Below are 57,671 nucleotides of genomic sequence, written 5' to 3' on the forward strand. Positions count from 1 at the left end.
GGCCTTAGAACTTACAAAACTTGAATCTGGCGAATGAGTGTTCAAAATGACATAATCCAAATTACGAATTGAAGTTTATTGCCATACAAGTTTTCAAGAGAATCGATGATTATGGTATAATAATGTTAATATATATTTAAATATCTTTTGCAGCATATGCAAGATGTTTTACTATAATTATTTTTTAAAATACAGGATATAAATAATACCGGTGTCCGGCCTATGATAATTTTGCAAAGAGGGAGATTTCTATGAAAGCTGAAAAAATGGTCATAATCGATGGAAACAGCCTGATGAACAGGGCATTTTATGCAATACCATCTCTGACAGATTCAAAGGGTGAGTGCACTAATGCCGTTTATGGGTTTACAAATATGCTTTTAAGGATAATAAGTGAAGAAAAGCCTGAATATATGGCGGTCGCATTTGACAGAAAAGCTCCGACATTCAGGCATAAAGCATATACCGAATACAAAGCGGGAAGAAAGAAGATGCCCCCTGACTTAAATTCGCAATTTCCCATAATAAAAAAAGTGCTTAAGGCATTTAATATCGGTATATATGAAATAGACGGATATGAAGCCGACGATATAATAGGGACGGTCGCAAAAAAATGCGAGAAGGAACTGGATGTGACGATATATACGGGAGACAGGGATGCTCTTCAGCTTATATCCGATCATACAAAGGTTGCAATCACCAAGAGAGGCATAACTGATATCGATATATATGATTCTGACAAGATGATGGATAAATATAATGCAACTCCAAGGCAGTTTATAGATATAAAGGGCCTTATGGGTGATGCTTCCGATAATATCCCGGGAGTTCCAGGCATTGGAGAGAAAACTGCCATAAGGCTTATAGATGAGTTTAAAAGCATTGAAGGCATACTGGAAAACATAGATACTATAAAAAGTGCCAAGATCAAAAAATTGATGATAGAATATGCGGAGCAGGCATTATTCAGCAAAAAGTTAGCAACGATCGTAACAGATGTTCCTATAGAATTTAATATAAACGAAATGAGATTGAAGGAAGCAGACAGACAAAATCTATTATCTGTTTTCCGGGAACTTGAATTCAAAAGCCTTATCGAAAAAATGGAATTGAATAAAGGCACATCGTCTGAAAATTTAAGTACTGTGGACTGTAAGATAGCAGACAGGAAAGATATAGAAAAGCTGATTCAAGATGTGAAGCGTTCAAAGAGATTCTCAATCGTATTTATTATAAGGGGCACTGACTTTTATAATACCGATATCGAAGGAATAGGCATATCAAATGATGGTAATAGCGCTTTATTTATAAAGCCTGATCATGAATATATAGAAATGCTTAAGGATATTTTGGAAGATGAAAATATAAAAAAGTACAGCCATAACGCAAAAGATGGATATGTAAGCTTAAATAAACACGGTATCGACTTAAAGGGGTTGGAATTTGATACCGCCATCGCATCATACTTATTAAATCCTTCTGAAAGTACCTATAATATAGATGAGCTGTTAAGGCGCTTTTTGAATATAGATATAAAACCCGAAAAAGAGATTCAAAAAGAGATTAAAGACGGGGCCGACCGGAGTATCATATGCAGTTATTTGTGTACAGAGGCAGCAGGTGTGTTTAAACTTACGGATATATTAAAAAAGAAGGTATCGGAAAGCGGTATGGATTTTCTGTATTATAATGTAGAAAATCCATTGATAGAAGTATTGGCAAGCATGGAAATCACGGGATTTAAAGTTGATAAGAATATTTTGCTTAAATTATCGGATGAATTTGGAAGCGAAATAGATCAGTTGACGGCAGATATATATAAAATGTCGGGTGAGGAATTCAATATTAATTCTCCAAAACAGCTTGGGCATATATTATTTGACAAGTTAAAGCTCCCTGTGATAAAAAAGACAAAGACAGGATATTCTACGGATGCCGAGGTTCTTGAAAAGTTAGCTCCGCAAAATGAGATAGTAAAAAAATTGCTCGATTACAGGCAAATTATGAAATTAAAATCCACATATGTAGATGGGCTTCTACACATTGTAAATGAAGACGGGAGGATTCATTCGAGTTTTAATCAGACAGTTACTGCGACGGGAAGGATCAGCAGTACGGAGCCAAATCTTCAGAATATACCCGTAAGGCTTGAAATAGGCAAGAGGATAAGGAAGGTATTTATTCCATCAAATGATGAATGCCGAATACTTTCAGGTGATTATTCACAGATTGAGCTCAGGGTGCTTGCACATATTTCAAAGGATAGAAATTTAATGGATGCATTTTATAATGGATTGGACATACACAGAAAGACAGCGTCAGAAGTATTTGGCGTTCCGATGGATGAAGTTACGTCTACCATGAGAAGCAGGGCAAAAGCTGTAAATTTCGGGATCATATATGGCATAAGCGATTTCGGGCTGGCCAAGGACATTGGAATAAGCAGGAAGGAAGCAAAAACATATATAGATAATTATTTGAATAAATACAGCGGTGTAAAAAGTTATATGGAAGGCATAGTAAAAAAGGCTAAAAAAGATGGTTTTGTTACAACGATTTTGAACAGGCGAAGGTTCATACCCGAGATTAAATCTTCAAACTACACGGTAAGATCCTTCGGTGAAAGATTGGCAATGAATACGCCGATTCAAGGCAGTGCAGCCGATATCATAAAGATAGCCATGGTAAAAGTTTATTACAGGCTAAAGGAGAGAGGCCTTAAATCCAAATTGATACTACAGGTGCATGATGAACTTATTGTGGATGTTTATAAGGATGAATTAGATGCAGTCAAGGAGATTATAAAGGATAGCATGGAGAATGCCTTTAAATTGGATGTACCTTTGAAAGTTGATATTAATTCGGGAAACAACTGGATGGAGGCCAAGTAGTAGTCATGAAAATAGTAGGGCTGACCGGTGGGATTGCATGCGGTAAAAGTACGGTATCTAAAATCTTAAAAGACCTTGGAGCTTTTATTATAGATGCCGACATGGTGGCAAGGGAAGTTGTCAGGCCTGGGGAAAATGCGTATAAAAATATACTGATTCGCTTTGGATCAGGGATATTAAATCAAGATGGCACATTAAACAGGAAAGCTTTGGGGAATATTATATTCAATGATAGATATAAGCTTATGCTTCTTAATAATATTACTCATCCGGAAATCAGAAGGGCAGTAATTGATAAGCTAAAGAAGGTTAAGGATGAGGATAAGTATAATGTTATTATTATAGATGCAGCTTTGCTTTTGGAAGCGAAAATGGATGATATCGTCGATGAAGTATGGCTCGTATATGCAGATTTAGGAACGCAGATCCAAAGGCTTGTAAAAAGGGATAATATGACTGAGAAAGAAGCGAGGATGAGGATAAATTCGCAGATGCCTGTGGAAGAGAAGATGAAGCGCTCTGATAAAATAATAGACAATTCCGGAGACATCGATTATACAAAAATGCAGGTTTTGAAATATTTTAATGAGATCAATACAGATGGGAGGGGACCCATTGCGCATACGTGATTTAAGGTTACTTTTTATAGCTGCCGTGATTATTATAATTGCCGTTGTAAACTGCAAGTCAATAATAAGATATTTTTATCCTTTAAAATATGAAGATATCATTAGAAAATATTCACAAGAATATAATATAGATCCTTATTTGATTATGGCGCTTATAAATGTCGAGAGCCACTATAATCCCGATGCAACATCAAAAAGGGATGCGAAAGGATTGATGCAGATAACTTCGCAGACCGGCGAATGGGGTGCTAAACAGCTTAATATACGGGATTTCAAGGATGATATGTTATATGATCCTGATTTAAATATAAAGATAGGATGCTGGTATATAAACAATTTAAGGCTTGAGTTCAATATTAAAGACAGCGAGGACGACATTATATTGATGCTGGCAGCCTATAATGGAGGAAGCGGCAATGTGAGGAAATGGCTTCAAAGCGGGAGTTACAGCAAAAATGCCATCGGCTTGGATCAAATTCCGTTTGCCGAAACGCAGCAGTATGTTAAAAAAGTAATTAAAAATTATAAGATATACAGATGGATAGACAATAAATAAATCGATATAAATAACTCGTTTAGAGCTTCATATATAAACAATTGCGTGCCGTTAGGAGCGGTCAGATAGGGATTTATAATTCCTGAAAAATTCGGCATAGTCGTTGATATTCGGCTATGCCGTTTTTTCGTTTAGTTTGGTAAGTCGATAGCGCCAATGCAGTTATAGAAAATTTGAATCCGCTGGGTTCTGCGGCCATCTACTTTTTCAGCCTTAAATACTATAATTTTATCAATGAACTCTCGGATAATCTCTGCATCCAATTCTGTAATTTCTGTGTACTTTTTAACCAGTGCCAAAAATCGGTCGGTATTGAGGGACTGTTCATTTGCTGTATCAATAGTATGCTTTAATTTGGTTATCCTTTCTTCCAGAGCCTTCTGCTCGGCTTCATATTCAGCCGACATCTTGTAAAAACGCTCTTCGGGAATTTTGCCCATCACATTGTCCTCATATAGCTTTCGAATGATTTTGTCTATGTCAGCAATGCGAGTCTGTGCTTGTTCGTACTCCTTTTGACTTTGGCGGAGTTCTTTGGCAAGTTCCTTTTCTGAATTATTCATTACTATACGGATGAATTCCTGTTCATGGTCTTTGGCAAAGGAGGTTACACGTCTTAAGTCTTCTAGCAAAAGCTGTTCCACTACAACATTGCGTATCTGATGTGAACTGCACATACCCTTTTTCTTGCGGTAAGTAGCACAAACGAAATATTCCTTATCGTGTGTCCATCCCTTGCCTCTAACCTGATACAGCTTTGCACCACAGTCGGCACAGAACATCATGCCAGAAAGCATTCCCATTTCACCTAATCGTGATGGTCTTCGCTTGCCATCTCTAATTTTCTGCACTGTTTCCCAAGTCCCCTCATCAATAATTGCTTCATGGGTATTTTTGAAAACCAGCCATTCCTCTGGATTGTTCATTATCTTGACTTTGCTCTTATATGACTTTTTAGAAGTCTTGAAATTCACTGTGTGGCCTAGATATTCCATTTTAGCCAGAATATCTGCTACGGTACGAGCTGACCAAGCATATGGGTTTTCAGGTGGTCTTGCTGGAGTGTTAATACCCATTTTGCGAAGATGAACCGTAGGTGTATCAATGCACCGCTTTTCAAGTTGCTTTGCTATCTGCGTAGGTCCAAAACCGGCCATGCATAGTCGAAAAATATCTCTGACCACCTCGGCGGCTTTCTCATCTATAATCCAGTGCAACTTGTCTTTAGGGTCTTTAATATAACCGTAAGGCGGATTGGTGCAGAGCGGCTTACCGGACTGTCCCTTGGATTTGAACACAGCACGGATTTTCTTGCTAGTATCCTTAGCGTACCATTCATTAATAATGTTAAGAAACGGTGTAAAGTCACTGTCTGCTTGGTTTGCACTATCAATACCGTTGTTAATAGCAATGAATCGTACATCTGCTTCAGGAAACATTATCTCTGTGTAATAGCCTACTTTGAGGTAATCCCTGCCGAAGCGGGACATATCCTTAATGATAATCGTTCCAATTCTACCGGACTCTACATCTGCAATCATGCGGTTAAAGTCTGGCCTATCAAAAGTTGTACCGCTGACCCCATCATCCACATAAAATTCGATGTTACGAAAACCGTTGTCCTCAGCATATTTCTTTAGAATTGCCTTCTGGTTTACTATACTGTTGCTGTCCCCTGCAAGCTCATCATCACGGGAAAGCCTGCAGTAAAGAGCAGTAATTTTCGCTTCTTCAAATGCTATTGTTGATTTAAGTATAGTGCTAAATGTTGACTGTCTATTCATTTTTCTCCTCCATTTCCGACAGTCTTCAAGCGGTTTAGCACTATGTATATTACCGTACTACCTTGAAGAAGTCGAGTTGATTTCCGTGGGTTTATATGAACTATCTGATAACTTTGAAAGGCTTTTTGCATTGACTGTAATCAGTCGTTTCAGCTTGGAATATGCACTTTCCTTTGCTGAATCACTTACTCGTGATTCCACCACATAGACCGTACCTCCGATATCGGATTTGGTTGTGCGGCTGTTACTTTGATTTTCCATATCGTGTGACCTCCTATCCGATGTTTTGAAGGAACTGGCACTGAGCCGAATTGATGACTCAGTGCCTAATCCATCATTTAAGCTTTTATTTGTAATATTTTCAGAGCATCCGGTTGAATTAGCTTCCCATCCAATCTCTCGTAAGCAGAAAAGCCAATCTGCCCCTGCAATGCATATAATTCACTTAATTTTTTTATTGTTATTGGCTGACGCTCAATCAGCCAGTAGTATGATAAATCTCCAAATACAATGCTTTTTGCTCCTGCAGATAATGTAGGCATATATGGAGAGGTAACTACAGGCTTTCCGAAAATGGTGTTATCTGAAGAATTCCACAGATAACTGCCATTTGTATTTTTAAGGGTTCTAAGAAGCATGGCAGTATTATCGTGCATGATAAACACAGCGTTATTTCGGTATTCATCTTTTAATGAAAAATACAGCGAAATAATCTCGTCAAAAGAGATAATAGCACTATCTGCTGTAGTTACATCTGCATCTGCTGTAAGGATACCTGTTGGCTGAGTTGTGCCATTTCCATTAAATAATGCATTTTCCTCAGCCTTGCCAAAACGCTTCGCAAAATCACCCATCAGATATTTTTCAAGATTAAAGTTCATATCGGTGACGAATGAGCGGTTTAGCTTGACAAGAGATGCCAGCTTGTATGATTTCACCAGAAACTGTGTAAATGTATCGGCACTTTCGGGGATTGGATCTCCGTCTTCAACCCAATCTGCTGTACCCGTTGAGGGTACCGCTTGAATTTTACCTTCTGCAGAAGATAGATTGATAACAGTAGCAAATCTGCGGAATATATTCTCCTTTGCCAAAGCAGTGTTAAAGCCTTCTCTGAACTCATCTGGTGCGACATAGGCTCCTGCATTATCAAAGCCCTCGCTTAGATTTTGATTATTTTCTTCTTTTCCTTTCATAACATTCCAAAACGCTCTATTATAAGTTGTTGATGTTGCCATAATCCTTTACCTCCTAAATTAAAATGGATTGTGGGGTATATACCCCGTTTGAAACCGCGTTTTTTTATGCGTTGCCCCACGCCCGTTGTCCAGATGAAAAAGTGTGGAGATTTGACCTCCCCTAGGGGCAGGTATTAACACATGGAGTTGTATCCATTGTTTTCACTGGTTTTAAGCTTTGTAGCAAGATGTAGCAGGTAAAAACTAAACTCTCTATACGAGAGCGATTTTTTATATAACCTGTTTTTCTTGCTACAAGCTGCTACACTGTGTTTAAATAAGAAGAAATTCTTCTTCAGTCAGCTTATATCCGATAAGCATTGTGGTCATTCCACCACCAGAACGTGGTCGTTTCCGTTCTACACGGGCGATAGCTGTTAATGCTTGTTTGAAGTTTCTTGCATTCTCCGAATAACATCCATTGGCACTGCACCAACGCTGATACCGGGCATACACTTCGGATGTCCGCACCTCACTATTAGGACTTTCCTCCAAGGCATCCTCGAAAAATAATGCTATTTTATCGCTGTCACGCTTATAAGCCTCTGTTGCTGTCTTAACGGAATCAGGTAAAATCAAGCCCTCCTTCTTTAACAGCTGATAGCCTTCAATTAGCCAGTTGAGGATAGCACTCTGATTCTTCGGTTTGGCGAATTCACGTTTTAGGTTTTTATCCTGCTCGCTTTCATCGAAGTGTCGTTCAAAAGGAATAATCACCACTCTGCCACTAGAAAACAGCGTCATATCCGTAATAACGGGCAGATAATTGGTGTTGATATACAGCTTAAACTTTGGCGAAAAGTCAAAAGAATTCTCATGTAGAAACCTTGCGTTAATGGTGTCACCACCCGTCATGCTTTTTACCTGTGCAGCATTTAAGACAAGTCCTCTGCTAGGTTCGGAGATATTCACAAAGCGTACTCCTGCAAGCCGGGCAATATCTTCACTTGGACTTGAACTGTTATTGTTCTTTTTCAGACTGATAGTCTCTGGCCTTGCGGTACAGCCATAACTGCCTAATACCTTAAGAATGCTCTCACATAGCGTACCTTTACCATTTCGAGTTGTAGCACCATAGAGAACAAACAGGCATTCATACCGAGTGTCTCCGCTGATACTGTAGCCAAAGGCCTTTTGGAGGAATTTTGCCTTTTCCTCATCTCCGCTCATAATCTCATGAATAAATCTATCCCATCGCTCACTTTTTGCTTCTGGATCATACTTAACACCAGATATCTTTGTGAGTCTGTCCTCGCTGTTGTGGGGATGAAAATCCATGGATGTTAAAAACAATGTTCCATTGGCACAGTTGAGCATAAGCGGGTCTTGGTCAAATTCAGCCATTGATATGGGATATACGCTCTGTGCATCCTTAAGCACCGTTTCCCTGTACCTTCTTGACTGCCATTTTCGGCAATAGTCAATGTATGCCTTTCTTTGATGTTCATCTTGAATAGTCAAAGCATAGGTTAGCAGTTGATTAGCCAATGATTTACACATTTCCATTACTTTTAGATTACCGACATCAGGAATCCAAATGCCATTCTCGTAGCAAAACCACATTTTCCTTTCAGGAACATAGCGGGCAAAAGATTTATAATAATCAGCAAACAGCCTGCTTGCCCCAATATCCGTCCAAGGGTAGCGATTGTTACTCTCAGGCTTAAAGTCAGCAAGGGAACATTCTCCAAAATCTTCTGTAGCTGATGAACGCTTACCACCTAGTTTGTATATTTCAGTAGCATTTGCGATAGCTTTTTCTATGGTTATCATTCCATAAGTACTACCGGACTGCGGTCTATTCCATTTATCTCGCATTAGGCCGCTCTGCCGGAAAAGTCTGTCTATCTGTCCAATATCTCTGCCACACCAAAATGCCAGCATACCGCAAAGTGCCAAATCAGCTTCACTGGCAGAAGCATAACCAGATGTATCTCCCTGCCATAATGCTTTGAACCTTTCTCCGTTTGCCGATTTTAAAGCCTTCTCAATAACAGACTTGTCAGACAGATAGGATTGGCTTTCTCTATCCAGAATTTGCTTCACAGGGGTAGGACGTAGCATATACTTGTCTAGTATCATCTGAAGCTCATTCGATTTCTCCGCTATATCACCATCTGCAAATACATTGCCTGTTACGGTAACAAAGCGGTTTGTTGCTCCAGCCACATAGACCTCAACTCCCAGCTTTCTGTTGTTGATATAGTATTTTGTTTTGTCAAAGTTAAAGCCTGTGGCCTTAAAGAAAATATGAAGCCCTTTTCCAGATGGACTGTGTTCCATATAGCAACCCCTAAAAGCCTCTACAACATTTTGGGCAACAGGCTTAAGCTTACCGCTGCTATCAAAGCAATCATCTAAGTCGATAACACATATGTCATTACCCACCAAAAATCCCATACCGTCATAATCACTTATAGCAGCTATCGCCGAACTAAAATCTTTAAATGTACCACGTTGATTTGGTTTTGCCCTTTTTCTCGTTACTGGGTTATAGGGAACTTTGGTCTTTTTACCACTTCGCTCTTCATATTTCCAACAGCAAAACTGTGGCTTATCTTTAAGCATCTGCGGCAAGTTATCATATTGTGTTTTCAGTTATTTCACCTCCTTGCCTTTTATAAATGACCCGAAACGCTACTGTTCCAGAGGGTTTGCCTTGTTTGACACAACCTCGTTATCTTACAAGGATTACGCTCGGAATTATCGTCATGGCATATTCTGCTTGAAGTATCTCTTGCATTTCGGGGTATTCAGTTGTCAAGGAACAGTGAGAGAAAAACTATGTTTTCATTGATTGTTCATGAGAAAGGCAGATCCACAGAGTTTGCTAAGGTAATTTCCTCTCATCCTCCACAGGCCTCAAACCTGCAATTTGAGTACAGGAACAAATATTTCTGTGAATTGCTTTCCTCTACTAATAGCCGAAATTATTAACCCCTTAGCTAATGCCACAGCAAATAGCTTACTCGAATGGTCAAGCAAAGTATTTTCCTCTCACCTTATAGCCTTGGTAGGGCACATTAGTTGAGGATTTTCTAAAAATATTTTTCTTCCTCATCCATAAGCGAAGAATTCTATTGATTCGAACCCCTAAAATAAAAAATAGCCTGTCTTTTTTCCAGAAAAGACGGCTGTAATGTTTATGCTTTTGCTCAAATTTGAGCGAAAGTGGTATTAAATTTAAGAAGGCTTAATGCTGTAGTTTTGGATTTTTCAATTAGACTTTTCGACTTTTTTGTCTAAAAGCTTTAATTCGAACATCTTAAGATAAATGCGTAAATAGAAAATTGTGATTGAAATAGACGAAAAATAATGTGAGATTAATTTTCCCTCATGTTTTAAGGCAGATGGGTCCTTTGATATTGAACGGTTTAAGGAATTTTTAAGTGATAAGATTGCTGTCACAGGAGAGGGTTATGAACTCAAGTTTTTGGGTAAAAACTATGCTCGATTGCTAGCTTCAATTGATACTACAACATTTGTTATGGCAGACGAGGAACATAACTCAAAACCAGAAAATATGAACAGTGAAAATATCTACATAAGTGGAGATAATCTTGATGGTTAAAGCATCTCTTGAAGTCATATTCACGTCAAGTTAAATGTATTTATATTGATATAATTTTGCAGAGATTGATACAAATTAATTACATTGTGCTTAGGGGCGTGGAAACTCAAAAAGGGGTGTGCAGGGTAAAAGTCGAGAAATCTCGGCTATTTTTTTGTGTAAAAAAGGGAAGAGGTTATTGACATATGCCATAAAAGGGGTATAATAAGAATAGATGGCATATGCCGGAAACTAAAAGGAGGTGAAAAACATGCCGAGAAGAGACGGAACCGGTCCAATGGGTGCGGGATCAATGACTGGAAGAGGATTAGGGCTTTGCACAGGTGCTAATGCAGTTAAGTACGGAGCTGGTCTCGGAATGGGATTAGGTCTTGGACTTGCTTGCAGACGTGGTTTCGGTCGTGGCTTTGGTAGAGGATTTGCATTTAACCATACCTCCTCAAAAACACAAAAAGAGCTGCTGAACGAACAGAAAACCATTTTGCAGGATCGACTCGAAGTTATTGATAAGCAATTGGAGAACCTATAATGAGCATCAGAAATAACCGGAGGACGCTCTGGTTATTTCTGATTAGAATGGAGGTGATGAATTATGGCGAGACCGATGAAGTGGAGAAAAGTTTGCTGTTTGCCTGAAAGTAATAGATTTGGGCCTCTTGATTCACCTGCCGACGCAGAAAACCATGTAAATATGACTGTTGACGAATATGAAACCATAAGACTTATCGATTTGGAAGGCTTCACTCAAGAAGAGTGCGCCAAGCAAATGAATATTGCTCGTAGCACCGTTCAAGGCATTTATATCGAGGCCAGAAAAAAGCTGGCTGAATCTTTAGTAAATGGAAAGGTGCTTTTGATTGAGGGTGGCGAATACCGGCTTTGCGAAGGATTAGGGAATGGTTGTGGTCGTGGCTGTCATAGGCATAGGCGTGGAGGGCGCTTTACTGTTGATGAGGATAGAGGTGGTTGATCATATATTCAGAAAAAGTAATCGAGCATTTTATGTGTCCGCAAAATGCCCATAGTATGCCCGATGCAGATGCTGAAGGAAGCTACGGTGATCCTTCCTGCGGAGATTATCTGACCGTTTATTTAAAGGTGAAAGATAACCGCATAGAAGAAATCAGCTATCTTGTATTTGGTTGTTGTGCTTCAATTGCAACATCCAGTATGACATCGGTATTAGCAAAGGGTAAAACCTTAGAGGAAGCATTGAATATTACGGAAGAAGATATTATCCAGGCTTTAGATGGACTTCCTGAAAATAAGGTTCATTGCTCAAATTTAGGTGTGAGTGCGCTACGCAGCGCAATTGAGAATTATTTAAACAAAAATAGAACGGAGGATTCTTATGAAAATAGCAATTCCAGTAGATGAGAAAACTTTGGAGTCGAATGTATGTGTATCCTTTGGACGTACTCCCTATTTTCTTATTTATGATGTAGAAACTAAGGAAAGTATATTTATTGACAACAGTGCGGCAACAAGCACAGGAGGTGCCGGGATTAAAGCTGCACAAATAATAGTAGATAACAAAGCAAGTGCTTTACTCACTCCCCGCTTAGGTGCAAATGCTGCTGACGTGCTAAAACCCGCTGAAATCAAAATCTATAAAACGGCAACTACTTCAGCCAAAAATAATATTGATGCTTTTATCGATGGGAAATTACCTTTGTTGGATGAATTTCATGCCGGATTTCACGGGCACGGGGGCAATTAATATGAGAATAGCTGTGCTAAGCGGCAAGGGCGGCACAGGAAAAACACTGGTATCGGTGAATTTAGCAGCGATAGCGAAAGCATCCACATATATAGACTGTGATGTAGAAGAGCCGAATGGACATCTGTTTTTTAAGCCTGAAGGAATTCAAGAAGAAGAAATATCAGTAAAGATTCCAGAAGTTGATCATGAGTTATGCAATGGATGTCGAAAGTGCGTTGATTTTTGCAACTTTAACGCCCTTGCCTATATTAAAAACAAACTGATTGTCTTTGACGATGTGTGCCACTCCTGCGGTGGCTGTATCTTGGTTTGTCCTGCAAGGGCACTATCAGAGAAAGCAAAGGTTATTGGCAAAATTAAAAAAGGTGTTTCTGGCGAAGTGGCGGTATGGACAGGAGTATTGAACACCGGTGAAGCTACGGGTATTCCTATCATAAAAAAGCTACTTGAGGAAAGTTCGGAAGTAAATAAGCAGACATTTATCGACTGTCCACCAGGAAGCGCTTGTATCGTGATGGAGAGCATCAAAGATGCGGACTATTGCATACTGGTGGCTGAGCCGACATTGTTTGGTGTTCATAACCTCAATATGGTATACGATCTGGTCAAGTTATTTAATAAGCCATTTGGGGTGCTTCTTAACAAATGTTTGGAAGGAGAAAATCCTGCTGAGAAGTTTTGCTTGGAAAAAAATATCAAGATTTTAGGCAGGATTCCATTTGACAATGAACTTGGAACCTTGAACTCAAATGCGGAAATCGCCGTTAATAAAAATGAGGAATACCGGGAATTGTTTTCTTCTCTGCTTAACAATGTGACAAAGGAGGTGCAGCATGAAACAACTACTAATCCTTAGCGGTAAAGGCGGCACCGGAAAAACGACAATAGCAAGTGCGTTTATAAAGCTTGCTGATGCCAAAGCATATGCGGATTGTGATGTAGATGCGCCTAACCTGCACCTCATTACCGGATGGAGTGTTAAACCTGCAAAAAAAGATTATTATGGGCTACCAAAAGCAGTGATAGATCCGGAACTTTGCATTAAATGCGATCAGTGTAGGCAAAACTGCCGATTTGATGCTATTTCAATAGATGAAAAATACAAAGTGGATCATTTCGCATGTGAAGGCTGCGGCGTTTGTGAGTATGTTTGTCCTGTGGAAGCGATAACTATGAAACCGGCAGTGGCCGGGGAATTGATGCTGTATTCTGATGGAGAAAAAGTTTTTTCAACAGCGCAACTAAAAATGGGCAGTGGTACCTCCGGAATGCTTGTAACTGAGGTGAAAAAGCAAATGAAGGCTGCGGCAGCCGATGCGGAACTTGCCATTATTGATGGATCTCCCGGAATAGGCTGTCCTGTCATCGCATCACTTAGTGGTGTGGATATGGTTTTGATAGTCGCAGAACCTTCTATATCAGGTATCAGCGATATGGAGCGCATTATAAATACAGCAGCGAAATTCGGGACGAAGACAGCGGTATGTATCAACAAATATGATACCAGCATTGAAAACACAGAAAAGATTGAACGGTTTTGTAAAAAACAAGGGCTGCCTTTTATCGGTAGGATACCTTTCGACTCCAATGCCGTGAAAGCGATTAATAATGGTCAAACCGTTGTAGATATAGACTGCATATCGGGGACGGCGGTTAAAGAGGTTTATCACAAAACAATGAATCTACTCTTTGAAAAAGGTGGTGGCTAAAGTCATGCTTATTAAAACGTTGGTTGAAAACACCTCGATATCAAAAGACTTTGGCAGCGAGCATGGCCTTAGCTTGTATGTAGAAACAAAAAAACACAAAATATTGTTTGATGTGGGCGCAAGCGATTTGTTTCTTCAAAATGCAAAAAAGCTTAATGTGAATATTGCTGATGTTGACTTTCTTGTGATTTCGCATGGACACTATGACCACGGCGGAGGGCTAAAAACCTTTTTGAAAGAAAACACAAAAGCCGAGGTATTTCTACATCGTCTCGCTTTTGAAAAGCACTATGCTATTCGTCCAAATGATGAATTGGAATTTGTCGGTCTTGATGAAGATCTGAAGCAAAACAAACAAATTATCCTCACGTCAGACCGTTTCTTTATTAACAGTGGAATCCAAGTATTCTCTAATATCGTCCAAAAAGAGCCACGCCCAAAATCAAACAGTGGTTTGCTCAAGGAATATAAGGGGCAAACGATAGCTGATATCTTTGCACATGAACAAAACCTCGTGGTAGAGGAAGACGGGAAAACCCTATTAGTAACAGGCTGCGCTCATAATGGTATCATAAATATACTTGAGCATTTTCACACGCTAAAAGGCCGAATGCCGGGCTATGTGATAGGTGGATTTCATCTTTCCAGCCGCTCAGGCGGAAACGAGGACTCTGAAATGATAGATAGAATTGGTAAATACCTGATGGGTACACAAGCAAAGTTTTACACCTGCCATTGCACAGGTATCGAGCCTTATAAAAGGCTGAAAGCTATTATGGGTGATAGCATCAATTATCTGTCAGCAGGCAGTGAAATTGTATTTTAAATAAAAGGAGCAAGATTATGAGCGAAAATTGCAATCAAAGCTGTAGCAGTTGTTCGGAGGACTGCGCAGAACGAAAAGAACAAAAAACGGATTTCTCCGAGAAGCTGCATGAGATGAGCAGTGTAAAAAAGGTTATTGGTGTTGTCAGCGGCAAAGGTGGTGTCGGTAAATCACTTGTTACCTCTATGCTTGCAGTTACCATGAACAGGATGAACTATCATACTGCGATTCTTGATGCGGATGTCACCGGGCCTTCTATCCCTAAGGCATTTGGTATCAGGGAGAAAGCCTCAGGCAGTGAATTCGGTCTATTCCCTGTTAAAACAAAGACTGGGATTGATATTATGTCTGTCAATTTGCTTTTAGAAAACGACACTGATCCGGTTGTCTGGAGAGGGCCAATTATTGCTGGCACAGTAAAGCAGTTTTGGACAGATGTTATTTGGAGCGATGTAGATTTTATGTTTATTGATATGCCACCGGGCACCGGCGATGTTCCCCTTACGGTATTTCAGTCTATTGCTGTTGATGGGATTATTGTTGTGACCTCACCACAGGAGCTTGTATCCATGATCGTATCAAAGGCTGTTAAAATGGCTGAGATGATGAATATCCCTATTATCGGTCTGGTGGAAAACATGTCCTACTTTAAATGCCCTGATAATGGAAAGGACTATCAGATATTTGGCGAAAGTCATATTGAAGAAATTGCCGAAAAACATAATTTAAAGGTTCTTGCTAAGTTACCTATCGACCCAAAAATTTCGGCTGCATGTGACAAGGGTATGATAGAGCTTTTCGATGGCAATTGGTTTGAGCCGGTTGCAAAAATCTTAGAAAAAATGGAGGAAAACTAAAATGCTGAAAATTGCAGTAGCAAGCGAAAATGGAATGGTGACTGAGCACTTTGGACATTGCGAAGGTTTCATGATTTTTGATACTGAAAATAATCAAATCATCAAAAGCGAAACCGTTGCTAACCCCGGGCATAGGCCTGGATTCTTACCTAACTTTCTTGCTGATCGTGGTGTAAATGTCATCATCAGCGGTGGTATGGGCGGAGGCGCGGTTGAGATTTTTAATGAAAGGAACGTTGAAGTTGTTGTAGGAGCAAAAGGTGATGCTAAAGCAGCAGTAGAAGCGTACTTGCAGGGCTCCCTTAAATCTACTGGTTCCGTTTGTCATGAGCATCAGCATCATGATGAATGTGGGGAATAAGGTACTTCTTTGTTGAAAACTCCGATACATGCATAGCTTAAATAATAATTAACTCCTCACCACTAATTTCTAAAATCGTGATGAGGAGTTTCTATTTTAGTTTTCTAATGCCAGAATCCCAGTTCCGTCTTTAAGGTGAACAGTTCATCATCATTGTCATAAACAGTAAAACAAAGACTGCACTAAAGGTTTTATCCTTCGGTGCAGTCTTTTCTTTCAAGTCTCCGCTTGAAGAGAGTCGGTTAAAATTCACATGTTTCGTAAATCCCTATGTGAACGCTTCTTTTGGCGCGTTTTTTTATTATTTTATTATAAAAGAAGGAATATGGGGAATCGTATAGAACTACATAGAAAAATTTACTTATATAATTTTTATTGGAGTGAAATATCGTGGAAAAAGAAAGCAGAATAAATATTTACAACTACACAGTTGGAACAGCTTTCGTTATTTTACTGTTATCGATAACCATAAGCAGGGGATTTATTATATATGATAAAAAGCTTTTTTTATTTCTCATAATAATAGAAATAGTTATTGATAAATTCAATATACGTACGCCTAAAGTGTGGATAAGCTTTGCTTCAATAATCGAGCTTGCAAGTTTCTTGCTGCTCGGAATAGTAAATAGTGCATGGATTCAACTGATTTTTATTTTTGTGACAGATTACCTGATGTATAAAAAACCGTTCAATACGGTATTCTTGAATGCAGGCATGACTTTATCCAAAATGTTCGCAGGATCGATTGCATACAAGCTGGTTTTTGAGTCGTTGGGAAGCATGAATGAAAGGTATTTCTCGGTTTCAATGTTTCTCCCCGCTTTATCGTTTACTGTCGCGGCATTTATATGCAATTATATTTTTATATTCATTCAGTTTTATCTAATAAATAACAAACTCGACATGAGGGACGTATTTGACAGCATGAAGTGGGAAATAATCTCGCTGTTTTTCTCAATACCTGCCGCATCGGAATTTGCAGACATTTATAAATACAGCAGCTCACATAATTTATGGTTTTCGACACTTTTTATCCTTCCTATTGTGTTTGCGTGTTTTATATTTACGACCATGAAGAGCACGATTTTCGCAAATAAACAGCTTAAAGCGTTATCAAAGGTGGCTCTGACAATAAACAAGTTTCTTGATGTTGAAAAGACATATAACTCCGTGCTGGATGCCATAAATTCGCTTGTCAGCTTTAAAGGATGTTATATATTCGATATGAAGGATGAAGAAGGAGAAATGATACCTGTCGCATATAGAATGGACGATGATTTCTCCGACAAGGTTTACAGTTTTTCAGTTGAAGAAAGCATATTAGGGCAGATAGTCCATTCTTCAAAAGCGATTATTATAAATGATTTATATATGAAGCCGGGTGACAAGGGTTACTGTGAATACTGCACAATATATAAATCCTGCATACTTGTACCTATGAGGAGGTTAAATAAATGCATAGGCTGTATTATCATATTCAGTGATGAATACAGGGCCTTTGGAGACGAAATACTGGAATTTCTCATGATACTTTCTGATCAAGCCACGATCGCCATTGAAAATGCGAAACTTTTCAGACTGTCTGAAGAAGAAGCTATAACCGATGGTTTAACATATTTATATAATCAGAGATTTTTTTATAGCTGCATCGAGAAAAAAATAAGGGAATGTGAAAAGAACTCGGATGCCATGAGCCTTATAATATTCGATATCGATTATTTCAAAAGGATAAATGATACCTATGGTCATTTAGTGGGTGACTTTGTTATTAGGGAAGTTGCGAGGCTAATCAAGAGCTCCGTAAGGAAAAATGATATAGTTTCAAGATATGGAGGAGAGGAGTTTACGGTGATATTGCCAAGCAGTAAAAGCATGGATGCATATGCCATTGCTGAAAGGATCAGGAAAAGAGTGGAGGATCATATATTTAGATACAAGACCTTTAATATCAAGCTTACAATAAGCGGGGGAATATCCGAATATCCGAATCCTGCATCGAATGCCATGGAAATGGTAAGCTTTGCCGATAGGGCGATGTATTCAGGGGCGAAGGAAAAGGGAAGGAATAAAATAAAGATATATGATACCGGAATGTTGTAAAGTTTTTTAATAAACATGTTGAGGATTTAATATAATATAATAGCCTCGTAAACTGTTACTTATGCAATAAGCAATGGGGGAGTGCATTATGGGATAATATTTGTTACTGTTATGGCATTTTAAAATAAAAAATATTCATAATTTGGTAGGAGAATGATAACAATAAATTTCATATAGATTAAAGCTAAACCTATTCCAAGGTTTTGATACAGCAGCCCGGTAGGGGGTTATGGGTAGAATTCATCCCATGTGTTTTTGCTGTGTCTATGGCTGAAACAGAGGTGCTTAAAATGTATAGATTTATAAGGAAAGTTCTCCTGCTATCTACTATATTTACAATAATGTTTATATGCATTCTCCATGTTAAGTGGGCATATGCAGTATCTGAGCCTTCAGCGAAGGCTAAAGTGAAGATAGCAAGTACTGAAACGAAAAAGGTAAATTATAAAAAGAAATATAAGGTTGCATCAAGAAGCGGTTCAAGTCTTAGTACATTTAAAAATGTGGGTAATGTAATCGATTATGCATGTAAATATATAGGTGCCAGATATAAATACGGTACAGCGGGACCTGCTGCATTTGATTGTTCCGGGTTTATTATGTTCGTAATGGGAAATTACGGTATATCGCTTCCACATTCGGTATACAGCCAGAAAGATTATGGAAAGACTGTATCCAGGGGTGACCTGATGCCAGGTGATCTGGTTTATTTTACTACATCCGGCAATGGGAAGATATCCCATGTAGGTATATATATTGGAGATGGAAATTTTATACATGCATCTTTAAAGGGAGTAATGATAAGCAACTTGAGCCAGAGATATTATAGCAGCCGGTATGTTACGGCAAAAAGAATCATTAATTGAGGGGAGCAGTTTTTTGCTCTCTTTTTTATTTGGGAATATCAAATATAAAATATAATCCTTTTGCATGCGATTGCTGTTAAAAGAAAAAATCATATGATATAATTGGTAATAAATGTTATATTCAGTGCGGGGAGGTTGCACCATGAAATATATAAGATTTGAGTTTGAGGATAATGAATTTGCAAAACTCAATAGATATTTTATAAAAATGATCATTCCTTTTGTCATACTTGTAGTTTCGGCAGGGCTTTTATTATCCAAATTGATAATTATACCTGCCATGTCGGGATCTTCAGCTATAGATGATAAAAGCACAATAAAATATATGAAAGTCAAGCCGAAGAAGTTTTATACTCTTCAGATGGGTGCGTTTGAATCGGAACAGAATGTAAAACTATTTGCAGACAGACTGAGAAAAAAGGGAATACCTTCCTTTATAAATATGGAAATGAAGTATTACCACGTTACTACATGCGCGGATGAAAATAAAGCGTGGGTTACAAAAAGGTTACAATATTACAAATCTCTTGGATATAATAGTATAATTAAAAATATGTCCATTAATGTAAAGGATTTGCCGGAAGCTCTAAAAAATGACCAAAAATGTGCTCTGTTTTATAGCTTGCTTAAGGTTACCGGCGATTCCATAAGTATAAATCAAGATGCATTAAGAGATTATGAGTCTAAAAAGACGGATGATAGAATTCTGAAAAGTAAATTATATGCATCGTACAGCAATATTGCCAAAATATACAATGAATATAAAAAATCATCGACATCTTTAGACTTTAAAGAAATCGACAAGAAAGTAAATGATCAAATAAGCTTATTCAGTGAAATAGGCAAGAATGGGGGAGTGGTAGATAAAATAAATATTGATGAGAAAATGATGCAGATTATATATTATTACCGGGACATCGCTGATAAAGCTAACAGCCTGATTTAAATGTTTGTGCCGGTTTTAAAAAATATATATTATGTTATTAACTACGGCATGGTATTGTTTTTGCCTGCAGAATACAAAAAATACCATAAACCTTCAAATACTTGTATCATGCTTGATTAAATGATAAACTATTATGAGAAAATAAATAAAAAACCCAAATTTTTATTATTTGGAGAATAATTATCTTCTCAGGGGGTAGAATCAATGGTAGGGAAGGGCTATAAAAGTATAAGCAACCTGATAATATTATTGATTATTTGCGGAATAATAGGCAGCTTTGCAGGGGATCTTTTAAAGCCTTATATACCGGGGCTGCTTTCTAAAAATTTTAATATAGGTTTTGGCCCTTTGCCGATAAACTTAAAGATATTAAGTCTGACTCTTGGTTTTTCACTGAATTTGAACTTGTTTTCCATGATCGGACTGGTTATTGCATTGATTATATATTTCAGGCTTTAGGCAAGGTATATGGCTGCTTTAAAAGTAATATTGCATATAAGTTTTCAGGAAAAGCTGAATTTCAGGCTTTCCTGTATTCTAAAGCATTCAGGCATAGATATTTTTAAAATAGGTGTTAAGGATGAATAGTTTAAGGAATAGTTTAACAATCAAAGACATGCCTGCTTCGGAAAGGCCTCGCGAAAGGCTATCGAAGTATGGAGCTGATGTATTGTCAAATTCGGAATTGTTAGCCATAATATTAAGAACAGGAAGCAGAAATGTTTCAGCAATTGACCTGGCAAATAAGCTTTTGAAAGGTGAAGGCGGGTTAAGGCGCCTTTATGAGCTGAGTTTTGAAGAATTAAAGAGCATTGATGGCATCGGTAGCGCAAAAGCTTCGCAAATAAAGGCTTCACTTGAGCTTGGAAAACGCCTCAGGACTTTTAAGGATGATGTAAGCTTGTACATTAAATCTCCGGATGATATTGCAAGCATTGTGATGGAAGATATGCGTTATCTAAAGAAGGAATGCTTAAAACTTATAATGCTGAATACAAAAAACATGGTTATTTCTATCAAAGATGTTTCGATAGGAGGATTGAATTCTTCGATCGTACATCCAAGGGAAATATACATAGAGGCCATAAAGAGATCAAGCTCCTCGATTATAATATGCCATAATCATCCTTCAGGAGACCCATCTCCAAGTAATGAAGATATAAACGTCACGAAGAGAATATATGAGGCAGGAAAAATTATCGGGATAGAACTGCTGGATCATATTATAATAGGTGATGGAAAATATATAAGTTTAAAAGCAAAAAATATTATGTGATCGATAAAGCTGTTGGAAAGGGGATAAATTAATGAGCTTTTTAGGATTAGTAAAGGATATGGGGATAGATTTAGGTACTGCAAATACATTGATATATGTAAAGGGAAAGGGAATAGTGTTAAGGGAACCATCCGTGGTTGCGGTAAGGAATGATGCATCAAAGATGCCTCTTGCGGTTGGTGATGATGCCAAGCAGATGATAGGAAGAACACCTGGGAATATAGTTGCGATAAGGCCGCTTAAGGATGGTGTTATCGCTGATTTTGATATTACACAGACCATGATGAAATATTTCATACGAAAGGCATTCAGCAAAGGGACTTTCACAAGGCCGAGAATAGTCGTATGCTATCCTTCCGGAGTGACTCAGGTTGAAAGGAATGCAATTGAAGAAGCTACCTACCAGGCCGGTGCAAAGCATGTATATTTGCTTCCGGAGCCTATGGCGGCTGCAATTGGTGCAGGTCTTCCGGTTGAAGAACCTACGGGAAGCATGGTCGTCGATATCGGCGGAGGCACTACCGATGTCGCGGTAATATCACTGGGAGGAATTGTAACCAGCAAAGCTTTGCGTATTGCAGGAGATGAAATGGATCAGGCAATAGTTTCATATATTAAAAGGCAGTACAGCCTGATGATAGGCGAAAGGACTGCAGAGGAGATAAAGATAGAGATAGGTTCCGCATTTGAGACAGATGCTGAAAAAACCAAAGAGATAAGAGGAAGGGATCTTGTTACAGGACTTCCAAAACTTTTGGTTATAACTTCATCGGAAATAAGGGAAGCTTTAAGCGAACCTGTAAACGCTATAATCGATGCGATAAAGTCCACACTTGAAAAAACACCTCCCGAGCTTGCAGCGGATATCATGGATAAGGGTATAATGCTGACAGGGGGAGGAGCTTTGCTCAACGGGTTAGACAAACTTATCAATAAGGAGACGCAGATGCCTGTAAATATTGCGGAAGAGCCGCTGGACTGCGTTGCGATAGGTGCAGGGAAGGCGCTAGAAAATATTGACAGGCTGGGTACTATAAGTTCTTTATCTTTAACAAAAAAGAACAGGTAGAAAGCGGGTGTATGTATGCGCCGGATTCTACAGAACAGATTGCTTACCATAGTAATCGTACTTAGTTTGATATTTGTTGTTTTTATCGGACTTACCGCCACAAGAAGCGACAGGGCGGGCATATTTGAAGGTGTCGTGGGAGATGTGCTGAATCCCGTACAAAAGTATCTGTACATGGGCGGTCAGCGGATCAATAATTTTTTTGAATTTATTGTGAATATTTCTTCAATCAGCAAAGAAAATGAAAGCTTGAAGAAAAAGGTAACAGAGCTTCAAAATTCAATGGCTGATTATGAAACTATGAAGACCGAGAACCAGAAATTTAAAGATATGTTAAAATTCAGGGACGAAAATAAATCGTACTCTACGGTTGCCGCAAATGTTATAGGAAAGGGATCCGGTAACTGGTTTGATATAATCATAATAAATAAGGGAACCAACCAGGGTATAAAGAAATATTATCCGGTAGTCGCAGCCCAGGGGCTTGTTGGACAAGTTACTAAAACAGGGCCCAACTGGTCAGAAGTTATGTCTATAGTCAATGAAAGCAGCAGGATCAGGGCGTCCTTAAGCAGGACGGATGAACAGGGTATAATACAGGGTATGTCAGCTGTAAACGGTGAAAAAAATTGCAAAATAATGTACCTGAAAAGCGATTCCGATATTAAGAAAGGGGATTCTGTCGTCACTTCAGGCATGAGCAAGTTTTTCCCCAAAAATATAATGATAGGTACAATTGAAGATGTAAGCGACGATAGCAATGAATTTGCAAAATCTGCCATAATAAAACCCAGCGTCGATTTTACAAAGATCAGGGAGGTATTTGTTGTGACGAATTCGATCAGCAAGGACGATTATCCCGATGAGGCGACTATAAAATGAAAAGGTTTGTTATACCGTTGATAATATTGATGCTCGTAGGAATACAGAATAGTTTGTTCGAGAATATACGCATATTGGGGGTAAAGCCTGATATCGCTTTAACATTTGTTATATGTTATACGCTTGTAAGGGGCAACCCGGAAGGTACTGTGGCCGGTATATTATGCGGCTTATTCGAGGATATTTTTTTTGCAGGTGCCTTTGGAATAAATTCCATTGGATGCATGATTACTACATATCTAATCGGAAGTATGGAAGGCAACCTCTATAAGGATAATATATTTATTCCAGGCATATTTACACTCATTGGAAGCATACTAAAAGAATGTATCGTCATGCTCATGCTGTATCTTACAAGAAACAATATCGTATTGTATAGTGCTTTAACAAAGATAATAATACCTGAAGCCATATATAATATGATAATTGTCGTACTGTTTTTTAAATTTGCGGCTAAAATAAGCAGCAGGTACTATATAATGAAGCCCGGCAATTTTATTTCCTGAGAAGGTGTATATTTATGGAGAAAAAGAAATATTTTACGAGGTATACAGCTTTATCTATAATACTCATCGTTATGTTTTCGGCTCTGTGCTTCAAGCTGGCTGACTTGCAGATTGTGCATGGAGATGAGTTCTTGAAGCAAGCGCAGGATAAAAGCATAAGGGAAATTCCATATGAAGCTCCAAGAGGCGAGATAATCGACAGAAACGGTTACAAGTTTGCAACGAATGTCCAGAGTTACACGATATTTATGATGAAACCTGAAGATGACAATAAAGATGCCGGATCAAAGAAGGAATCCGGCTTGAATGCTGCAATCAAAAATATGCTCGGCGCTTCAAACAAAGAAGCAACACAATCGGATGATAGCGGTAAACCAGAGTTAAATGATGTAATCGAAAGGCTGCTGGATATTTTAAACAAAGACAAAGAAAAGATAAATGATGATTTCCGCATTATATTAAAAACCGACGGCAGCGGTAAGACATATTTTGATTTCAATTTTAATAGTACTGATGAAAAGGAAAGAGAAAAATCCGCAAATGATTGGATTAAAAAAAATATAGCTGATGAAAAAGTGAGCGAGAGCCTTACGGATGGGAAGATAAAAATGACTCTGCAGCAGAAGGCTGAAAAGGCTTTCAATGAGTTGGTAGATGAATTTGATGTAAAGCCTAAGGATAAAAACCACCAGAACTTGAATTTTAAAAGGCAGATGGTGGTTGTGAATCAGATGATAAAAGACATGGGCTATCAGATGTATAAACCTGTTGAGATAGCATATGTAAGCCAGAGTACAGCATTTGAAATAATGGAGAAAAGTTTGTATCTTCCAGGTGTCGATTACAGGCTCAAGCCTTTGAGGACATATCCTTACGGTGAACTGGCATCCCTTATAGTGGGGAGCCTGAGGAAGATTCCCGCAGAAAAGTCCGATGAATATAAAGCTAAGGAATATGATATCAATTCGGATTTGATAGGAAGGGATGGAATCGAATCCGCTGAAGAAGATAAATTAAGAGGAACGAAGGGTAACAAGAGGGTAAGGGTCGATGCAAAAGGAAGAGTAACTGAGGAATTTCCAGTAAAGGATTCTATTCCGGGAAAGAACGTTATGCTTACAATAGATAAAAATCTGCAGCAGGTTGCGGAGAATTCCCTTGATAATGTGATGAAAGATCTCAGAACCGGTCAGGGCGGCCTCGATAAAAAGAAATATCCAAATGCTACAAGGGGCGCTGCCGTAGTCCTGGATGTAAAAACAGGCGAAGTCCTCGCAATGGCAAGCAGACCCGGCGGATACAACCCCAATGATATGGCAGCCAACGGAAGCATAAATCAGAGCCTTTGGAAAAAGCTTTCGGGCGATAAAAGCCTCTATCCGGATATTAAAGATCCGGAGAGAATTCCAAAGCCGATGTTTAATTACGCAACCCAGGGAGCCGTGCCTCCAGGGTCGACATTCAAGATGATATCTGCCATAACGGGTCTTGAAACAGGGCAGATAACGCCTTATACGCGAATCAACTGCGTAGGGCAATACAGGGTTGTCAAAAACTTTACAGGCAACTGCTGGATATGGAATTATCATCCCGGAAGAGGGCATGGATGGCAGGTGCTGCGTACCGCTCTGGAAAACTCATGCAACTATTTTTTCTTTGATGTCGGACGGCGTGTAGGACTGGACAATTTGGCAAAATATGCAAAATTGTTCGGGCTTTCAAATGATCCGACAGGCATAGAGATCGCTGAAAGGCCGGGCAATGTTTCAAACGTCGAAACCGCAAAGGAAAAAGCCGTTGCCGTATCATTAAACGGCATACTGAGGGATATATGCGAGCCTAATTATGATCCAAAAATAGGAAAGTTTAATCCTACGCCGGAGCAAAAAACATTGATTGAGAACATGCTCAAAAACAATGACAGAAGCTATTCAAAGCTTAAGGATGCCGGAATAACCAGTGCAAAGATGAGAGACAGGATAATCCAGGGCGTCATTGCGGCTTATCATGATTATAATAACCAGTGGCTTGCACTTAATGCTGCAATTGGCCAGGGAGACGATTATTTTACGCCGCTGCAGATGGCAAATTATGTAGCGACTATTGCAAACGGAGGGGTGAGATTAAAGCCTCATCTTGTAAAGCAGATATTGAGCCAGAATGGTGAGGTATTAGATAGCGTCAAGCCGGAAGTCATGGAAAAAATAAATCTTAAGCCTTCTACTCTGCCGGCGGTTATAGCAGGCATGAATGCTGTTACCGGCGGGGAAACCGGTACTGCTGTTTCTGCATTTAAAAATTTCCCAATACAAACTGCAGGCAAAACAGGAACGGCGCAGGCAACAGGGAAAAGAGACGATTATTCATGGTTTGTAGGATTTGCCCCAGCCGACAATCCACAGATCGCCGTGGCGGTTACAATACACGAAGGCGGCGGACATGGAGGGGCAAATGTCGCAAGGGATATTTACGAATATTACTTCAAATTGAATACAGGCAATCAGGCTGCAAAGCAGACAACATCGCATGCAGCCACAAATTAAACCCGCACAGGGTTTATTTTTTTCGCTTTTTTGCAGGAATTATAGAATTTATGAAGAAAATTTATAGGTATACAATGGAGGTATCAGGATGAAAGAGCAAAATATATTGTTTAAAGGCACTAAAGATGGCGTTACGGTTGTAGTAAATGATGATACTGATTATGAATTAATAAAAAAGGCAATCGACAGCAAAGTGCGTATTTCGAAAAACTTTTTTAAAAACGGCAGATTATTTATTGATTTTTCAAATACTCATATTGATAAAATTGTTCAGAATAAGATTCAGGAACAAATTTTTGATGATTTTCAAATCACAATGGAAAAAGTGGAGAAGACGAAAGGCAGAATGTTTACCGGTATTTACGAAGGAAAGACGAAGTTTTTAAGCAGTACTATTCGTTCAGGCCAGCATATCGAATACGAAGGCAATATTGTAGTGATAGGCGATATAAATGCAGGAGGTCAAATTACGGCAGAAGGGAACATAATCGTGCTGGGCTCATTGAGAGGTGTGGTACATGCAGGGTCATCAGGGAACACAAAAGCAGTTGTGGCTGCGTTTTCTCTCCAGCCTACGCAGCTTCGGATAGCCGATGTCTTTTCAAGGGCGCCTGATGGAAAGGCGCAAAAACCTAAGTGCCCAGAACTTGCAAGGGTTAAGGATGGCTGTATCGTTATAGAGCCATATGCACCAAATAAATTTTTTGATTAAAAATTTTTTAAAGTTTTCGAAAAAGGTATGGAGGGATATAAATGGGTGTTGCTTATGTAATAACTTCCGGTAAGGGCGGAGTTGGAAAAACAACAACAACTGCAAATGTCGGTACGGCTCTTGCAAAGTTGGGCAAAAAAGTTGCAATTGTTGATGCTGATACAGGACTTAGGAATCTCGATGTGGTTATGGGTCTTGAGAACAGGATAGTTTACGACCTTGTAGATGTAGTGGATGGAATTTGCAGATTGAAACAGGCTCTTATAAGAGACAAAAGGTTTGAAGGGTTGTATCTTTTGCCTACGGCTCAAACAAAAGAAAAGACAGCTGTAAGACCCGAGGAGATGCAGAAAATATGCAATGAACTAAAAGAGGGGTTTGAGTTTGTTTTGATAGATTGCCCGGCGGGGATTGAAAGAGGTTTCGAAAATGCTATTGCAGGGGCGGATAAAGCAATCGTAGTTACTGTTCCCGAAGTGTCAGCTGTAAGAGATGCCGACAGGATAATAGGAAAATTGGAGTCTAAGGGTATGACGGACCATGAGCTCATAATAAACAGAATCAAGATTGATATGGCAAAGCGTGGGGATATGTTAAACATAGATGATATGATAGATATTTTATCCATAAAACTTTTGGGAGTTGTGCCCGATGACGAAAAAATAATCATATCGACAAACAGGGGAGAACCTGTCGTGAACGATGAGAGTTCACAGGCCGGAAGGGCATACAGAAATATCGCAAGAAGGCTGAATGGTGAAGATGTGCCTTTTATGCATATCGAATCCGAAAGAAGCTTTAAAAGTTTCATAAAGAAAGTATTCAATATAAAATAAGGGGGAAAAGATATGGACGTATTTAAATCCTTGTATAAGTATGGAAATGGCAGCAAAGACGTGGCCAAAGAGCGCCTCAAGCTGATATTGATACATGACAGAGCTAATATACCCCCGCAGTTTTTGAGTATGATAAAGGGAGACCTTATAAAAGTCATATCCGATTATGCTGAAATCGATGAAGAAGGCATTGAAATAACCATAAATACCGGCGGGGAGGGCGGGAGAAAAAGCAGTGTGTCCTCTCTTGTGGCAAGCATCCCTATAAAGAAGGTAAAGAGCATAGGAAAATAGATAGCGATTTAAAGATAGATTATGTTATTTTGAACACTCATTCGTCGTTCAAAATAACATAAGTTCATATTACGAATCGAAGGTCTTTTAATTTGGCTGTAGATGGGAGATATTATTTATGCTATAATTTTATGTGTATTTTATTCGCTTTTAAGGGGTGTTTGGCTTGAAATTCAATAAAAAACTTATTAAGGACTTTGATTTTGGGCTTCTGATAAATGTTCTTCTTATATGCGTCGAAGGTATTATTGCCATAAGCAGTGCAACCAAGGCTTTTAACGGCGGGAGCATGAAGTTTTTTATTCTTCAGATTATATGGATAATCCTCGGCTTGGCTGTCATGGCTGTAATTGTGTCCATCGATTATAATACCATTAAAATGTATTATAAATTTATTTATATTGCAAATGTCGCTTTGCTTTTATTGCTGGTTGTTCTTAATAAGGTTACCAATGGTGAAATCGGAGGAGAAACAAATGGCGCAGTAAGCTGGTTCAGTATAGGCACTTTTGGGCTGCAGCCGTCTGAATTCATGAAAATATCGCTCATTATAGTCTTTGCCAAAAAAATTGAAGACTTTGAAGGCAATGTAAATAATATTAAAAACCTATCCATACTTTTTCTGTATGCTGCGATACCTCTCGGATTGATTGCAGCGCAGCCTGACTTAGGTACGGATATGGTTCTGGCAGCTATAATAATCGGAATGCTTTTTATGGCAGGCCTTGACCTCAGGATAATTTTTGGAGGCCTGCTTACAGGGGCAGCCAGTATATATGCAATTTGGAATTATACTAAATTGATAAGTGAGGAGCAGAAGGGAAGGATAGTTTCGTTTCTTCATCCTGAGCTTGATCCCTTGGGTACGAATTATCAGCCCAATGAGTCCAAAATAGCGGTAGGCTCTGGGCAGATCTTTGGGATGGGATTTGGAAATGGGTTGCAAAGCGGTGGGGATTATGTTTCATATGCATATTCAGACTTTATATTTTCAGTGATAGCTGAGGATTTCGGATTCATCGGGTCCGTAATCGTGATAGTCGTGTATATATCCTTGATTTTCAAGTGTATCGGCATATCCAGAATTGCAAAGGACAAATTCGGCCGGATGCTGGTGATCGGCGTTGCTTCCATGTTTATATTCCAAGTATTTCAGTGCATAGGCATGGCCATCGGCATTATGCCTATTACCGGGATTACTCTCCCGTTTATAAGCTATGGGGGGAGTTCGATGTTGACAAACATGATAGCTATAGGGTTAGTGCTCAATGTGGGGATGAGAAGGCATAAGATTAATTTCTAGGAGGAGATTTATGAATATAGCGTTTATTGCACATGACAAAAAAAAGGACGACATGATTAATTTTGTTATGAAATATAAGGAAATAATTAAAAAACATAAGTTGTTTGCCACAGGCACGACAGGCAAACTCATAAGTGAGATAGTCGGCCTTGACGTCCACAGGTTTCTGTCAGGTCCACTTGGCGGCGATCAGCAGATAGGAGGGGAAGTAGCTGCAGGTAATATAGATATGGTATTTTTCCTGCGGGATCCTCTGACGGCTCAACCTCATGAACCCGATGTCACAGCGCTTCTTCGCATATGCGATGTCCACAGTGTTCCCCTTGCGACAAACATGGGTACTGCCAAAATACTGATCAATTCCTTAAAATGACGATGATTTTTCGTCGTTTTTTTATTTTTATATAATAAAAATTCACCCCCTAAAATATAAATATATAAAGCACACTGGGGGTGATACTTTGAGAGAGATAGAAAGAAACTACAGTATAAGAAAAAGCGACTACTTAAGCCGCTATTCCTCAAGGTATGGTAAAAGAGGAGTAAAAAGAATAGATAAAAAGACTATAGAAAAAATTATCAACCAATTTATTGTTTCTGCAGTTATTGCACTTGTTATAATCATCATTTCCAACATAAAAACGCCGTTTATAACTGATTTTATTAAAAATGTAAAATGGGTTGCACATGAAGACTATGATTTCAAAGGGCAGTTTAGTGTATTCTTTCAGAAAACTATTCCCGGATTAACTGAAAATGTAAAGAAAATCCCTGACAGCATACTCGGCAAAAACAGCTCCGTAAATACTTCATCTGATAATATGATGATCATTCCCGTAGATGGAGAAATAACATCGGCCTTTGGCATAAGGAATAACCCTGTTGAGCCAGGGAGCAGCGAAATGCATGGAGGAATAGATATCGCCGCATCCGATGGCACGCCGATAAAAGCTGCTATGGGCGGTACCGTCGAAAATGTGGGAGAGGATAAATCGCTGGGAAGAATGGTAAAGATAAAGCATGATGGAGGATTGGAAACAGTATATGGCCACTGCTCGGAGATACTGGTGAATAAGGGGCAAAGCGTTAAGCAGGGCGATATAATAGCAAAGGTTGGCCATACAGGTAATGTAACGGGGCCTCATGTTCACTTTGAAGTGATAAAGGATGGTACAAAAATAGATCCTCTTAATGAGATAAGAAACACTGCAGAGCTTAAATAATTGGGGGTTTTTAAATAGTTGCAGGGTAAATTTAAGATCAATAAGTACTTTATTCTGGCACTTCTGGTGTTTATTATCGCAGGATTCTATAAGGATATGCTGCTTTTATTTTTGTTTGTCATCCTTCATGAGCTATGCCATGTACTAGCGGCATATTTGTGCGGTGTTAAAATAAAAAATATTGAAATTTTCCCATTCGGCGGAGTCGCGAGAATAGACGACCTTGACTATATAGGCATATGTAAAGAGATAATCATAACAATGGCCGGACCTTTATTTAATATCGCTTTAGCCGTTGTCTTATTCATGTTATATAAAGCGGGAGCAATGGCAAAAATGCCTGTTGACATGATAAATATCAACTTGATGATCGCGCTATTTAACTTGTTTCCCGGATTGCCCCTCGATGGAGGCAAGATTTTCAGGGCGGTGCTCAGCTTACGCATTGGTTTCAAAAAAGCCACAAATATAGCCGCGTATTCCGGAAAGATTATTTCGGTTATCATATTTATATTTGGGATTTACGAGATATTTCGCGGCGTGTTCAACATATGGCTTCTGATTGTGCCATTTTTTTTGTTTATTTTAGCAAATAATGAAAAGAATATGGTAATGTTTATGATAATAAAAAACTTATTAAACAAAAAAAAACATTTGAAGACAAAAGGGATGATGGAAACAATGGTTATGTGCGCTCATGAAAATACAAGCATAAGCGATATCCTGAAAAGCTTTGATGTTGACAAATATCATATAGTGATCGTTTTGGGGGAGGATATGAATATCAAAGCCGTATTGACAGAATCACAGATTTTTAATAATCTAACAATGGAGGATAAGGGCTTTACAATAGGTGACATAAGTGAAAAAATCAAGTGAGATATGAAGTTTAAGAATACACGAATTATCTTAAGAAGATTAACTTCAGGAGGAAAGTAATGGGAGTAAATTTATCGGATGAAATGCTTTATAATGTATCAAAACCCGAGAGATATATCGGCAACGAAATGAACAGCGTGCATAAAAATCCAGATGGAATAGATGTAAGATTTGCATTTTGTTTTCCAGATATATATGAAGTCGGGATGTCCCATCTTGGAATGAAGATACTGTATCATATGCTGAACGAAAGAGAAGATACGTATTGTGAGAGAGTTTTTGCCCCGTGGACCGACATGGAAGATGAGATGAGAAAGAGGAATATTCCCCTGTTTGCAATAGAATCAAGGGACGAGATAAAAAAATTCGATTTCGTAGGATTTACCCTGCAGTATGAGATGAGTTATACAAATATTGTCAACATGCTGAACCTTGCAGGATTACCTTTGCGCAGCAAGGATAGAGAAGACGGGCCTTTTATAATATGCGGAGGGCCGTGCGCTTATAACCCCGAGCCATTATATGAAATTGCAGACATATTTGTAATAGGTGAGGGTGAAGAAGTGCTTGATGAGATAATAGACGCATATATAAAGTGGAAGCGTTCCAAAAATGACAGGATACAATTTTTAGAATCGATAGCAAACATAAGAGGTGTTTACATACCTTCTTTTTATGATGTGGAATACAATGAAGACGGGACGATCAAAAATTTTTACCCTGTAGACGAAAAATATCCGAAAACGATACAAAAAAGAATCATAAAAAATCTTGACAGCGCATACTTCCCCGATAAAATAATAGTCCCATACATGGATATCGTTCATGACAGGATAATGCTGGAAGTATTCAGGGGATGCACAAGAGGATGCAGGTTTTGTCAGGCAGGAATGGTATACAGACCGGTAAGGGAGAAAACCAGGGAAAATTTGCTAAAGCAGGCACAAAAGTTGATAGAAAACACAGGATATGAGGAGATTTCCCTGTCATCTTTAAGCATCTGTGACTATTCCGATATAGAAAATTTGGTAATGGATTTGATCGAAGAACATGAAAAGGATAAGGTGGGTGTATCGCTTCCATCCCTTAGAATAGATTCATTTTCAGTAGATCTTATAAATGAAATACAAAAGGTAAGGAAAACAGGACTTACATTTGCCCCTGAGGCTGGAACCCAGAGGATGAGGGATGTTATAAACAAGGGTGTTACCGAGGATGATCTCATAAGATCAGTAACATCTGCGTTTAGTTCGGGGTGGAGCAACATCAAGCTTTATTTCATGATCGGCCTTCCAACCGAAGGAATGGATGATATAGATGGAATTGCAAATATGGCGTATAAGGTAAAGGATGCTTACTACAGTGTGCCAAGGGAGAAAAGAAAAGGCGGTTTGAATATTACCGTAAGCACTTCTTCTTTTGTGCCTAAACCATTCACGCCATTTCAATGGGATGCACAGGATTCGATGGAATTATTAAACGAAAAGCAGAACTTTTTAAAGAAAAGGATAAGGGATAGGCATATAAAATATAACTGGCACGAACCTGAGGTAAGCATGCTGGAGGCAGTGTTTGCAAGAGGGGATAGGAGGCTTTCAAATGTTTTGATAAGCGCTTATAAAAAAGGCTGCAAATTTGACGGATGGGCAGACCATTTTAATTTTGATTTGTGGATGGAAGCCTTCAAGGAAAATAATATCGATCCGGCTTTTTACGCAAACAGAAAAAGAAACTATGATGAAATTCTGCCATGGGATCATATAGATATAGGCGTAAAAAAAGAATATCTCATGAATGAGAGGGAGAAAGCAATGAGAGGCGAACTTACTCGGGATTGCAGGGCTGGTTGCACAAATTGTGGCGTCATGGATCTATTTGGCAAGGGGGTATGTTTTAATGGCTCGGTACATAATAAAGTTCTGTAAGGGAGAAGAAGTAGAATTCATATCGCATTTGGACCTTATGAGATGCATGCAGAGAGCTTTGCGCAGGGCTAAAGTAGATGTTTCATATACAAAGGGCTTTAACCCTCATGCTCAGCTTTCCTTTGCGACGCCTCTTCCTGTTGGAATATCAAGCAGATGTGAATATATGAGCATAAAAACCGATGGGGAAATAGATGCTGAAAAGTTGGTATCCAGGCTAAACCGCGCTCTTCCACAGGGATTGGAAATTATAAGCGCAGCAGAGGTGGATGATAATTATCCATCTCTTATGTCAAAAGTCAGGGCCGCTTTGTATGAAATAGCATTAACAGGTGTTGACAGGGAGAAATTCACTGATGATATATTTGATCTGCTTATGAAGGAGCCTTCGGTAGAGGTAACAAAAAAGAGCAAGAACGGTGAAAAATTGATCGACATAAAAGGCATGATCCTGAATATCAAACTCGAACGCGTAGATAATGACGAAATAATATTTGAAGCATTATTATCGTCTGGAATCAACAATAACTTGAATCCCATACTGTTAACGGATGCCTTAAGATCGCATATTGAAAGCCTTGGGGATTCAAAAATAAAATATATCTTAAAGCTTGAAACATTAATGGGAGGCGATCATTAAATTTAGCGGAAAGTCTCAAGGCTGCTGGCCTTAGAACTTACAAAACTTGAATCTGGCGAATGAGTGTTCAAAATAACATAAGCTCATATTGCGAATTGAATGTTTTTTCATATTATGTTGAAAGTGCAAGTAAATAAATGTAATATTAACATATGGCTATACTTTTCTTATTTAAAGAATATTATTATAATTTCCAAGCTGCAAGGCTCGTGCCGTAATATTTTTTGAATATATAGCTTATGCCTCAAAATATAATAATTTTTATTTTAGAAGGAGAAGATATTATGAATTTTTTAAAATCCCATAAATCTTCAATGGTTTTGTTGTTATCCGTTGTAATAGGTGGAATCATCGGTGTTATATTTGGTGCTTCGGCAAAAGTTCTCGAACCCTTAGGTACTCTTTTTATTAATCTGATGTTGGTTCTAATTGTGCCTCTGGTATTTTTCAGCATCTCTTCAGCGATATCCAATATGAATGAAATAAGGCGTTTCGGCAGAATCGTAATAACTATTGTCATAATATTTATATGTACATCTCTGATCGCTTCTATGCTCGGGCTTGCCGGTGTCTATGCATTCAATCCTACGAGTGGAATCAGTGCGGAGAATGTAAAAAAAATACTTTCGATTTCAGGCGGACAGATTCAAAAGTCCGAACAGGTCGGCGTTCTTCAACAGATTGTAAATACCATCACTGTATCTGATTTCGTGTCGCTGTTTTCGAGGACAAATATGCTCCAGCTTATTATATTTTCCGTTTTATTTGGGATAGGTACGATTATGGCTGGAGAAAAGGGCAGGGTAATATCGAATTTTCTGGAGGCCGGAACTGAAGTTATAATGAAGATTATAAAAATAATCATGTACTATGCCCCGATAGGAATCGCATGTTATTTTGCTTCGGTTGTCGGACAGCTTGGCGCGCAACTATTAGAAGGATATTTGAAAACATTTATATTATATATAGTACTTTCCGCAGTTTATTATTTTGGCTTTTTCACCCTTTACTCTTTTGTATCAGCCGGCAAAAACGGTATCAGGATTTTCTGGAAAAACTGTATAGTGCCATCAGCCACTGCTATTGCAACTTGTTCCAGTGCGGCATGTATTCCAGTCAATTTGGAAGCTGTAAAAAATATGGGTATAAAAGATGATATATGTGATACGGTAATCCCGATTGGTACAAATGTACATAAAGATGGTTCTGCTCTTGCAGGTGTCTTAAAGATAGTATTTCTATTTGGGATTACAGGAAGAAGCATAACAGGGTTTAGCACCGTATTAGGTATAATTATGATAGCATTTTTGTCCGGCACTGTAATGGGAGCCATCCCTAATGGCGGGCTTATCGGAGAGATGCTCATTTTAAATATATATGGATTCCCTTCGTCATATCTTCCGATTATTGCAGTTATAAGCACCATTACCGACGCCCCTGCAACCTTGTTAAATGCGATAGGCAATACTGTTTGCACGATGTTGACATCACGCTTTATAGAGGGTAGGAACTGGATGAAAAACAAACTAAGCAAGACACAGAATCTTACCATTATAAAATAAAAAAGCCCAAGTAAATTCACATATTTTTTAAGCCCTGCAGCTTGGGTGATTGGTTAGGAGAAATTTATGAATAAAAAGGATAAAAAATTATATATGATAGGCAATGCACATATCGACCCTGCATGGCTGTGGCAGTGGCAGGAGGGATTTAATGAGGTAAAGGCCACATTCCGTTCAGCTCTTGACAGGATGAAGGAATATCCGGATTTTATCTTTACAGGCAGTTCCGCGGCATATTATAAATGGGTTGAAGACAATGCGCCTGAAATGTTTGAAGAAATAAAAGAAAGGGTCAAAGAGGGACGCTGGGTGATAGTCGGAGGATGGTGGATAGAGCCCGACTGTAATGCACCATGCGGTGAGTCCTTTGTCCGCCAGGGGCTTTATGGCCAGATGTATTTCAATGAAAAATTTCATGTAACCGCACATACGGGATATAATGTAGACAGTTTTGGACATAATGGGATGCTGCCTCAAATTCTTAAAAAATGCGGTATGGATAATTATGTATTCATGCGTCCGGGCCGCCATGAAAAAAGCCTGCCTGGAATCATATTTAGATGGGAGTCGTCTGATGGTTCAAGTGTAAACGCATTCAGAATACCCTTTGAATACCTTACATGGCCGAAAGGAATTACTTCGCACGTAGAGCGATGTGAAGGTGAAATCAAAGATATAGATACGGGAATCATGTGCTTTTATGGAGTAGGAAACCATGGCGGAGGGCCTACAAGGCAGAATATAGAAAGCATTCACGAATTGAATGAAAATCCGGATTATCCGTCACTTATCATGGCATCTCCGGATATGTACTTTGAAGATATCAAAAAAAGTGATATAAAGCTTCCGGTAGTTCATGGTGAATTGTTTCATCATTCGAGCGGTTGTTACAGTGCGAACTCCGAAATAAAGAGGCTTAACCGAAGGGCAGAAAACCGTCTTATCGAAGCAGAAAAGTTTTCGACCGTATCCAATATACTTACCGGTCAGAGATATCCTCTTGAAGAATACCGCTTGGTATGGGAAAATGTATTGTTCAACCAGTTTCACGATATACTATCTGGTACAAGCATAGAGCCTGTATATGAAGATGCGAGGGAATCTTATGGGTATTCACTCCATACTGCGGCAGTTTATATGAATTATGCGCTGCAGGCTGTATCATGGAATATAAATATACCTGTTGAAGATGGAATGAAACCGATTGTCGTGTTCAACCCGCATAGCTTTTCGTTAAAAGCGGAGATTGAAATGGAATCTTCATTTATCAAAAAGGAATTTGCGCTTGTAGATGACCATGGCGTGGAAATACCGATGCAGATTATACAGTCGAAGGCTGCGGCATCGGGGCGATGCCGTATATGCTTTATTGCAGATTTGCCTCCTATGGGATACAGGACATATAGATTGGTTAAAAAGGATAATATTAAGGAGTTTGTTCCCTTGAATTCTACTGATACCGCTTTTGAAAATGATTTTTTCAGAGTTGAATTTGATGGCTCTACGGGATATATAAAATCATTTATTAAAAAAGACAGCAAAAGTGAAATTTTCGAGGGCGATGCCGCGGTTCCTGTTGTAATAAATGATAAAAGCGATACATGGTCTCATGGAGTAAGACGTTTCAAAAGTGTTGCAGGATATTTTAAAGCCGTAAAAGTTCATCTTGTGGAGAACGGCCCTGTAAAATCGGTTATCAGGGTTGAGAGCGAATATGGCAAGTCCAGAATAATGCAGGATTTTATCATCTACAGGGAATTAGACTTTATTGAAGTTAAAACAACCGTTGACTGGCATGAAAAGTTTTGCATGCTGAAAATTAAATTTCCGGTTAATCTTAATTACTGCCGTGGAAGCTATGAGATCCCCTATGGATTTGCAGAAAGAGAACCGGACGGGGAGGAGTACCCTATGCAGAGCTGGATTGATTTTGAAGGGTCAACTCCCGGAAACTCGAATATAATAGGAATTTCGATATTGAATGATGGGAAATACAGTTATGATGCGGAAAACAAAGTTGTGAGCCTTACGGTCCTGAGAAGTCCCATATATGCGAACCATGCACCTTTCGTGCCTGATGAAAATCTGAAATATACATTTATGGATCAGGGAGTTCAAAAATTTGCATATGCACTTTATCCGCACAACGGAAGCTGGGAAAACGCTGAAACAGTCAAACGTGCCCTCAGCATGAATCAGAAACCCATAGCGCTGTTTGAAACCTATCACAAAGGAAGACTTAAAGAGGCAGCCTCGTTTATCAGCATTTCCGCTCCCAATGTCGTAGTGGGCGCCATGAAGCAGGCGGAGGATGGAAGCAAAGATATAATATTGCGTATGTATGAAACGGCCAAAAAAAATACTTATGCAACTATCGAACTTCCTCTTTTAGATAGAAAAATAGATGTAAAGTTTGCCAAATGTGAGATAAAGACACTGCGCATACCGCGTGATGCATCATCAGAAGTTATAGAGACGAATATGCTTGAGACACGTGAAAATGGAGATAAATAATATGAAAATATTAAAAAGGGTTTATTACATGCCGATGGCTTGCAGGTCATAATGATTGCCGGATAAACCGCAGAAAAACAGGAGGATAGATACATGAAATATATTGTTGGATTCGATGTAGGCGGTACAAAATGTGCAGTAAACTTAGCATCTGTGAACAATGGCATAAAACTTATAGATAAGATAGCATTCCCAACATATGCCGACAGGGGATATGAACAGACTAAGGACAAGCTTTTTAGTACGGCGTGGGAATTATTGAAAAAGAATAAAATTAAAATTAATGATTTAAAAGCCATGGGAGTAAGCTGTGGAGGACCCCTTGACAGCAGGCGGGGACTTGTACTTTCCCCTCCGAATCTTCCAGGATGGGATGATATACCGTTTGCAAGGCTTATAACAGAAGAATTCAAGGTACCGGCATATATCCAAAACGATGCAAACGCATGTGCTTTAGTGGAGTGGAAATTGGGAGCAGGACGCGGTACGCAGAACATGATATTTTTGACAATGGGCACGGGATTCGGAGCTGGTATAATATCGGAGGGCGTTCTTGTAAGAGGTCAGAGCGATATGGGTGGTGAAGTCGGACATGTTCGTCTTGAAGATGAAGGGCCTGTCGGATTTGGAAAGGCAGGTTCGATAGAGGGATTTTGCAGCGGAGGCGGGATTGGCCGTTTAGCACGGCAAATGACAAGGCGGATGGTAGATTCGGGAATCACTCCTGCATGGCTCAAAGATGGAATAAAAATCGAGGAAATAAATGCGAAGATAATCGCGCAGTATGCAAATAACGGGGATCAAAATGCCAAAAGAATATTTGATTTTGTCGGAGAAAAGCTTGGGAAGGCCTTGAGCATTCTTATAGATATACTAAATCCGGAGAAGATCGTAATCGGCAGTATATTTGTAAGATGCGAAAATTTGCTGCGTGAATCCATGGAAAGGGCAATAGGTAGGGAGGCGCTTGTGCATTCAAGAAAGGTTGTCAGTGTCGTTCCAGCCCAAACCGGTGAGAAATTAGGAGACTTAGCGAGCATTATGGCGGCATGCTATAGAATGGGCATCGATCCTGTTCCCATTCCTGAAGAAGGCGATAAAAATATTCTATTTCATTATAACAGGTTATTTGAGCGTTATCCGGAGCTTGTCCTATTGAAAAAGAATATAATGGATGCATATAATGCCTTGCAGAGAACATATAGAAATAAAGGCAAAGTGCTGATATGCGGAAACGGAGGAAGCGCTGCGGATTCGGAACATATTGTAGGGGAGCTTATGAAAGGTTTTTATAAAAAGCGTCCCCTTGATTACAGGATGTCAGGCATAATAGGGGAGGAAAGCAAGCATCTTCAAGGGACTCTTGCTGCGATCGCCCTTACGGGACATACTGCACTTTCAACTGCATTCATGAACGATGTTGATCCTGAAATGGTTTTTGCACAGCAGGTCTATGGATATGGACGCAGGGGTGATGCTTTTTTAGGCATCAGCACATCGGGAAATTCTCAAAACGTTGTCAAAGCTGCAAAGGTTGCGAAAGCTTTGGGATTGACTATTATAGCGATGACCGGCCCGAAAGGCGGAGAACTTGCGCATGTATGTGATGTTTTAATCAACGTGCCCGGTGATACAACAGCAGACATACAGGAACATCATATGCCTGTTTATCATACTCTTTGCGCGATGCTTGAGGAAAAGTTTTTCACCCATTAATTGCTAAAAATCAGAGATGCATGATGTATGTATATTATTTGAATATAAAATATGCATTTAGAAATGTAAGCAAGTACAAAAAAGGAGGAAATTAAGCATGAAAAGTATACCTAAATACAAAGATGAGAGCCTTAGCTTCGAAGAGAGGGCAAAAGATTTAGTTTCTCGTATGACAATCGATGAATGCGTGTCGCAAATGCTGTTTCAAAGCGCAAAAGTGGAACGGCTGGGGATACAATATTACAATTGGTGGAATGAGGCACTCCACGGAGTCGCCCGTTCAGGAATGGCTACTGTGTTTCCACAGGCTATAGGCCTTGCGGCGACATTTGATGATGGGCTTATTTATAAAGTTGCCGATGTGATTTCCACAGAGGCGCGTGCAAAATATAATCAATATCAAAAACATCATGATTATGGCATATATAAGGGAATTACATTCTGGTCGCCTAATATAAATATATTCAGAGACCCGAGATGGGGAAGAGGTCAGGAAACTTACGGAGAAGATCCTTATCTTACATCGAAAATAGGTACCGCATTTGTCAAGGGTTTACAGGGAGATAATGAAAAGTATCTTAAAGCTGCAGCCTGTGCAAAACATTTCGCGGTTCACAGCGGACCTGAGAGCAAGCGCCATGAATTCAATGCAGTCGTATCCAAAATGGACATGGCCGAAACATATCTGCCTGCATTTAAAGCGTTAGTGGATGCGAATGTAGAAGGCTTTATGGGCGCATATAACCGTACAAATGGAGAGCCATGCTGTGGAAGCAAAACATTGCTGAAGGATCTTTTAAGGGATAAATGGGGTTTTGACGGCTATGTAACTTCCGACTGCGGGGCTATTTCAGATTTTCATCTGCATCATAAAATAACAAATGTGCCGACAGAATCAGTGGCTCTGGCATTAAAAAACGGTTGCGATTTAAATTGCGGCAATATGTACGGCTATCTGCTCGCAGCATTAAAAGAAGGTCTTATAACCGAAGATATGATAAGAAAATCGACTATACGGCTCATGAAAACCCGTATGAAACTCGGAATGTTCGACAAGAAAACACCTTTCGATGATATCACATATGATGTAGTCGATTGTGAAGAACACCGCAGGCTGAATTATGAAGTCGCCTGCCGTGCCATGGTGCTTTTAAAGAATAACGGCATACTTCCTCTTGATAAAACAAAACTTAAAAATGTAGCTGTAATAGGGCCCAATGCAAATTCCATATCTGCACTAGAGGGAAATTACTACGGCACTGCAAACCAGTACCATACTGTGCTGGAATCTATAAGAGAAGCACTGCCGGGTGCCAGGGTGAATTACTCGCAAGGCTCACACCTGTATGAATATAAAATTGAGGATACTGGATTTTCAGAAGCCAGGACGCAGGCTGAAATGGCAGATGTCGTAGTGCTTGTGGTAGGCTTGGATGAGACAATAGAGGGCGAAGAGATGGCAGATAAAAATTTTACAGGTGACAAAAAGGATCTTCTTCTGCCAGAATGCCAGAGAGATCTTATTAAAGCTGTTTGCGACAGTAAAACACCTGTGATCATCGTAAATATGTCAGGAAGTGCGATAGATTTTGGCTACGGGAATGAGCATGCTGCGGCAATCATACAGGCGTGGTATCCGGGTGCCATGGGAGGTAAGGCTGTGAGCGACCTGATATTCGGCGAATACAGCCCATCGGGACGTTTGCCCGTCACATTCTATAGAAACGATAATAACTTGCCTGATTTTGAAGATTACTCAATGGATGGAAGAACCTATAAGTTCATCAAGGGAAAACCGCTGTTTCCATTTGGATACGGGTTAAGCTATACTAGATTTGAGTATTCGAACATGAAAACGGATAAAAACATAATAAGTCCGGGTGATCCCGCCAAATGCTTCGTGAATGTCAAAAACACCGGAAAGTTCCAAGGCGAGGAGATCGTTGAACTCTATATACGCGATGAAGAGGCCTCTTTCAGAGTGCCGCATCATAAACTGTGCGGAACAAATAGGATCTCTTTGAATGCCGGAGAGGAGAAGACGGTTGAGTTTACTGTTGAACCGAAGGATATGTGCGTGATAGATGATGATGGAAATTATGTCTATGAAGGCGGAAGGTTTACATTATTTGCCGGAGGGCATCAGCCGGATGGCTACAGCAAAGACCTCACGGGCACTAATTGCGTATCCGTTGAATTTCAGATGAGGTAAAAGGCAAACGGATTATAAGTCTGTAACTTCAATTCGCAATATGAAATCAGGCATAAATAGGATTATGTTATTTTGAGCGACGAATGAGCATTATGAGAGTTTTGATAAGTTCTTGGCCTGCTGCCGCATAAGAATCCTTAGAGCTTTTGAATGTCTGAGCAAGGTGAGTTTCAAAAGCTCTTGGATTCTTAAGGCTACTGGCCTTAGAACTTACAAAACTTGAATCTGCCGAATGAGTGTTCAAAATAACATAAGTTCATATTACGAATCGAAGTAAGTCCGTAAGAGGTTTATTGACAGTTACTGTCATGTATGGTACAATTTCAACGTAAGCCGCACGTTAAGGGTATCAAAAGCATATTATCATGAAGAAAAGCTTGCATAAATGCTACCCGATACGGCGAGACTGGGTAGAGGAGGTGTGTTTGACAATGTATGCAATTATAGCGACAGGAGGAAAGCAGTTCAAGGTTCAAGAAGGCGATATAATATATGTCGAAAAATTGGATGCCAAGGTAGATTCTACTGTTCAATTTGATGATGTTATCGCAGTTTCGGCCGATGATAAATTGACTGTTGGGAAGCCTTTGGTTGAAGGTGCCAACGTAACAGCAAAAGTGTTATCCCATGGAAAAGAAAAAAAGGTCGTTATCTTTAAGTATAAACCTAAGAAAGACTACAGAAGGAAACAGGGACACCGTCAGCCATATACAAAAGTTCAGATAGACAAGATAAATGCATGAAGTTAAGATAAATCTGTAACGGGAGGTGTAATACATGGCTCATAAAAAGGGAGTAGGAAGTTCCAGAAACGGCAGAGAGAGCGAATCAAAACGACTTGGTGTTAAAAGAGGAGACGGTCAGGCTGTTTTGGCGGGAAATATTCTTGTAAGGCAAAGGGGCACAAGGATATATCCCGGTATAAATGTTGGAATAGGAAAAGATGATACATTATTTGCGAAAATTAACGGCAAAGTTAAATTTGAAAGAAACGGCAGAGACAAGAAAAAGGTAAGCGTTTATCCTGAACAGGAAGCAGCTCAATAATCAAGCCATTTAATGAAGGGCTTATGTATATTGATATAAGATATGCATATGCCCTTTTATAGTATGGGATTTGTCAGAGTATAATCTATTAAAGCTGTTTAAGGAAGTGGTATTATTTGGATAATGCATTTGTTAGAGATAAGGAAAATGCCGGCTGTATTATAGAATATATGAGGAAACAAAGACATGATTTTATGAATCATATACAGGTAATATGGGGTTATATGCAGCTTAAAAAGTATGAAAAAGCAGCGGATTATATAAAGCATATAAACAAAAGGTATGATGTTTACGGCGATATATACAGGATTCAAAACCCTTTGCTTTCGTTATCTTTATATTCACTTGTAAGAGAAGCATATAAGAACGATATAGATATCGATATGGAAATTGAAACCGATTCATCAGTAAACAATTTTTTCGATTCAGGATATGAAAATATAGCTGAGTCGATGATAAAGCTGTTCGATTATATTATCGGTAAAACCCAGCAAAAAAGCGACAAAATAATTTATATAGATGTTTATACTGAAGATAATAAATTATACATAACTTTTTCAAACAATATAAATAACGAAGTAAATATATACGGTAATAATCGTGAAGATGAATTGGCAAAAACAGTAGAAGAGTTTAAGGGACTCAATATTGATATATCATATTCCATGCATCAAAACGATTTGGCATTGTCTTTAATATTTTGCAGCTGAATGATATACTGCTTAAATGTTTTTTATCTGCTAATAATAACTATGTGTAGTTGTGAAAAATACAGTGCGGTGGTGGTTTAAATGTTTATAGATACTGCAAATATATATGTAAAGTCAGGAAACGGCGGTAATGGTGCCGTATCTTTTAGAAGGGAAAAATATGTGCCCAAGGGAGGACCGGACGGCGGAGATGCCGGAAGGGGTGGCGATGTGATATTCGAAGCCGATTCGGATATCAGGACTCTTATGGATTTTAGATACAAAAGAAAATATGTTGCCGAAAATGGTGAAGATGGCGGTACGAACAACTGCCATGGAAGGGATGGAAGCAGCCTAATAATAAAAATTCCCAAGGGGACGCTGGTAAAGGATGCCGAAAGTCAGAGGATAATAGCGGATCTGACAGAAGACGGGCAGAAAGTTATAGTGGCAAGAGGCGGAAGAGGCGGAAGAGGAAATACAAGGTTTAAAAATCCCACGAGGCAGGCACCGAATTTTGCGGAGCCGGGGCAGGAGGGCGAGGAGATGAATATCGGCCTTGAACTTAAGCTTCTGGCAGACGTCGGCCTTATAGGATTTCCTAATGTAGGTAAATCTACAATACTTTCCATGGTAACGGCCGCTAAGCCCAAGATAGCCGATTACCACTTTACGACCTTGACACCCAATTTGGGAGTTGTGGAACTTTCTGGAGGCAAAAGTTTTGTGCTTGCCGACATACCGGGACTGATCGAGGGCGCACATGAAGGAAGCGGACTTGGCTTTGAGTTTTTAAAGCATATAGAGAGGACAAAAGTCCTTATACATGTGGTTGATATATCAGGTATTGAGGGAAGGAATCCCATAGATGATTTTGATAAAATAAATGGTGAACTGAAAATGTATAATCCGGAGCTTGTAAAAAAGATGCAGGTTGTTGCTGCCAACAAAAGCGATATTACCGGCTCTGGGGAAAATTTTATTGCCTTTGAGAAGGAAATGAAAACAAGAGGAATAAAGGTATTCAAGGTATCTGCCGCAACCAATAGCAATCTTAAGGAGCTTATGTACTATGTTTCGGATATGTTGGATAAAATTCCCGAAGAAAAAAGCAATATATCCCTCGAACAGGAATATTTTAAGCTGGATGATGAAAAGGATTCAAAGGGATATGAAATAAAAATCGAGAACAATAAATATGTGATTACAGGTTCATATGTAGACAGATTGTTTAAAAAATTCAATATAAACGACAGTGAATCCCTTAGATATTTTGAAAAAGCCATTCAGAAAAAAGGAATAATAGATGAGCTTAAACAGATGGGAGCAAAAGAAGGGGACACTATAAAAATGAATGATTTCGAATTTGATTTTGTAGAATAATAAAAAATAATATTCTTCAAATATAAAATATGTGTCCGTTAAAAATTGTCTTCCTTTTAAATTATATAGTTTTAGTGTACAATATGTTTAACCGGAGTTTATTAGAACGTATTGGGAGACATAAGAGATGGAGGATATACTATATAAGCTAAAGAAGCAAAGAGTAAAGAGGGTCGCGCTGATGGGCGGCACCTTTGATCCGGTCCATATAGGACACCTTATAACTGCTGAAACCGTAAGAGAAAGATTTAACTTAGATAAGGTGGTGTTTATACCTGACGGCAACCCACCGCATAAAGATAACCGTAATATATCATCGTGCATACAAAGGTATGATATGCTTCAGATGGCGGTAGTATCGGATCCATATTTTGACGTATCAAGGATAGAGATCGACCGCCAGGGCATAACATATACTATAGATACTATAATCAAAGTAAGAGAAATACTTGGTAATAGCATCGAAATTTATTTTATAACCGGAGCCGATACGGTACTTGAGATACTGACATGGAAAGATTCATACAAGCTTTTGACCCTCTGCAAATTTGTCGCTGTGAACAGGCCGGGTTATGATAGTGAGCTGTTAAGCAGAAGAATATTTGAACTCAGGCACGATTTCAACTGTGATATAATATCTATAGATGTTCCGGGAATTGATATATCGTCTTCAATGATAAGGGAAAGAGTTTCAAAAGGACAGTCTATAAAATATATGGTGCCGGAAAATGTTGAACAGTATATTTTAAAAAATAATTTGTATAACCAATGGAGTGAATAATATGAAGGAAGAAGATATATACCTTAAGTTGAAGAGCATGATAAGCGAGGAAAGATACAATCATTCTCTCGGGGTCCAGAAGACAGCGGTAAAACTTGCAAAAAAGTATAATGCCGATGTCGCCAAGGCATCACTTGCCGGACTGATACACGATTGTGCCAAGGGCTTTTCAACGGATGAGCTTTTAAAGTTGGCAAAAGAATTTAAAATCGGTATAAAAAAAATATTTGTCATGCAGCCTGAGCTCCTTCACGGTCCCGTAGGGGCGTATGTCGCCAGAAGGGATTTTGGCGTCAATGATGAGGAAATACTGCATTCCATTGAATATCATACGACAGGCTGTGAGAACATGTCTATGCTCGATAAAATAATATATATGGCTGACTTTATAGAGCCCAACAGGGATTTTGAGGGTGTCGAAAAGCTAAGGACGGCGGCATTTGAAGATATTGACAAAGGGGTATTGCTTGCAATTGAAAGTACTATACTGTATGTTATAAATAGAGGACAATTACTGGACACTTTAACAGTTGATGCAAGGAATTTTATACTATGTCAAAATAAATAAAATTTAGTATCTTTTATATAGTATCTTTTAAGGAGTCTGTTTATGAAAAAAATTTTAGGTGTAGTAGCTGTAATACTCATGGTGGTTGTGGTCGCAGGCAGCGCAGCAGTATATCTTTATTTGGACAGTTTTTCAAAGAAAAAGAATACCGGAAATGAAGCAGAGGCCCAGCCTAAAGCTGTGAAGCCGGGAAAGCCTTTTAATGTATTGATTTTGGGAGTGGACATAGGAACTGTGGGCTCTAAAAACGGTCCCAAAAGATCGGATACTATGATAATCGTACATTATGATCCGAATTCATCAGAAATGTCCATGGTATCGATCCCGAGGGATACTAAAGTTACTATAAACGGAAGCGTAGAAAAGATTAATGCTGCAAATGCATATGGTGGGACTGAACTTGCAGTAAAAACTGTTGAGGACCTTTTGGACATTGATATAAATTATTTTGTTGAAATCAATTATGAAGGATTCAGAAAAATAATAGATGCGATGGGCGGAATCGATGTCGTTATACCATATAACATGAATTACGATGATCCTGCTCAAAATCTTCACATTCATTTTACAAAGGGGCAAAGCGTCCATCTAAACGGGCAAAAGGCCGAGGAGTTTGTCAGGTGGAGGAAAAATAATAACGGTTCTGGTTATGCCGAAGGAGATCTTGGCAGGATTCAAACCCAGCAGGATTTTATGATAAAAGTAATTGAAAAGTTGAAATCCCCTTCAACAGTATTGAAACTGCCTTATATTATGAAAATACTGCCGGAGTATGTAGATACAAATATGGAGCCCATGACGATGCTTGGCTTGTCGAAGGATTTGCCGAAAATAAATGCGAGTTCCATTCAAAAATATACTTTGCAGGGAGATCCGAAATATATAGGTGGTATATCCTATATTATATATAAACCTGAAAAAAATAAGGAGATCATAGCTGCTTTGGGAATAGAAAACGTATCTGATAGCACTTTAGAGGTTGACAAAAGCGCCATAAAAATTCAAATATTAAATGGCTCAAATGTGAATGGTGCTGCATCAAAATTAAGGAATGCCCTTAAGAAAAAAGGCTATAATGTGGTAAGCATCGGAAATATTTCAGGCGTTGATCTTAATAATTCATATATAATCGATAAAACATTAAAACAAGGCAATGCGAATGCGGTGGCATCAGAACTTGATATAAGCCATATCGAAAAAAAACAGGATAAATTATCGAAAGTGGACATCTTGATAATTTTAGGGAAAGATACGGAAAATATTATAAACAATATATAGTATATAGATAAATAATATGGGGGGCATATTTTTTGGTTGATAACTACAGCAGTGCTTTTATATTAAGAGCATGCAGCGCGGCAGACAGCAAAAAAGCACAGGATATCAAAGTACTTGATTTAAGAGGAATATCTCCAATTGCAGATTATTTTATAATATGCAGCGGTAAATCTGTCATACAGGTAAAAGCTATAGCAGATGAGATCGAAGGTAAGCTTGTTGAAAGCGGTTATGTATTAAATCATAAAGAAGGATATGATTCTGGAAGATGGGTCTTGCTGGATTTTGGCAGTGTAATAATACATGTATTTCATAATGAAGACAGAGACTTTTATAATCTTGAAAGATTATGGGCCGACGCTGAAGTTATAAATATATGATTGGGAATATAAAAAGGGGAGCATGCTATTAATTGTTCATGCTCCTCTTTCTTGATGAAAATATTTTGTACAATGCAAAAGAGCCTGCCAATAAAAATAATGACGCAGGGATTGAAGCGATAATATTGAAGGATTTTTTCACCTCGCCGTTTTCATCGCTTTTGTAACTGCTTAAAAGTGTAGCATTTAAATTGCCGGCAGCGAGAAGATCGACCGTTCCTATCTTTTTACCATGATCAAAATACTCGGCATATCCTAGTTTTTCGCCTTTTGTTATGCTGGTAACGGCACTGGCGGTTATTATGATATTTTTGCTTATATCCGGCACTTCATCTTTTGGATAAGTATAATAAAGATCTTCCTTCGCCAGAAGAGGTATTTGAGTTTCCGAATCAGTTACCCTTATGCTTGTAACTTCACTATTCTGGGATAATTCCTTTACCGTGGAAAAATCATTGAAGCCATAATTTAAAAGTGAGGAAGCATCTTCAAATAATCCCGGCTTTTTATCGTGGAGGAGCACAACTATGAGTTCTCTTCCGTTTCTGTATGCTGAGCCTACAAAACTGTGGCCTGCCTCTGATGTATAGCCTACCTTTATGCCATTAGCCCCGTCCACGTGGTATTTTGTGTTCAATATTAGCATATCATTGGTATTTAACGACCTTTGCTCAGGCTGTTTGTTCGTAGGAGGTATAGAGTAGGATTTGGTATTGACAATTTGCCTGAATGTTTCATTTTTCATCGCTTCCCTTGCTATAAGCGATAAATCATAGGCAGTAGTATAGTGTGCAGGGTCATATAAACCATGCGGATTAGCAAAATGCGTATTTAAACATCCGAGTTGTTCGGCTTTTTTATTCATAAGATCAGCAAAAGCAGCTTCAGAACCTGCAACGTGTTCGGCAAAGGCAAGAGCCACATCATTGGCGGATGCGATAAGCAGTGCATGGAGGAGCTGGTCTACTGTGAACTCTTCATCTAAAAATAGATATATTTTGCTTCCATCGATGAAAGATGACGGTTTTTTGCCTATGATAACCTTGTCGTCAAGCTTGCAGTACTCGAGTACAAGCAATGCTGTCATTATTTTTGTGGTACTTGCAGGATAGAATTTTGTATCTTTGTTTTTTTCGTACAGTATTTGTCCTGAATCCGCATCAACAAGCACGGCACCGTCTGCGACAACGGGAGGATGAGACGCCGCAAAGGCTTCTACTGGCCGAATGGATAAATATATAATTAACAAAATCAATAAAACTTTTTTCACAAAAATGCCCCCCTAAAAACATGCTTTTGTGAAACATATGTGAACATCCACCGCTTAACGCTAACAGCGTTTGAGGTGGGGGCTTCTTAAATAAGTACATCAGTACTTATTTAAGAAGCCTGACAGTTAAGCTATCCTTATTCTTAAAAAGAATAAAACAGAAAAGCATTTTATATTATTATTTTATCAGAAATAGAAATAGTTTCAACATTATTTTCACTATTGAATGTATATTTTATATTTCGAGAATATTATGAAGACAGCGCCGCGGAAAGGCTTTAGAGCGTGTTAATCCGGGCACACATTCTATTCTCCGATTCGTCAAATTTTCGTTTATAATATGAGATTTGGCATAAATAAACTTGTGTTTTTTAAAAGAAATAATATATACACCGGTTTTGTTATATAAACAGCATAATGGATATAATTTGAATGGTGATGTATTATGTTTGAATTGAAAAGAAATGAAGAAAAAATTATTATCATAATAATAGCATTGATTATAGGCATAGCCTTATTATACAGGTTTGTAATATTTAAAAGCAGCGATGTAAAAGTGGTAAAAAAAGAAGAGGCGGTACAAAACAATGCAAAGCCTGAGAAGGAAATTTATATATATGACTATATAACCGGAGAGGTAAAAAAACCGGGATTGTATAAGCTGAAGCAAGGCAGCAGGATAAGCGATTTAGTAGGTCTTGCAGGTGGGTTTTCAGATAATGCCGATACCGGATCGGTAAATCTTGCCGAGAAGTTAAAAGATGAAGAGCATATTAAGATCCCGTCTAAAGAAAGCGGGCAAAACAACGATGATCAAAAAACAAGCCCCATAAAGGATGGTAAGATAAGCATAAATACTGCAAGTGCCGATGAACTTGATGAATTTTTGCCCGGGATCGGGAAGTCATATGCGGCAAATATCGTAGAATACAGGAATAAAAACGGTCCTTTTAAATCTATTGACGAGCTTTCCAATGTGAGAGGTATAGGAAACGGAAAAAGGTTTGAGAGCATAAAGGATATGCTGGCAGTAGATTAAGAGTGCTCAAAACAACACGAGCACATATTACAAATTGCTTCGATTCGTGATTTGAAATCGAGTATAAATAAAATTTTGATGTTTTAAACAACGTAATGAGCATTATGAAAGTTTTGATAAGTTCTTGGCTTTGCTGCCATAGAAAGTCCTTAGAGCTTTTGAATGTTTGAGCGCAGCGAGTTTCAAAAGCTCTTGGATTTTCAAGGCTGCAAGCCTTAGAACCTACAAAACTTGAATCTAGCGAATGAAGTATTCAAAACATCAAAAGCACATATTAAAAATTGCACTTACGGAATAAAAGGCATTGATTTAAATGGACACAACGGGTAAAATTATTGCATAGTAGGGTTTTTATATTATAAACTTTAGCAGGGGAGGGAAAAAGATGAAGGATATAAGGCTGACACAGATGACCGAAAAGGCCGGGTGAGCGGCAAAAATCGGGCCGGAAACCCTGGCGCAGGTGCTGCGTCACATACCAAAAACAGATAATCCCAACCTGCTTGTAGGAATAGATACATCTGATGATGCATCAGTGTACAAAATAAGTGATGATACTGCAATAATACAGACACTGGATTTTTTTACTCCTGTTGTCGATGATCCATATACATTTGGCCAGATAGCAGCTGCAAACTCGCTGAGCGACATATATGCAATGGGCGGCAAGCCTGTCCTTGCATTGAATATAGTATGTTTCCCGACATGCCTTTCACCTGATGTATTAGGACAAATACTAAAGGGAGGGGCGGATAAGGTAATCGAAGCCGGTGCCGTTATAGCCGGAGGACATTCGATAGATGATAATGAACCAAAGTATGGGCTGTCCGTGATGGGGATCATAAACCCTGAAGAAGTGCTCACAAATTCCACTGCCAGGGCAGGAGATTTATTGATACTGACGAAGCCTCTTGGTACGGGCATCATAAATACCGCAATAAAAGGCGGTATAGCTGACGAAAGAAATATCAAAGATTCCGTTGAGGTAATGTCGTATCTCAATAAATATGCTTCTCAAATTGCCTCGAAGTATAACGTGCATGCGTGCACCGATATCACGGGATTCGGCTTTATGGGACATTTGTATGAGATGGTATCATCAAGCCATGTATCTGCAAGGGTACATCATAAAGAAATACCGCTTATAAAAGGTGCAAAAGAATTTGCCGGCATGGGAATAATACCTTCAGGGGCATACAGAAATAGAAAATATATGGAAGGCAAATATTTATTCGGCGATTTTGTCGAGCAAAATATAAAGGACATAATGTTTGATCCTCAAACTTCGGGAGGGCTTTTGATCTCGGCGGATAAAGCTGATGCGTATAAAATGATATCAGATCTCGAAAACATAAAAACAAGCTGCAGCATAGTTGGGGAGGTTACAAAAAAGCAGGATTATTTTATTTATGTTGATTAGTTTTCGGAGGAAAATATGGATAAAAAACAATTGTTGAACGCCATTCCGAAAGTGGATGAAATTTTAAACACTAAAGATATTTTAGATATTACAGTTTCTGTTCCAAGGCATATTGTAGCGGATGCGACAAGAGAAGTGCTTGAAAATGTAAGGGAAGATATAATAAATGATAAATGCGATACTATCGATATTAAAAATATCATCTGTGATATAAAGGATATGGCCATACAAAAAAATCGAAATCATTTAAGAAGAGTTATTAATGCATCAGGTATAATAATACATACGAATTTAGGCAGGTCATTGCTGTGCAGCGAAGCGATAGATGCTGTTTCAAGCGCTGCAAGGCATTACTGCAATCTTGAATTTGATATAGAAAAAAAGCAAAGGGGCTCCAGGTACAGCCATATAGAGTGGATAATCAGGGAGATTACAGGTGCTGAATCCGCAATGGCTGTAAACAACAATGCCGCTGCAGTGCTGCTTGCATTGAGTACTCTTTGCAAAAATAGAGAGGCCGTAGTATCGAGGGGGGAGCTTGTCGAAATAGGCGGCTCCTTCAGAATACCTGATGTAATGGAACTTAGCGGAGCAAAACTTATAGAAGTTGGGACAACCAATAGAACGCATCTTTATGATTATGAAAACGCTATAAGTGAAAATACTGGTGCTCTTTTGAAGATACATACCAGCAACTATAGAATAGTAGGGTTTACGGAATCCGTAAGCGGCAGAGATATAGCGCCGCTCGCCCATAAAAATGATGTGCCGGTCATAATGGATATAGGCAGCGGAAACTTCGTAGATTTCACTAAATACGGAATTTCAGGCGAACCTACGGTGCAGGATGCAATAAAATCAGGTATAGATATAGTAACGTTCAGCGGCGACAAAATGTTAGGCGGACCCCAGGCTGGTCTGATAGTCGGAAAGAAAAAGTATATAGATTTGATGAAAAAAAATCCACTCACAAGGGCTGTAAGGCTGGACAAGATGACAATAGCTGCTCTGGAGGCTACTCTTAGGAAATACCTGGACATAGAAGATGCTGTAAAGACGATCCCTACATTAAGGATGATAACTTTAAGCGCCGATGAACTTGAGAAAAAGGCTGTTAAGCTTTTGAACATGATTAAAAATAGCGCCGGAGATTATGCTGATTTGAGCATAATGAGGGAATATTCGGAAGTTGGAGGGGGCTCAATGCCTCTTGAGAACCTCCCGACTTTTGCGGTATCCATTAAGCCGCTGAATATAACAATAAATGAACTCGAGAAAGGATTAAGAAATGCTTCCATACCCATAATCGCAAGAACTTATAAAGATTCCCTGCTCATGGACGCAAGGACCATAGGCGATGATGAATTTAACATAATCGCAGATACGCTTTACCATATCTTAAGAGGTGTCTGATATGAAACATATTATTATAGGTACGGCGGGTCATATAGACCATGGGAAAACAGCTCTGATAAAAGCCCTTACCGGCAGGGATACCGATACGCTTGAGGAGGAGAAGAAAAGAGGCATCTCTATAAATCTCGGTTTTACTTACTTTGATCTGCCTTCGGGCAAAAGGGCGGGTATTATCGATGTACCCGGCCATGAAAAATTTATAAAGAATATGCTTGCCGGGGCAAGCGGCATAGACATGGTGCTTTTGGTTATAGCGGCCGATGAAGGGATAATGCCTCAGACGAGGGAACATCTTAATATTTTATCCCTTCTTGATATAAAAAACGGAATAGTCGTAGTTACCAAGACTGACATTGTTGAGAAGGAATGGCTGGATGCTGTTATAGAAGATATAAGGGAATATTTGAAAGGTACATTTTTGCAGGATGCAGATATCGTGCCGGTATCATCCGTTACAGGAAAGGGCATCGATACGCTTGTAAAACTGATCGATAGGCTGTCCGATAAAGTAGCTGCAAAGGATGAAGGAGGCATATTCAGGCTGCCGATCGACAGGGTATTTACGATAAGCGGTTTTGGAACAGTAATAACAGGAACATTAATCAGCGGTAAAATCGATGAGGGTGACAAAATCGAAATATTCCCTGTAAAGGTTGAGACAAGGGCAAGGAGCATACAGGTGCATGAACAGCCTGTAAAGACAGCATATGCAGGACAGAGGGTGGCTATAAATATTGCAAACATCAAGGTGGAAGATATAAGAAGAGGATATGTTGCAGCCTCCATAAAAAGCATGGAACCTTCTACAATGATCGATTGCAGGCTCAATTATCTGAAGGATGCAGGGAAACCGCTTAAAAACAGGGAAAGGGTCAGAGTATATCAGGGTACTGAGGAACTGTTCGGAAGAGTTATACTGCTTGAAGATGAAGAGCTCAAACCGGGTGAAAGCAGCCTTGTGCAGATAAGACTTGAAAGTCCCATTTCGGCTCTTTCAGGAGACAAATACATAATACGCCGTTACTCCCCCATGTTTACTATAGGAGGAGGTACCATCATAAATTCCAATGCAAAAAAGCATAAAAGGTTTGACAGGGAAGTTATAGATGAACTTGCAAAGATGGAAAAAGGCGATTTAGATGAAATAATAGAAAATGAAACGTTAAAAACCAGCGCTGATTTTCCTGATGCTAAGCATCTGGCAAAATCGACAGGGAAGGGCTTAAACGAAGTTGGCAGCATAATTGACCGCCTGATAAAGAGCAGAAGATTAGTCGCATTTTCTATAGGGGATAGTTATTGCTATGTCCATAGAAAGTATATAGATGAAATAGCGAATAAATTCAGGGCCATTCTTGGACAGTTTCATGAAAAGTATCCTTTAAGGCCGGGAATGTCGAAGGAAGAGCTTAAAAGCCGCGCATTAAAAAGCAGCGTCAAGCAGAACATATTCGATGACCTGCTTGTGATGTTAAAAGATATGAAAGAGATAAAAATAAGCAATAAATATATATCCCTATACGATTTTGAAATTAGACTTGACAGCAGGCAGGAGGATATAAAGCAAAAAATAATGAAGCTGTATGGACAGGCAGGAATAAATGTTCCCAAAACTTCCGAAGTGATTGATAACTTCGGTGCCGATAAAGAAGCTGCAGGCATGGTACTTGGATTTTTAATGGATAATGGGCAACTTGTTAAAATAAATGAAGACATGATTATTTCAAGGGATACGTATGATGGTTCTATTTCCGCATTAAAGGGATTTATAAATAAATATGGAGATATAAACCTTGCGCAGTACAGGGATCTTTTAAAGACTACAAGGAAATACGCCGTGTCCCTTCTTGAATATTTTGATGATAATAAGATTACGAAAAGGATAGGGGACAAAAGGATATTGATTTAACATTGGGGATTGATTGGGAATATAAATTTTTTAATTGATAAGTGGCAAAAAATGACTTATAATGTTTATATGTGAAATGCACTGGATATTTTAAAGTGCGATTATTTTGTTGTGCATTTTATCATTGTAAAAGATATCTTTTCTTATGAAAATGTAAAATATTTGATATTTTATATACGTATAATGAAAAGAGGTATATTATGGATATATCTTCCATTCAAGATCTTCTCGAGAGGATAGATGGCGTAGAACTTTGCAGGGTAGTTGGGAACGAAAATGGGATAGAGGAGATACATATACTGTCTGACGGTTCAAAGTCACCCAAACAGATATCGAGAGATATTCAAACCGCATTGGTGACGAAGTTTGATATTAAAATAGATTATAAGATAATAAGCGTTGTTCAATTTAAAGGCGCCGAGAGCAGGATAATATCCAGAATAAACTTTGCAGGAGTTTCTGTCACTTCTTCAGGAAATGAGATAGATGCAGAGGTTAAGCTTATGTATGATGATGTCGAGTACACATCCAGACAGAGAGGGGTAAATACTGTGTCGAACAGATACAGGATGATCTCGGAGGCGACATTGAAATCGGTGGAGGAAATAATTGGACAACCCAATATTCTGTGCACCAATGATATTCTTGTAAACAATATAAATGGTTGTACTGTCGTTACCGTACTTGTCACCGCGAGGGTAAACTTTGCGGAAGAAACTCTGGCAGGGGCGGCTGTAGCAAGAGATGACATGAACGAGACTATTGTGTATGCTGCTTTGGACGCAGTAAACAAAAGAGTAAAAAGCATAAAATTATAAGGCCGATTATATGTACTTTTAAATCAAGCGAAGGGATATATAGCCTGTGCGAATAGCGAAAGCACAGAGAAATAATACGGGGAGGCTATATAAATGAAAAAAGTTTTAAAGGTTCTGCTTGCCATACTGGCATTGGTAATTGCCGGCGGCTCAGAAGTAGCCTGGTTCTAGTTAATTATGTAATCGGCCTTTTCATAGGGGTGCATTATGTTTAAGGGATTGAATTTTAAAACGAAGGCGTATCTTATATTTATATACTTGCTTGCACTTTTACTGATCATATTTTGTTTCAAAAAGTATGGATTCAATATAAATGCAAGTTTATCAGAAGTAGTATTATTCTGTTTTCTGAAGGTTGTAAGCGAATCGCTTCAGGTTTATTTCAACAATATGACTATAAGCACAGGGTTTACGATAACGCTTGCTTCTATGGTAATATTTAATCCTGTATTTGTAATTATTGTAATAACGATCGGGATGCTTTTTAGAGTTGTAAAGAATAATAATAAGTACTATCATATTTTTAATACTCCTGCTTATAAGACTCTTTTTAATATTTCTCTCATAAATATCTGCTTTATAGTAAGTTCTCAGATATATGAAGCATGTGGGGGAAGATATGGGAATCCTGAGATGAAAGATGTTATATTCCCTATTTTTTTATTTGGAATAGTATTTTGGATTCTAAACTGGGCTCTATTATGTTTGTTAATGCATTATTGGAGAGATATGAGATTCTCTAGTGTCATTTTTCAAAATTCTAAGGTAGTATTTTTAGGAATTATATGTATGATACCTCTGGGAATTATTATTTTAGAAGCATATAAGGCTTATGGTTACATAGGCGTACTTGTCATATTCGGACCAATAATGCTTGCCCGTTATAGCTTTGTTATGTATTCGAACATGAAAAAGGCGTATGTGGACACGGTAAAAGCGCTGTCCCTTGCAATAGAGGCAAAGGATAAATATACCGAGGGGCACTCTATGAGGGTTTTTGAATATGCCGAAAAGATAGCAAGAAATATGAAATACAGCGAGGAGCACATAGAAAACCTCAGGATAGCATCGCTGCTTCACGATATAGGAAAGATAGGGATACCTGAGGCTATTTTAAATAAGCCCGGCAGGCTCAGCGAGGATGAATATGCTGTTATAAAGCAGCATCCGGTAATAGGGGCTAACATCATAAAAGATGTGGATGCTTTAAAAAAGTCCCCAAAAATAGTCAGGTGGCACCATGAAAGGTATGATGGCAAGGGTTATCCTGATGGCATAGGCGGAGATGATATACCGCTGGATGCATACATAATATCCATTGCCGATGCATTTGATGCAATGCGTTCGGACAGGCCCTATAGAAGAGCTATGACGAAGTCTCAGGCTGTAAATATAATAAAAGATGAAAGAGGAAAGCAGTTTCATCCAAAAGTAGCCGATGTTTTTCTGGACATATTGAAATCCGAAGGTGATAAATGATGCTTACTGAAGCTGTTGTATTATCTGTTCTAATTGGTTATATTT

General features: G+C 38.8%; 54 protein-coding genes and 1 pseudogene (1 of these 55 running past the window's edge). 50 read left to right on the forward strand and 5 right to left on the reverse strand.

Going from position 1 to position 57,671, the window contains the following annotated elements; genetic code table 11:
* Positions 1-251: 251 nt before the first annotated feature.
* The 3 genes from polA to QME45_01555 are packed head-to-tail and all read left to right on the forward strand — an operon-like array spanning position 252 to position 4,076.
* Positions 252-2,891: a DNA polymerase I gene (gene polA, locus QME45_01545; protein ID MDI6617344.1), complete on the forward strand. Its 2,640-nt coding sequence runs from the start codon at positions 252-254 to the stop codon at positions 2,889-2,891.
* A 5-nt stretch (positions 2,892-2,896) separates the two neighbouring features.
* Positions 2,897-3,520: a dephospho-CoA kinase gene (coaE, locus tag QME45_01550; GenBank protein ID MDI6617345.1), complete on the forward strand. Its 624-nt coding sequence runs from the start codon at positions 2,897-2,899 to the stop codon at positions 3,518-3,520.
* Positions 3,507-4,076 (forward strand): lytic transglycosylase domain-containing protein, encoded by a 570-nt coding sequence (locus QME45_01555; protein ID MDI6617346.1) that lies wholly within the window; start codon positions 3,507-3,509, stop codon positions 4,074-4,076. Before coaE ends, QME45_01555 begins: the two co-directional genes overlap by 14 nt.
* Before the next feature lie 131 nt (positions 4,077-4,207).
* Here QME45_01555 and QME45_01560 read toward each other — a convergent pair whose 3' ends face one another.
* From QME45_01560 to QME45_01575, 4 genes are all read right to left on the reverse strand, one after another.
* On the reverse strand, positions 4,208-5,860 hold the full coding sequence (locus QME45_01560) for a DUF4368 domain-containing protein (GenBank protein ID MDI6617347.1): 1,653 nt from the start codon (positions 5,858-5,860) through the stop codon (positions 4,208-4,210).
* A gap of 57 nt (positions 5,861-5,917) precedes the next feature.
* Entirely contained in the window at positions 5,918-6,121 is a 204-nt protein-coding gene (locus QME45_01565) for a transposon-encoded TnpW family protein (protein ID MDI6617348.1), read from the reverse strand.
* A 77-nt stretch (positions 6,122-6,198) separates the two neighbouring features.
* The gene (locus QME45_01570; GenBank protein MDI6617349.1) at positions 6,199-7,098 is read right to left on the reverse strand and encodes a phage major capsid protein; all 900 of its coding nucleotides are present in this window, start codon (positions 7,096-7,098) and stop codon (positions 6,199-6,201) included.
* A 273-nt stretch (positions 7,099-7,371) separates the two neighbouring features.
* Positions 7,372-9,666: a phage/plasmid primase, P4 family gene (locus QME45_01575; GenBank protein MDI6617350.1), complete on the reverse strand. Its 2,295-nt coding sequence runs from the start codon at positions 9,664-9,666 to the stop codon at positions 7,372-7,374.
* A gap of 1,253 nt (positions 9,667-10,919) precedes the next feature.
* On the opposite strand from QME45_01575, the gene QME45_01580 reads away from it, so the two are divergent.
* The 40 genes and pseudogenes from QME45_01580 (at position 10,920) to rsfS (ending at position 48,275) form a co-directional block, all read left to right on the forward strand.
* Positions 10,920-11,198, forward strand: a complete 279-nt coding sequence (locus QME45_01580; GenBank protein MDI6617351.1) for a DUF5320 domain-containing protein — start codon at positions 10,920-10,922, stop codon at positions 11,196-11,198.
* Between the two features lie 63 nt (positions 11,199-11,261).
* On the forward strand, positions 11,262-11,639 hold the full coding sequence (locus QME45_01585; GenBank protein MDI6617352.1) for a DUF134 domain-containing protein: 378 nt from the start codon (positions 11,262-11,264) through the stop codon (positions 11,637-11,639).
* Between the two features lie 2 nt (positions 11,640-11,641).
* Entirely contained in the window at positions 11,642-12,046 is a 405-nt protein-coding gene (locus tag QME45_01590) for an iron-sulfur cluster assembly scaffold protein (protein MDI6617353.1), read from the forward strand.
* Positions 12,021-12,389, forward strand: a complete 369-nt coding sequence (locus QME45_01595) for a NifB/NifX family molybdenum-iron cluster-binding protein (GenBank protein ID MDI6617354.1) — start codon at positions 12,021-12,023, stop codon at positions 12,387-12,389. Before QME45_01590 ends, QME45_01595 begins: the two co-directional genes overlap by 26 nt.
* Position 12,390: 1 nt before the next feature.
* Positions 12,391-13,248: an ATP-binding protein gene (locus tag QME45_01600; GenBank protein MDI6617355.1), complete on the forward strand. Its 858-nt coding sequence runs from the start codon at positions 12,391-12,393 to the stop codon at positions 13,246-13,248.
* Positions 13,226-14,101: an ATP-binding protein gene (locus tag QME45_01605; GenBank protein ID MDI6617356.1), complete on the forward strand. Its 876-nt coding sequence runs from the start codon at positions 13,226-13,228 to the stop codon at positions 14,099-14,101. Before QME45_01600 ends, QME45_01605 begins: the two co-directional genes overlap by 23 nt.
* Positions 14,102-14,105: 4 nt before the next feature.
* Entirely contained in the window at positions 14,106-14,927 is an 822-nt protein-coding gene (locus QME45_01610; GenBank protein MDI6617357.1) for an MBL fold metallo-hydrolase, read from the forward strand.
* Between the two features lie 17 nt (positions 14,928-14,944).
* Positions 14,945-15,784 (forward strand): Mrp/NBP35 family ATP-binding protein, encoded by an 840-nt coding sequence (locus QME45_01615; protein MDI6617358.1) that lies wholly within the window; start codon positions 14,945-14,947, stop codon positions 15,782-15,784.
* 1 nt (position 15,785) lies between these two features.
* The gene (locus QME45_01620) at positions 15,786-16,145 is read left to right on the forward strand and encodes a NifB/NifX family molybdenum-iron cluster-binding protein (protein MDI6617359.1); all 360 of its coding nucleotides are present in this window, start codon (positions 15,786-15,788) and stop codon (positions 16,143-16,145) included.
* A gap of 390 nt (positions 16,146-16,535) precedes the next feature.
* The gene (locus QME45_01625; protein ID MDI6617360.1) at positions 16,536-18,245 is read left to right on the forward strand and encodes a sensor domain-containing diguanylate cyclase; all 1,710 of its coding nucleotides are present in this window, start codon (positions 16,536-16,538) and stop codon (positions 18,243-18,245) included.
* 290 nt (positions 18,246-18,535) lie between these two features.
* Complete coding sequence (locus QME45_01630; protein MDI6617361.1) at positions 18,536-19,111, forward strand: C40 family peptidase; 576 nt, start codon at positions 18,536-18,538, stop codon at positions 19,109-19,111.
* A 142-nt stretch (positions 19,112-19,253) separates the two neighbouring features.
* On the forward strand, positions 19,254-20,057 hold the full coding sequence (locus QME45_01635) for an SPOR domain-containing protein (protein MDI6617362.1): 804 nt from the start codon (positions 19,254-19,256) through the stop codon (positions 20,055-20,057).
* A 204-nt stretch (positions 20,058-20,261) separates the two neighbouring features.
* The gene (locus tag QME45_01640; protein ID MDI6617363.1) at positions 20,262-20,516 is read left to right on the forward strand and encodes a DUF4321 domain-containing protein; all 255 of its coding nucleotides are present in this window, start codon (positions 20,262-20,264) and stop codon (positions 20,514-20,516) included.
* Between the two features lie 121 nt (positions 20,517-20,637).
* On the forward strand, positions 20,638-21,333 hold the full coding sequence (radC, locus tag QME45_01645; GenBank protein ID MDI6617364.1) for a DNA repair protein RadC: 696 nt from the start codon (positions 20,638-20,640) through the stop codon (positions 21,331-21,333).
* A gap of 31 nt (positions 21,334-21,364) precedes the next feature.
* The gene (locus QME45_01650) at positions 21,365-22,402 is read left to right on the forward strand and encodes a rod shape-determining protein (GenBank protein MDI6617365.1); all 1,038 of its coding nucleotides are present in this window, start codon (positions 21,365-21,367) and stop codon (positions 22,400-22,402) included.
* A 15-nt stretch (positions 22,403-22,417) separates the two neighbouring features.
* A complete protein-coding gene (gene mreC, locus QME45_01655) occupies positions 22,418-23,284 on the forward strand; it encodes a rod shape-determining protein MreC (protein ID MDI6617366.1) in 867 nt (288 codons plus the stop codon).
* Positions 23,281-23,790, forward strand: a complete 510-nt coding sequence (mreD, locus tag QME45_01660; GenBank protein ID MDI6617367.1) for a rod shape-determining protein MreD — start codon at positions 23,281-23,283, stop codon at positions 23,788-23,790. Before mreC ends, mreD begins: the two co-directional genes overlap by 4 nt.
* 14 nt (positions 23,791-23,804) lie before the next feature.
* The gene (locus QME45_01665) at positions 23,805-26,333 is read left to right on the forward strand and encodes a penicillin-binding transpeptidase domain-containing protein (GenBank protein MDI6617368.1); all 2,529 of its coding nucleotides are present in this window, start codon (positions 23,805-23,807) and stop codon (positions 26,331-26,333) included.
* Positions 26,334-26,421: 88 nt separating this feature from the next.
* A complete protein-coding gene (gene minC, locus QME45_01670; protein MDI6617369.1) occupies positions 26,422-27,045 on the forward strand; it encodes a septum site-determining protein MinC in 624 nt (207 codons plus the stop codon).
* Between the two features lie 41 nt (positions 27,046-27,086).
* The gene (gene minD / locus QME45_01675; GenBank protein MDI6617370.1) at positions 27,087-27,881 is read left to right on the forward strand and encodes a septum site-determining protein MinD; all 795 of its coding nucleotides are present in this window, start codon (positions 27,087-27,089) and stop codon (positions 27,879-27,881) included.
* Positions 27,882-27,893: 12 nt separating this feature from the next.
* A complete protein-coding gene (minE, locus tag QME45_01680) occupies positions 27,894-28,175 on the forward strand; it encodes a cell division topological specificity factor MinE (GenBank protein MDI6617371.1) in 282 nt (93 codons plus the stop codon).
* A 166-nt stretch (positions 28,176-28,341) separates the two neighbouring features.
* Positions 28,342-29,478 (forward strand): rod shape-determining protein RodA, encoded by a 1,137-nt coding sequence (gene rodA, locus QME45_01685; protein ID MDI6617372.1) that lies wholly within the window; start codon positions 28,342-28,344, stop codon positions 29,476-29,478.
* Positions 29,479-29,488: 10 nt separating this feature from the next.
* Positions 29,489-29,851, forward strand: coding sequence for a methylglyoxal synthase (mgsA, locus tag QME45_01690; GenBank protein MDI6617373.1), 363 nt, complete (start codon positions 29,489-29,491; stop codon positions 29,849-29,851).
* An 88-nt stretch (positions 29,852-29,939) separates the two neighbouring features.
* Complete coding sequence (locus QME45_01695; protein MDI6617374.1) at positions 29,940-30,701, forward strand: M23 family metallopeptidase; 762 nt, start codon at positions 29,940-29,942, stop codon at positions 30,699-30,701.
* Between the two features lie 18 nt (positions 30,702-30,719).
* The gene (locus QME45_01700) at positions 30,720-31,580 is read left to right on the forward strand and encodes a M50 family metallopeptidase (GenBank protein MDI6617375.1); all 861 of its coding nucleotides are present in this window, start codon (positions 30,720-30,722) and stop codon (positions 31,578-31,580) included.
* Between the two features lie 59 nt (positions 31,581-31,639).
* A complete protein-coding gene (locus QME45_01705) occupies positions 31,640-33,505 on the forward strand; it encodes a TIGR03960 family B12-binding radical SAM protein (protein ID MDI6617376.1) in 1,866 nt (621 codons plus the stop codon).
* Positions 33,477-34,145: a TIGR03936 family radical SAM-associated protein gene (locus tag QME45_01710; protein MDI6617377.1), complete on the forward strand. Its 669-nt coding sequence runs from the start codon at positions 33,477-33,479 to the stop codon at positions 34,143-34,145. The genes QME45_01705 and QME45_01710 overlap by 29 nt, the downstream gene beginning before the upstream one ends.
* A 284-nt stretch (positions 34,146-34,429) precedes the next feature.
* Positions 34,430-35,707, forward strand: coding sequence for a dicarboxylate/amino acid:cation symporter (locus QME45_01715; protein MDI6617378.1), 1,278 nt, complete (start codon positions 34,430-34,432; stop codon positions 35,705-35,707).
* A 66-nt stretch (positions 35,708-35,773) separates the two neighbouring features.
* Positions 35,774-38,221, forward strand: a complete 2,448-nt coding sequence (locus QME45_01720) for a glycoside hydrolase family 38 C-terminal domain-containing protein (protein ID MDI6617379.1) — start codon at positions 35,774-35,776, stop codon at positions 38,219-38,221.
* Between the two features lie 93 nt (positions 38,222-38,314).
* Positions 38,315-39,235, forward strand: a pseudogene (locus QME45_01725) (ROK family protein).
* Positions 39,236-39,391: 156 nt separating this feature from the next.
* A complete protein-coding gene (locus QME45_01730; protein ID MDI6617380.1) occupies positions 39,392-39,937 on the forward strand; it encodes an SIS domain-containing protein in 546 nt (181 codons plus the stop codon).
* A gap of 97 nt (positions 39,938-40,034) precedes the next feature.
* A complete protein-coding gene (locus tag QME45_01735) occupies positions 40,035-42,149 on the forward strand; it encodes a glycoside hydrolase family 3 C-terminal domain-containing protein (GenBank protein ID MDI6617381.1) in 2,115 nt (704 codons plus the stop codon).
* 431 nt (positions 42,150-42,580) lie between these two features.
* Positions 42,581-42,892, forward strand: a complete 312-nt coding sequence (rplU, locus tag QME45_01740) for a 50S ribosomal protein L21 (GenBank protein MDI6617382.1) — start codon at positions 42,581-42,583, stop codon at positions 42,890-42,892.
* 34 nt (positions 42,893-42,926) lie between these two features.
* Complete coding sequence (gene rpmA, locus QME45_01745; GenBank protein ID MDI6617383.1) at positions 42,927-43,196, forward strand: 50S ribosomal protein L27; 270 nt, start codon at positions 42,927-42,929, stop codon at positions 43,194-43,196.
* Positions 43,197-43,312: 116 nt separating this feature from the next.
* Entirely contained in the window at positions 43,313-43,906 is a 594-nt protein-coding gene (locus QME45_01750) for a Spo0B domain-containing protein (GenBank protein ID MDI6617384.1), read from the forward strand.
* An 81-nt stretch (positions 43,907-43,987) separates the two neighbouring features.
* Complete coding sequence (gene obgE / locus QME45_01755; GenBank protein MDI6617385.1) at positions 43,988-45,268, forward strand: GTPase ObgE; 1,281 nt, start codon at positions 43,988-43,990, stop codon at positions 45,266-45,268.
* Positions 45,269-45,395: 127 nt separating this feature from the next.
* Positions 45,396-46,049, forward strand: coding sequence for a nicotinate-nucleotide adenylyltransferase (gene nadD, locus QME45_01760; protein ID MDI6617386.1), 654 nt, complete (start codon positions 45,396-45,398; stop codon positions 46,047-46,049).
* Position 46,050: 1 nt separating this feature from the next.
* On the forward strand, positions 46,051-46,617 hold the full coding sequence (yqeK, locus tag QME45_01765; protein ID MDI6617387.1) for a bis(5'-nucleosyl)-tetraphosphatase (symmetrical) YqeK: 567 nt from the start codon (positions 46,051-46,053) through the stop codon (positions 46,615-46,617).
* Between the two features lie 42 nt (positions 46,618-46,659).
* Positions 46,660-47,895: an LCP family protein gene (locus QME45_01770; GenBank protein MDI6617388.1), complete on the forward strand. Its 1,236-nt coding sequence runs from the start codon at positions 46,660-46,662 to the stop codon at positions 47,893-47,895.
* Between the two features lie 32 nt (positions 47,896-47,927).
* Positions 47,928-48,275, forward strand: a complete 348-nt coding sequence (gene rsfS / locus QME45_01775; protein MDI6617389.1) for a ribosome silencing factor — start codon at positions 47,928-47,930, stop codon at positions 48,273-48,275.
* 28 nt (positions 48,276-48,303) lie between these two features.
* On the opposite strand, the gene QME45_01780 is transcribed toward rsfS, so the two are convergent.
* Entirely contained in the window at positions 48,304-49,545 is a 1,242-nt protein-coding gene (locus QME45_01780; GenBank protein MDI6617390.1) for a D-alanyl-D-alanine carboxypeptidase family protein, read from the reverse strand.
* A 445-nt stretch (positions 49,546-49,990) separates the two neighbouring features.
* On the opposite strand from QME45_01780, the gene QME45_01785 reads away from it, so the two are divergent.
* The 7 genes from QME45_01785 to QME45_01815 all read left to right on the forward strand — a co-directional run.
* Positions 49,991-50,584 (forward strand): helix-hairpin-helix domain-containing protein, encoded by a 594-nt coding sequence (locus tag QME45_01785; protein ID MDI6617391.1) that lies wholly within the window; start codon positions 49,991-49,993, stop codon positions 50,582-50,584.
* 385 nt (positions 50,585-50,969) lie between these two features.
* Complete coding sequence (selD, locus tag QME45_01790) at positions 50,970-52,004, forward strand: selenide, water dikinase SelD (protein ID MDI6617392.1); 1,035 nt, start codon at positions 50,970-50,972, stop codon at positions 52,002-52,004.
* A gap of 15 nt (positions 52,005-52,019) precedes the next feature.
* Complete coding sequence (gene selA, locus QME45_01795) at positions 52,020-53,417, forward strand: L-seryl-tRNA(Sec) selenium transferase (protein ID MDI6617393.1); 1,398 nt, start codon at positions 52,020-52,022, stop codon at positions 53,415-53,417.
* A 1-nt stretch (position 53,418) separates the two neighbouring features.
* Positions 53,419-55,329, forward strand: coding sequence for a selenocysteine-specific translation elongation factor (gene selB, locus QME45_01800; protein MDI6617394.1), 1,911 nt, complete (start codon positions 53,419-53,421; stop codon positions 55,327-55,329).
* Positions 55,330-55,529: 200 nt separating this feature from the next.
* Positions 55,530-56,147 (forward strand): hypothetical protein, encoded by a 618-nt coding sequence (locus QME45_01805; protein ID MDI6617395.1) that lies wholly within the window; start codon positions 55,530-55,532, stop codon positions 56,145-56,147.
* Positions 56,148-56,354: 207 nt separating this feature from the next.
* On the forward strand, positions 56,355-57,626 hold the full coding sequence (locus QME45_01810; protein ID MDI6617396.1) for an HD-GYP domain-containing protein: 1,272 nt from the start codon (positions 56,355-56,357) through the stop codon (positions 57,624-57,626).
* Positions 57,623-57,671, forward strand: the start of a protein-coding gene (locus QME45_01815; GenBank protein ID MDI6617397.1) for a DUF5317 domain-containing protein. 527 nt of this gene lie beyond the right edge of the window; only the first 49 of its 576 coding nucleotides appear in the window; it begins with the start codon at positions 57,623-57,625; its stop codon lies beyond the right edge, outside the window. The genes QME45_01810 and QME45_01815 overlap by 4 nt, the downstream gene beginning before the upstream one ends.

This window comes from Clostridiales bacterium, from assembly GCA_030016385.1.
Lineage (GTDB): Bacteria > Bacillota > Clostridia > Clostridiales > Oxobacteraceae > JASEJN01.

Excerpts from the sequence above, each read along its gene's own strand:
- QME45_01575 (MDI6617350.1), bottom strand. The coding sequence starts at position 9,666 with ATGCTTAAAGATAAGCCACAGTTTTGCTGTTGGAAATATGAAGAGCGA.
- QME45_01640 (MDI6617363.1), top strand. The coding sequence starts at position 20,262 with ATGGTAGGGAAGGGCTATAAAAGTATAAGCAACCTGATAATATTATTG.
- QME45_01705 (MDI6617376.1), top strand. The coding sequence starts at position 31,640 with ATGGGAGTAAATTTATCGGATGAAATGCTTTATAATGTATCAAAACCC.
- QME45_01805 (MDI6617395.1), top strand. The coding sequence starts at position 55,530 with ATGGATATATCTTCCATTCAAGATCTTCTCGAGAGGATAGATGGCGTA.
- QME45_01615 (MDI6617358.1), top strand. The coding sequence starts at position 14,945 with ATGAGCGAAAATTGCAATCAAAGCTGTAGCAGTTGTTCGGAGGACTGC.
- radC (MDI6617364.1), top strand. The coding sequence starts at position 20,638 with ATGAATAGTTTAAGGAATAGTTTAACAATCAAAGACATGCCTGCTTCG.
- mreC (MDI6617366.1), top strand. The coding sequence starts at position 22,418 with ATGCGCCGGATTCTACAGAACAGATTGCTTACCATAGTAATCGTACTT.
- selB (MDI6617394.1), top strand. The coding sequence starts at position 53,419 with ATGAAACATATTATTATAGGTACGGCGGGTCATATAGACCATGGGAAA.
- QME45_01650 (MDI6617365.1), top strand. The coding sequence starts at position 21,365 with ATGAGCTTTTTAGGATTAGTAAAGGATATGGGGATAGATTTAGGTACT.
- QME45_01785 (MDI6617391.1), top strand. The coding sequence starts at position 49,991 with ATGTTTGAATTGAAAAGAAATGAAGAAAAAATTATTATCATAATAATA.
- QME45_01620 (MDI6617359.1), top strand. The coding sequence starts at position 15,786 with ATGCTGAAAATTGCAGTAGCAAGCGAAAATGGAATGGTGACTGAGCAC.
- coaE (MDI6617345.1), top strand. The coding sequence starts at position 2,897 with ATGAAAATAGTAGGGCTGACCGGTGGGATTGCATGCGGTAAAAGTACG.
- polA (MDI6617344.1), top strand. The coding sequence starts at position 252 with ATGAAAGCTGAAAAAATGGTCATAATCGATGGAAACAGCCTGATGAAC.
- QME45_01560 (MDI6617347.1), bottom strand. The coding sequence starts at position 5,860 with ATGAATAGACAGTCAACATTTAGCACTATACTTAAATCAACAATAGCA.
- QME45_01570 (MDI6617349.1), bottom strand. The coding sequence starts at position 7,098 with ATGGCAACATCAACAACTTATAATAGAGCGTTTTGGAATGTTATGAAA.
- rpmA (MDI6617383.1), top strand. The coding sequence starts at position 42,927 with ATGGCTCATAAAAAGGGAGTAGGAAGTTCCAGAAACGGCAGAGAGAGC.
- rplU (MDI6617382.1), top strand. The coding sequence starts at position 42,581 with ATGTATGCAATTATAGCGACAGGAGGAAAGCAGTTCAAGGTTCAAGAA.
- minC (MDI6617369.1), top strand. The coding sequence starts at position 26,422 with ATGAAAGAGCAAAATATATTGTTTAAAGGCACTAAAGATGGCGTTACG.
- QME45_01600 (MDI6617355.1), top strand. The coding sequence starts at position 12,391 with ATGAGAATAGCTGTGCTAAGCGGCAAGGGCGGCACAGGAAAAACACTG.
- QME45_01585 (MDI6617352.1), top strand. The coding sequence starts at position 11,262 with ATGGCGAGACCGATGAAGTGGAGAAAAGTTTGCTGTTTGCCTGAAAGT.
- QME45_01710 (MDI6617377.1), top strand. The coding sequence starts at position 33,477 with ATGGCTCGGTACATAATAAAGTTCTGTAAGGGAGAAGAAGTAGAATTC.
- nadD (MDI6617386.1), top strand. The coding sequence starts at position 45,396 with ATGGAGGATATACTATATAAGCTAAAGAAGCAAAGAGTAAAGAGGGTC.
- minE (MDI6617371.1), top strand. The coding sequence starts at position 27,894 with ATGGACGTATTTAAATCCTTGTATAAGTATGGAAATGGCAGCAAAGAC.
- obgE (MDI6617385.1), top strand. The coding sequence starts at position 43,988 with ATGTTTATAGATACTGCAAATATATATGTAAAGTCAGGAAACGGCGGT.
- QME45_01580 (MDI6617351.1), top strand. The coding sequence starts at position 10,920 with ATGCCGAGAAGAGACGGAACCGGTCCAATGGGTGCGGGATCAATGACT.
- QME45_01605 (MDI6617356.1), top strand. The coding sequence starts at position 13,226 with ATGAAACAACTACTAATCCTTAGCGGTAAAGGCGGCACCGGAAAAACG.
- minD (MDI6617370.1), top strand. The coding sequence starts at position 27,087 with ATGGGTGTTGCTTATGTAATAACTTCCGGTAAGGGCGGAGTTGGAAAA.
- QME45_01715 (MDI6617378.1), top strand. The coding sequence starts at position 34,430 with ATGAATTTTTTAAAATCCCATAAATCTTCAATGGTTTTGTTGTTATCC.
- mgsA (MDI6617373.1), top strand. The coding sequence starts at position 29,489 with ATGAATATAGCGTTTATTGCACATGACAAAAAAAAGGACGACATGATT.
- QME45_01730 (MDI6617380.1), top strand. The coding sequence starts at position 39,392 with ATGGATGCATATAATGCCTTGCAGAGAACATATAGAAATAAAGGCAAA.
- QME45_01595 (MDI6617354.1), top strand. The coding sequence starts at position 12,021 with ATGAAAATAGCAATTCCAGTAGATGAGAAAACTTTGGAGTCGAATGTA.
- QME45_01735 (MDI6617381.1), top strand. The coding sequence starts at position 40,035 with ATGAAAAGTATACCTAAATACAAAGATGAGAGCCTTAGCTTCGAAGAG.
- mreD (MDI6617367.1), top strand. The coding sequence starts at position 23,281 with ATGAAAAGGTTTGTTATACCGTTGATAATATTGATGCTCGTAGGAATA.
- QME45_01810 (MDI6617396.1), top strand. The coding sequence starts at position 56,355 with ATGTTTAAGGGATTGAATTTTAAAACGAAGGCGTATCTTATATTTATA.
- selA (MDI6617393.1), top strand. The coding sequence starts at position 52,020 with ATGGATAAAAAACAATTGTTGAACGCCATTCCGAAAGTGGATGAAATT.
- QME45_01770 (MDI6617388.1), top strand. The coding sequence starts at position 46,660 with ATGAAAAAAATTTTAGGTGTAGTAGCTGTAATACTCATGGTGGTTGTG.
- QME45_01610 (MDI6617357.1), top strand. The coding sequence starts at position 14,106 with ATGCTTATTAAAACGTTGGTTGAAAACACCTCGATATCAAAAGACTTT.
- QME45_01630 (MDI6617361.1), top strand. The coding sequence starts at position 18,536 with ATGTATAGATTTATAAGGAAAGTTCTCCTGCTATCTACTATATTTACA.
- QME45_01635 (MDI6617362.1), top strand. The coding sequence starts at position 19,254 with ATGAAATATATAAGATTTGAGTTTGAGGATAATGAATTTGCAAAACTC.
- yqeK (MDI6617387.1), top strand. The coding sequence starts at position 46,051 with ATGAAGGAAGAAGATATATACCTTAAGTTGAAGAGCATGATAAGCGAG.
- QME45_01665 (MDI6617368.1), top strand. The coding sequence starts at position 23,805 with ATGGAGAAAAAGAAATATTTTACGAGGTATACAGCTTTATCTATAATA.
- QME45_01720 (MDI6617379.1), top strand. The coding sequence starts at position 35,774 with ATGAATAAAAAGGATAAAAAATTATATATGATAGGCAATGCACATATC.
- QME45_01565 (MDI6617348.1), bottom strand. The coding sequence starts at position 6,121 with ATGGAAAATCAAAGTAACAGCCGCACAACCAAATCCGATATCGGAGGT.